The sequence below is a fragment of the Nostoc sp. FACHB-190 genome (assembly GCF_014696905.1).
In the GTDB taxonomy this organism is placed as follows: domain Bacteria; phylum Cyanobacteriota; class Cyanobacteriia; order Cyanobacteriales; family Nostocaceae; genus Nostoc_B.
Genome location: NZ_JACJQW010000007.1, coordinates 115344 through 173014, shown reverse-complemented (window position 1 = coordinate 173014; position 57671 = coordinate 115344). Strand labels below are relative to the sequence as shown.

At 39.6% G+C, this 57671-nt stretch carries 41 protein-coding genes and 2 pseudogenes (2 of these 43 cut by a window edge); 19 read left to right on the top strand and 24 right to left on the bottom strand.

The window, feature by feature from the left end; all coding sequences use genetic code 11:
- The 6 genes from psb34 to petJ all read right to left on the bottom strand — a co-directional run.
- Positions 1–159 carry the 5' portion of a photosystem II assembly protein Psb34 gene (psb34, locus tag H6G28_RS11245; protein ID WP_190590093.1) on the bottom strand. Its footprint begins 21 nt before the window's first position, so only the first 159 of its 180 coding nucleotides appear in the window; its start codon is at positions 157–159; its stop codon lies beyond the left edge, outside the window.
- Between the two features lie 163 nt (positions 160–322).
- A complete protein-coding gene (gene hetF, locus H6G28_RS11240; protein WP_190670790.1) occupies positions 323–2806 on the bottom strand; it encodes a cell division protein HetF in 2484 nt (827 codons plus the stop codon).
- 567 nt (positions 2807–3373) lie between these two features.
- Entirely contained in the window at positions 3374–5467 is a 2094-nt protein-coding gene (locus tag H6G28_RS11235) for a TonB-dependent receptor plug domain-containing protein (protein WP_190670788.1), read from the bottom strand.
- A gap of 224 nt (positions 5468–5691) precedes the next feature.
- Positions 5692–5904, bottom strand: coding sequence for a hypothetical protein (locus H6G28_RS11230; protein WP_190670786.1), 213 nt, complete (start codon positions 5902–5904; stop codon positions 5692–5694).
- Between the two features lie 231 nt (positions 5905–6135).
- The gene (locus H6G28_RS11225; protein WP_190670784.1) at positions 6136–7050 is read right to left on the bottom strand and encodes a tetratricopeptide repeat protein; all 915 of its coding nucleotides are present in this window, start codon (positions 7048–7050) and stop codon (positions 6136–6138) included.
- An 84-nt stretch (positions 7051–7134) separates the two neighbouring features.
- Positions 7135–7470 (bottom strand): cytochrome c6 PetJ, encoded by a 336-nt coding sequence (gene petJ / locus H6G28_RS11220; protein ID WP_190590088.1) that lies wholly within the window; start codon positions 7468–7470, stop codon positions 7135–7137.
- A 307-nt stretch (positions 7471–7777) separates the two neighbouring features.
- On the opposite strand from petJ, the gene H6G28_RS11215 reads away from it, so the two are divergent.
- Entirely contained in the window at positions 7778–9916 is a 2139-nt protein-coding gene (locus H6G28_RS11215; RefSeq protein WP_190590087.1) for a PAS domain S-box protein, read from the top strand.
- 50 nt (positions 9917–9966) lie between these two features.
- On the opposite strand, the gene H6G28_RS11210 is transcribed toward H6G28_RS11215, so the two are convergent.
- Complete coding sequence (locus H6G28_RS11210) at positions 9967–10788, bottom strand: Rpn family recombination-promoting nuclease/putative transposase (RefSeq protein WP_190590086.1); 822 nt, start codon at positions 10786–10788, stop codon at positions 9967–9969.
- Positions 10789–10915: 127 nt separating this feature from the next.
- Here H6G28_RS11210 and H6G28_RS11205 point away from each other — a divergent pair, with 127 nt between their 5' ends.
- The 3 genes from H6G28_RS11205 to H6G28_RS11195 all read left to right on the top strand — a co-directional run bounded on the left by H6G28_RS11205 (position 10916) and on the right by H6G28_RS11195 (position 15681).
- Positions 10916–11920: a helix-turn-helix transcriptional regulator gene (locus H6G28_RS11205; protein ID WP_190670782.1), complete on the top strand. Its 1005-nt coding sequence runs from the start codon at positions 10916–10918 to the stop codon at positions 11918–11920.
- Positions 11921–12029: 109 nt separating this feature from the next.
- A complete protein-coding gene (locus H6G28_RS11200) occupies positions 12030–14621 on the top strand; it encodes a TonB-dependent siderophore receptor (protein WP_190670780.1) in 2592 nt (863 codons plus the stop codon).
- A gap of 1 nt (position 14622) precedes the next feature.
- The gene (locus tag H6G28_RS11195; RefSeq protein ID WP_190670778.1) at positions 14623–15681 is read left to right on the top strand and encodes an iron-siderophore ABC transporter substrate-binding protein; all 1059 of its coding nucleotides are present in this window, start codon (positions 14623–14625) and stop codon (positions 15679–15681) included.
- A gap of 196 nt (positions 15682–15877) precedes the next feature.
- Here H6G28_RS11195 and H6G28_RS11190 read toward each other — a convergent pair whose 3' ends face one another.
- Positions 15878–16708 carry a DUF2887 domain-containing protein gene (locus H6G28_RS11190; RefSeq protein WP_190670776.1) on the bottom strand — a complete coding sequence of 277 codons (831 nt, stop codon included), beginning with the start codon at positions 16706–16708 and terminating at the stop codon, positions 15878–15880.
- A 214-nt stretch (positions 16709–16922) separates the two neighbouring features.
- Here H6G28_RS11190 and H6G28_RS11185 point away from each other — a divergent pair, with 214 nt between their 5' ends.
- A complete protein-coding gene (locus H6G28_RS11185) occupies positions 16923–18716 on the top strand; it encodes an ABC transporter ATP-binding protein (protein ID WP_190670774.1) in 1794 nt (597 codons plus the stop codon).
- A gap of 49 nt (positions 18717–18765) precedes the next feature.
- Here H6G28_RS11185 and H6G28_RS11180 read toward each other — a convergent pair whose 3' ends face one another.
- The 3 genes from H6G28_RS11180 to H6G28_RS11170 form a co-directional block, all read right to left on the bottom strand.
- Positions 18766–18957, bottom strand: coding sequence for a hypothetical protein (locus H6G28_RS11180; RefSeq protein ID WP_190670772.1), 192 nt, complete (start codon positions 18955–18957; stop codon positions 18766–18768).
- Positions 18958–19431: 474 nt separating this feature from the next.
- A complete protein-coding gene (locus H6G28_RS11175) occupies positions 19432–19914 on the bottom strand; it encodes a GNAT family N-acetyltransferase (protein ID WP_190670770.1) in 483 nt (160 codons plus the stop codon).
- Positions 19915–20052: 138 nt separating this feature from the next.
- Positions 20053–21222, bottom strand: coding sequence for an RpoD/SigA family RNA polymerase sigma factor (locus tag H6G28_RS11170; RefSeq protein ID WP_190590079.1), 1170 nt, complete (start codon positions 21220–21222; stop codon positions 20053–20055).
- Positions 21223–22092: 870 nt separating this feature from the next.
- On the opposite strand from H6G28_RS11170, the gene priA reads away from it, so the two are divergent.
- The 5 genes from priA to H6G28_RS11145 all read left to right on the top strand — a co-directional run bounded on the left by priA (position 22093) and on the right by H6G28_RS11145 (position 30383).
- Positions 22093–24714 (top strand): primosomal protein N', encoded by a 2622-nt coding sequence (gene priA / locus H6G28_RS11165; RefSeq protein ID WP_190670768.1) that lies wholly within the window; start codon positions 22093–22095, stop codon positions 24712–24714.
- Between the two features lie 24 nt (positions 24715–24738).
- Positions 24739–26040: an FAD-dependent oxidoreductase gene (locus H6G28_RS11160; RefSeq protein ID WP_190670766.1), complete on the top strand. Its 1302-nt coding sequence runs from the start codon at positions 24739–24741 to the stop codon at positions 26038–26040.
- Between the two features lie 226 nt (positions 26041–26266).
- The gene (locus tag H6G28_RS11155; protein ID WP_190670764.1) at positions 26267–27520 is read left to right on the top strand and encodes an FAD-dependent oxidoreductase; all 1254 of its coding nucleotides are present in this window, start codon (positions 26267–26269) and stop codon (positions 27518–27520) included.
- Positions 27521–28117: 597 nt separating this feature from the next.
- Entirely contained in the window at positions 28118–29926 is a 1809-nt protein-coding gene (locus H6G28_RS11150) for a DUF1565 domain-containing protein (protein ID WP_190670762.1), read from the top strand.
- 217 nt (positions 29927–30143) lie between these two features.
- The gene (locus tag H6G28_RS11145) at positions 30144–30383 is read left to right on the top strand and encodes a DUF6737 family protein (RefSeq protein ID WP_190670760.1); all 240 of its coding nucleotides are present in this window, start codon (positions 30144–30146) and stop codon (positions 30381–30383) included.
- Between the two features lie 93 nt (positions 30384–30476).
- Here H6G28_RS11145 and H6G28_RS36565 read toward each other — a convergent pair whose 3' ends face one another.
- Both H6G28_RS36565 and mrdA read right to left on the bottom strand, forming a co-directional pair.
- The gene (locus tag H6G28_RS36565; RefSeq protein WP_206758260.1) at positions 30477–30614 is read right to left on the bottom strand and encodes a hypothetical protein; all 138 of its coding nucleotides are present in this window, start codon (positions 30612–30614) and stop codon (positions 30477–30479) included.
- Positions 30589–32430, bottom strand: coding sequence for a penicillin-binding protein 2 (mrdA, locus tag H6G28_RS11140; RefSeq protein WP_190670758.1), 1842 nt, complete (start codon positions 32428–32430; stop codon positions 30589–30591). The genes H6G28_RS36565 and mrdA overlap by 26 nt, the downstream gene beginning before the upstream one ends.
- Before the next feature lie 232 nt (positions 32431–32662).
- Here mrdA and H6G28_RS11135 point away from each other — a divergent pair, with 232 nt between their 5' ends.
- The 5 genes and pseudogenes from H6G28_RS11135 (at position 32663) to H6G28_RS11115 (ending at position 36926) form a co-directional block, all read left to right on the top strand.
- Positions 32663–33790: an ABC transporter ATP-binding protein gene (locus H6G28_RS11135; RefSeq protein ID WP_190670756.1), complete on the top strand. Its 1128-nt coding sequence runs from the start codon at positions 32663–32665 to the stop codon at positions 33788–33790.
- A gap of 93 nt (positions 33791–33883) precedes the next feature.
- A pseudogene (locus H6G28_RS11130) lies at positions 33884–34267 on the top strand (four helix bundle protein).
- A 24-nt stretch (positions 34268–34291) separates the two neighbouring features.
- Positions 34292–35374, top strand: a complete 1083-nt coding sequence (locus H6G28_RS11125; RefSeq protein ID WP_190592493.1) for a polyamine ABC transporter substrate-binding protein — start codon at positions 34292–34294, stop codon at positions 35372–35374.
- 60 nt (positions 35375–35434) lie between these two features.
- The gene (locus tag H6G28_RS11120) at positions 35435–36325 is read left to right on the top strand and encodes an ABC transporter permease (protein ID WP_397329440.1); all 891 of its coding nucleotides are present in this window, start codon (positions 35435–35437) and stop codon (positions 36323–36325) included.
- A gap of 37 nt (positions 36326–36362) precedes the next feature.
- A pseudogene (locus H6G28_RS11115) lies at positions 36363–36926 on the top strand (Uma2 family endonuclease).
- A 36-nt stretch (positions 36927–36962) separates the two neighbouring features.
- On the opposite strand, the gene H6G28_RS11110 reads toward H6G28_RS11115, so the two are convergent.
- The 7 genes from H6G28_RS11110 to H6G28_RS11080 form a co-directional block, all read right to left on the bottom strand.
- On the bottom strand, positions 36963–40460 hold the full coding sequence (locus H6G28_RS11110; RefSeq protein WP_190670752.1) for a hybrid sensor histidine kinase/response regulator: 3498 nt from the start codon (positions 40458–40460) through the stop codon (positions 36963–36965).
- 239 nt (positions 40461–40699) lie between these two features.
- The gene (locus tag H6G28_RS11105; RefSeq protein ID WP_190592490.1) at positions 40700–41089 is read right to left on the bottom strand and encodes a four helix bundle protein; all 390 of its coding nucleotides are present in this window, start codon (positions 41087–41089) and stop codon (positions 40700–40702) included.
- Between the two features lie 45 nt (positions 41090–41134).
- The gene (locus H6G28_RS11100; protein WP_190670750.1) at positions 41135–44431 is read right to left on the bottom strand and encodes a GAF domain-containing protein; all 3297 of its coding nucleotides are present in this window, start codon (positions 44429–44431) and stop codon (positions 41135–41137) included.
- An 83-nt stretch (positions 44432–44514) separates the two neighbouring features.
- Positions 44515–44988, bottom strand: a complete 474-nt coding sequence (locus H6G28_RS11095; protein WP_190592488.1) for a chemotaxis protein CheW — start codon at positions 44986–44988, stop codon at positions 44515–44517.
- A gap of 93 nt (positions 44989–45081) precedes the next feature.
- Positions 45082–45444 (bottom strand): response regulator transcription factor, encoded by a 363-nt coding sequence (locus tag H6G28_RS11090; protein ID WP_190592487.1) that lies wholly within the window; start codon positions 45442–45444, stop codon positions 45082–45084.
- 473 nt (positions 45445–45917) lie between these two features.
- Positions 45918–47141, bottom strand: a complete 1224-nt coding sequence (locus tag H6G28_RS11085; RefSeq protein WP_190592486.1) for a response regulator — start codon at positions 47139–47141, stop codon at positions 45918–45920.
- A 626-nt stretch (positions 47142–47767) separates the two neighbouring features.
- Entirely contained in the window at positions 47768–50005 is a 2238-nt protein-coding gene (locus tag H6G28_RS11080; protein WP_190670741.1) for a peptidoglycan-binding protein, read from the bottom strand.
- A gap of 620 nt (positions 50006–50625) precedes the next feature.
- Between H6G28_RS11080 and crcB (H6G28_RS11075) the strand changes: the two genes are divergently transcribed.
- The gene (gene crcB, locus H6G28_RS11075) at positions 50626–51039 is read left to right on the top strand and encodes a fluoride efflux transporter CrcB (protein ID WP_190670733.1); all 414 of its coding nucleotides are present in this window, start codon (positions 50626–50628) and stop codon (positions 51037–51039) included.
- Positions 51040–51053: 14 nt separating this feature from the next.
- Here crcB (H6G28_RS11075) and crcB (H6G28_RS11070) read toward each other — a convergent pair whose 3' ends face one another.
- Entirely contained in the window at positions 51054–51437 is a 384-nt protein-coding gene (crcB, locus tag H6G28_RS11070) for a fluoride efflux transporter CrcB (protein ID WP_190670731.1), read from the bottom strand.
- Between the two features lie 479 nt (positions 51438–51916).
- Between crcB (H6G28_RS11070) and H6G28_RS11065 the strand changes: the two genes are divergently transcribed.
- Positions 51917–52588, top strand: coding sequence for a phosphoribosyltransferase (locus H6G28_RS11065; RefSeq protein ID WP_190592482.1), 672 nt, complete (start codon positions 51917–51919; stop codon positions 52586–52588).
- Positions 52589–52640: 52 nt separating this feature from the next.
- Positions 52641–53360, top strand: coding sequence for a dienelactone hydrolase family protein (locus H6G28_RS11060; RefSeq protein ID WP_190670729.1), 720 nt, complete (start codon positions 52641–52643; stop codon positions 53358–53360).
- A gap of 234 nt (positions 53361–53594) precedes the next feature.
- Here the strand turns inward: H6G28_RS11060 and H6G28_RS11055 are convergent, their stop codons facing one another.
- Together H6G28_RS11055 and bchE are read right to left on the bottom strand one after the other, a co-directional pair.
- Positions 53595–54227, bottom strand: a complete 633-nt coding sequence (locus H6G28_RS11055; protein ID WP_190670710.1) for a glutathione S-transferase family protein — start codon at positions 54225–54227, stop codon at positions 53595–53597.
- A 160-nt stretch (positions 54228–54387) separates the two neighbouring features.
- Positions 54388–55971: a magnesium-protoporphyrin IX monomethyl ester anaerobic oxidative cyclase gene (bchE, locus tag H6G28_RS11050; RefSeq protein WP_190670708.1), complete on the bottom strand. Its 1584-nt coding sequence runs from the start codon at positions 55969–55971 to the stop codon at positions 54388–54390.
- Positions 55972–56636: 665 nt separating this feature from the next.
- Between bchE and H6G28_RS11045 the strand changes: the two genes are divergently transcribed.
- The gene (locus H6G28_RS11045; RefSeq protein ID WP_190592506.1) at positions 56637–57245 is read left to right on the top strand and encodes a Uma2 family endonuclease; all 609 of its coding nucleotides are present in this window, start codon (positions 56637–56639) and stop codon (positions 57243–57245) included.
- A 181-nt stretch (positions 57246–57426) separates the two neighbouring features.
- On the opposite strand, the gene H6G28_RS11040 is transcribed toward H6G28_RS11045, so the two are convergent.
- A protein-coding gene (locus H6G28_RS11040; protein ID WP_190670706.1) for an SDR family oxidoreductase crosses the window boundary here: on the bottom strand, positions 57427–57671 show its 3' portion. Its footprint extends 505 nt past the window's final position; 245 of the gene's 750 nt are visible here — the last part of the coding sequence; its start codon lies beyond the right edge, outside the window; the stop codon is at positions 57427–57429.

The following is a 57671-nucleotide window of genomic DNA, read 5'->3' as shown; positions in this document are numbered from 1 at the left end:
GAAGGCAACAACAATTAAGCCGCCGACTAAAACTGTCGCGGCAACACCGAGGATAATGTAGTTACGCTTCTGCTCTGCTGTTGGAGGTTCTGCTCGATAAACCTTTGGCTCTTGGGCAAAATTGTTAAGACGACCACCTTCTTCATTCGTGTAGGGCATGAAGTAATTCCTTAAGTTCTGAACATTATTATTTAATGTTACAAATACTTATCTGTTCTGCTCTCACTTTCAAAAACAATTTGTTACATTTTCTGTCTATCAAATAACACTTATTGGCTAAATTGTCAAGCAAATGTGATGCAGTTCCCTAGCTCCCAGCCCATCACTCAATTTTTTGTTCTAGGAGCGATCGCCAATCGGCAATGGCAGCTTCTGTCCACAGCCAATTATTACTTAATTTATTTACCTGAAAGTTTACCGGGTCTTGGGAAATCACCAATTGACGCAGCTTAATCGCTTCTTTCATGTATTGGTCGTGCTTTGATGCGGGTTGAGAGCGTGCTGATTTATACAAACCCAATGCTAAACCTGCGTAGGCAGTCAAAGCATCTTGGGGAACTTGATTTTTCTGTACAGAAAGTGACGCACTATAGGCAGATTGTGGCTGATTTAAAGCTAAATTCAGCGCCTTGAACCAAGCATCATTAGCTCTGGTAACATTTCCTTCTGCATAATAAGCAAATCCCACAGCATTGTTATATAAAACTGAGTTTGGTTCAGCTTTCACAGCCGTTGCCCAAAAACGACGGGCATCATCAATGGTATATTTTCTATCTCCGGTTTGAATTAGCTGCCAAGCTAGTCTGCCTTTAAAAAAGTTGAGTGCAGCATCATTCTCTTGCTTTTTCGGCACAATATTTAAGGCAGTTTGGGCAGATTGCAGTGCGTTACGATTTAATAATTCTTCCACAGCGACCAACCCCCCCGACAAGTCTCCTTGGCTTAATTTTTCAGTGGCGCTAGTCGCAATCACCCCTGTGGGACTGGTTTGCAGGTTGATTTTAGAATTAATTTCGTTCGATAAAGATTGCTGAACGGGAATTTTAGGGATATCGGCAAACATTGGTGCGCGTCGAGTTTGCCACCACCAACCAAAACCAATCAAAGTAGCGATCGCACCTACCCCCACAATACCCCAAATCATCCGCGCATCTACACGGCGAGGTTTTGGTGGTGATGTGGGTAACGATGCCAAATGCGGGTTACGCCATTCTTGTTCCTGACTGGGTGCAGTTTCCTGGGGTGTAGTGTTGGTGTTTCCCCATAATCCTGGTTGATTAATGGGCGTAACTTCACTATTAATTGGTTTAGCCGGAAAAATATGTTCGTTGTGGTTTGGTGTATCACCTTTGAGTGGTGATGTACCATTGTTGTTAGCTGAATGCTGATCTAGCTGGCGAAATAAATCAGAAACGATCGCCGAATCTTCTGCATAACTAGGATCATCATATTCAATTTCATCAACTAAATCGCCCCAAGTCTCTTCACCCAACCAATCTAAATCCCCAGCCCCATTACCCAAATCTGGCATCATGTCATCAATGGGTAAAGATATCTGTGCTTCATCAGTCATCACAGAATAAGCTGTGGTCGAAGTTGCTTTGATACTGCGGCTATTGTCCGTCAGTGATTCTGTACTGGTAAAAGTTGGAAGTTCTGTCCCCAGAAAACCATCAAATTCGGGTTGGAGATACAAAATTGGTAAAGCCCAATAAGTTTGGTGGGAACCATAGGCCGAGATTAATCCCTGACGCACTCGACTTACACATAAATCCACCGGATAGCCTTGACTCAGGTTGCGATATAAAAGCTGGGTGAGGGTGAGGGCAACTTCATCAGGGATGCGTTCTGACATTGCTAAAACGCATTTAATTCCGCGTCGGACTAAACTTTCGGTGAGGTTTTGTTCACCAGTGTCTTCTGTTGCGTCAGTGGTAGCTGTGTATGCTCCCAAACAAGAGTTAAACACAGCCATTTGAATATTATTATTGACGAGTAACCCGGCTAGGTCATCGCCTGTGAGGGTTTCAGTTAAACCTGTTCTGCTACTAACGAGATAAATTTCGCCACCGTTGGGGCCTAAGTTACTATGACCAGAATAATGGAGAACTTGGTATCTACCTTGTTCGAGGGCTTGGGTTAATTCTTCTCTGCCTGGTTGATCTAAAATCGTCAGTTCAATTTCTGGTATGGGAGTGCTACTGTCAACATTGCGAGCCGGATGACGGTGTAATTCGGCTTGTAGTCTCAGTGCTTCTTGTTTCAACAAACCCAGGCGCATTTGGTCTGTGGGAGATGCCAGCACCATTAAAACGCGCACTATCCCATCTTCGGGTAATTGTGGTAAATTCCTGGATGGCAGACGACCAGTGTTGAGAATGCCGCTTTGGTAGCGCGAAAACGCCACATAAGGCCCAGTCGCCAAAGGTCGATCGCCTGCGTGCATGACTTCCCAAGGTAAACGTGCTAATCTATTGTCCTTGAGACCTAACCGCAAGCGCAGTACTTGTTGATGGTTTTGAGCAATGCCTTGAGCAGTAATCCAGCTATCTCTGAGAGTGCCATGAAATAGGGCATTATAAAATTGCTGACCCAATGCCACCAAGTTTACAGAGTTTCTGGCGATCGCATCACCCTGTAACACCGACTTTAATGGGTCATTCATCAGGTGTCCTGCGGCTGCTAACCAATCAGCTACAGGCCATGTCACCAGTTCTTCTGCCAATGGCACCCCAGGCGCGACTTGTTCCGTTCGCACCAAGTAGTCATTCTGCCCTACTGGAGTTACGGAAATGTGAAATTCCATACAAGTAACGCAATCTCAATGTTTTTTGCTGTCAAACCCTCATTCATACTCAATAGATGCTCGAACCTGGATTTTTGTTTTTGAACATTAAATTTTAGTATAGGCCTACACTAAATCCTCATGCTCAAACAATGCTCATTCCCCATTATGACAAGTGGAGAACATTTTTAGCAGCCTCTCATATTATGTCTGGCAAAAGGGAGCAGAGGAGTAGGGGCTTAAAACCCACATTTCTCACAAGCTTCAGGCGTTTGATGGGGCAGAGGGGCAGAGGTGCGGAGGGGCAGGGGAGAGAGTACCTTCATTCTCCCCTGCTCCCCTGCTCCCCTGCTCCCCTGCACAGGCTTTGAAAGGTGTGGTGAGAAATCCGGGTTAAAACCCACATTTTTCGTTGCTCCTCTCTCGCCTTTTAGGTTAGGACGATATTTCTAGTTGAAACACCTGATAGTTAAGAGAATAGTAGGTTGGGTGTAGCGATAGCGGAACCCAACAAAGTATGCGTGAATGTTGGGTTCCGTTCCTCCACCCAACCTAAACCAGTCTAAGTTATTGCCTTAACTGAACTGTCTACAAACTTGAGCTTAACCCCAAACGAAAGGTAAACCCAGGACTATAAATACGATTTACTCGCTCGTATTGTTCACCCAGTAAGTTTTCTAGGTAAACTGTCAATCCTAAATTGCCAGCTACAGGGATGCGACCACTAAAATCTAAGTTGAAATAGGATGGGGCAAAATCGGTAATTTGGTCGCCGGTTCGATTAAATAAGGCTCGTCTTGCACCACTGTTGTAGGTCATGTACAAGTTAGCTTGCCAACCAGAATTTTGATACCCAACACCAGCTTGTAGTAAAGAATAGGGAATCAAACCCAACTGCAAGCCTCTTTCTGAGCCTGTTTTAATTTGAGCATCTGTGTAGGTGTAGTTGAGAAAAGTTGACCAGCCAGAATTGAGTCTGAGTTGTAAGGCTGCTTCTAAACCGTTGGTATCTACCAGCCCAATATTTGCCCAGCGTCCAGCTACAATACCGAGACGATTATCGATACTGCTGCCGAAATAAGTAAACTGTCCAGTTAAATTCTCGGCAAATTTGACATCTACTCCCGCAGTCCAACTCGAACCGGTTTCGGGGTCTAAATCAGGGTTTGGTTCCCAACCATGTACTGTGTCATAAACATATAACTGGTCTAGTCCGGGGTTACGTTGTCCGCCAGCCCAACTTCCCCGCATTGCAAGTGTGGGGGTGAGGGCATAACGCAAGCCGACGCTCGGATTAAGATAGTTACCAAATTCTGTATCAAAACTCTGCCTGAGTCCTAAATCGAGTTGAAAATTTTTGCTGATATTCCAACTATTAACAGCAAATAAAGCTGTGTTTAATAAATCTCGGTTTTCGGTTTCATTATTAGCAATACGCTGTGGACTGGTACTTAAAACATCACCGTTTAAGTTAGTATTTTTTAAATCTAATCCCCAGCGTAATTTATTGCTTTGCCCTAATTGCCACTCATGGTCTACTCTGGCGGAAAACTGTTGTGTATCCAAAGCCCCTGTGCGATAAAAGTTACCTGTCGGCCCGTAGGTGCTGAAATAGTTTTGATTGTAACCAATGGTAGTGGTTAAATTAGAGCGATCGCCATTTCCTAACCGAGCTTTCCAAGATAAACCAACATTCAAGCCATCATGGTCTAAACGGTCTCTTTGTAGCGGAAAACCAAAATAAATTAAACCGCGACGGCTACTCAATGCAGTTACATCTAAATTTAAGGTATTGCGAGTATTTAAATCTATGCCGATGTTACCAAAATAGGTACTTGTGGCTGTATCTGCATTGAATAAAAAACCTTGAGAATCTCTATTGGCTGCACCTACAGGCACACGATAACGGTTATCGGTAAACAACCTTTCAAAACTGAAATTATATCTCGCCGCCCCAACTGAACCACTAAAACTAGTCTGTTGATTATTTAAACTTAAGGAGCCATATTCCACACTACCAGTTAGCTTTGGTTTTCCATAGCCTTCTTTGGTGATAATATTCACAACTCCACCAAAAGCGGAGGAACCATACAAAGTAGAAGCGACACCGCTAGATAATTCGACTCGTTCGATTGATTCTACTGGAATGCTATTTAAATCGGTTGTGCCGTGATAAGTGTTGATATTATTATTAATCGGTCTGCCATTAATTAAAAATACAGACTGGTTAATTGACGCGCCGCGATAATATGTGCCTGTGTGAATATCTGCGCCATGACCGACATCATTAATCGCAAACCCAGGTAATCTTTTTAAAACATCTGCAACGCTGGTAGCACCTTGTTTTTGAATTTCTTCTTTTTCAATTACATAAACAGGTGTAGAGCCAGAGAAAGTATCTTGTTCCCCAATTACTTCTGTAGAAATATCTGCATTATCCGCAGGTTGGGTTTCTGTTTCTGGCGGAGTTTCTTGTTTAAATTCTATATCATTATTCGTTTCTTGAGTTAGTAATTCAGCACGAGTAATCGGTAAGTCAATGTCTTTTAAGTCAGAAATAGTTGAAGTTACCGGAGTTAATTCAGTATCAGCTTGCTGTTGAATTTCAGTCTCAATGGCTTCAGCAGGTAAATTTATCAGCAAATTTGGTAAAGCAACCAGCAACCAACAATTTTTTTTCACTTCTCGTCTCACACCAAGTAACAATAATCACTGCTAGGTATTGTTGCGGTTACTGTAAAATATTGTCAAATGACAGATTGTCATATTTATCATCAAAGATTCATAAATCAAGCAAATATTAGGGTTATAGATTATTGGTCTGCAAAATTTATTTAAACTAAGAAAAAACTAGAGAGTAATCATAGTTACTCTTCTAGTTAATTAACTTACTCATCAATTAACACCTAACAGTAGGAATTATATCCAAAGCCATAGCCACCGAAACCACCATAGCTACCGAAACCACCATAGCCTGTACTAAATCCAGATAGTGCTGAATAAAAACCACCTTGAAGAGATAGGATTTCTTGACTATTTAGCCCGTCAAGAAAGCTTTCAGAATCATTAAACAGTTCATAACCAAGAATATTTAATTGATTAATTGTGATATTTGTCATTAGCTTTGCTCCTTGATTTGCAAATATTAGACCGATGAATTTAGGTTTTGTCTAATTTTGATGTTTGCAAAGCAATGAAATAAATTCAATATTTTTAAATATAATAAATAGACATAATTGCAATACTTTTGTCTATTGTCCAATAAAAAATATAGCATACTGAAACACAGTAGAGACGTTGTATACAACGTCTCTACAACAACGGATAAATTACCTGTTGATGAGGTGGAACTAACCTATTTGAATTGCAAGTTGAACTTCTTGCTGCAAACGGTGGAGTAAATCTTTGGTTCTCTCGTAGGCAATTTTTTGGTTTTGCTGTTCAAAGTACTCAGATGCTTTGTTTAAATCTGCGATCGCTCTTTGATTGTACCCTAGATAATATTGAGCTATGGCGCGATTCAAATACGCTTGACCATTACTCGGATCTAATCTAATCACTTCGGAAAAATGATTGACGGCGGCGTTGTTGTCTCCGTTACGACCACAGACGCAACCAAGGTTAAAATAAGCTCGGTAATCATCTGCGTTGAAGCGAATCGCTAAGTGAAAGTCTTGCATTGCTGCATCTAAGTTATGCAACTGAAAATGCGCTAAACCTCTATCATTGTAAATATCTGCAAAGAATATATTGGCTACTGATGGAATTTGTGTTAGTGCCAAATTAAAATCAGTGATTGCAGATGTGTGATCACCAATGGCGTTATGCGCTACACCCCGATTATAGTAGGCGCGAAAATCTTGGGGTTTGTGAGCGATCGCTAAATTATCATCGTCAATTGCACTGAGATAATTACCTTGTCTGTAATGGGCTAATCCGCGATTCAGATAAGCTTCCACATTATTTGGCGAAAAATTTATTGCTTGTGTACAATCAGCGATCGCTTGATGGTAATCTTGTAAATGGAGATAAGCCAAACAACGATTACTATAAGCCACAGCATTTTTTTCGTTCTGGGCAATTGCTTGATTAAAGTGAACTATGGCTAGTTCATAATTGCCTTGCTGCATCTGCACAACGCCTAAATCCACAGACTGGTTAGAGACACTTTGAGCCAGGGATGTTGACGGCAATAAAAGCTGACTCGCAAAAGTCAAAGAAAACACAACTAGCAAACTGAATAAAAACCGCCAAAAATTAGTCATAATTATCATCGACAATTTCGGCAAAACAACATAATCTGCGGGACAATTCGCCCCGCAGTTTGTAAGACTATACTAATCTATACTCTACTTCCAGCTTTTGTCTGCCTTGTCTAACACGTAAGCAGCGACATCTTCAATTTGATTAGCTTTTAGACGACCTTTAAAAGCAGGCATGGCATTTTTACCATTTGTTACTTGAGCAATAATGGCTTCTGCGGAGTACATCCCATACTTTTCTAAATCTTCTTTTTTCAATGTCTTGGCAGCGTTAACTAAATTTTTACCGCCTGCATGACAAGAAGCACAATTAGCACTAAATACTTTAGCTCCGTTGTCGGTGTCGGCGGCTAAAGCTGGGGTGCTGAAGGCAAAAGTGAAGATGGCAATGCCTAACAGCAAAACGGAAATAACTTTTTTCATGGAGTGTTCTCTCTGAAACCAACGTACATTTCGGACGATATCATTCTTAATTGTCAATTGATGAAAATCCCCTCGTCAAAAGACAGGCTGTCAAACTTCGCTGTAATGATTGTGAATAGGGGATTTCAGCAGTTAAGAAAAACTCAGATCAAAATCAGCGATCGCACTCTTGCTATACTCGCAATCAGTATGCAATTGGTAGCAGATTAAGCCTCACATTTATCCGGCAGAATGTTACATAGCTTTAATAAAAGGGCATTCTAAATTTAATAACCAAACTAAACTTATATAATGCCTCAAATTTAAAATGAACTCACAAATACAAAATATTCAGCCCAATAATGTTAAGAATTGTTCTGTGAATTCCCACACAGCTTGTCCAGAAATTGCGTTCCCATCCCCAGAGCAACAATTACAACAGCTACAAAATAAACTTCTATTACTAACCCAATACAACCCGTTGCCGATAATTGAGTGGAATGCAGCCTTTGAAGTTACCGAATGGAATTTGGCGGCTGAGAAATTATTTGGCTATAGCAAACATGAAGTTCTTGGTTGCAATGTCATCGAATTATTGGTGCCAGAAAACTCAAGAACAGAAGTGAGCATGATTATGCAGTCATTCCTGCAACAGTTAGAAGCAAAAAATAATGTCAATCTGAACGAAAATATAGACAAAAATCAAAAAATAATTGTTTGTGAATGGTCTAACATTCCTGTTTTTGATTTAAATGGTCAAATAATTAGTATTATTTCAATTGTCAAAGATTTCACGGAAGTTAATAATTCGATAAAAGCTATACGAGAAAATGAAAAAAAATATCAGTCTATCTTAGATGCTATTACTGATATGGTATTAGTTAAAGGTGCTAACTCACGCATTATTTGGGCAAATAAAGCTTTTCGTGATTATTACGGGATGAGCGCATCGGAACTCAAAGATTTGATTGATGCGCCTTTTAATGAAGCGGATAATACACTCCAATATATTAAAGATGATGCTTATGTATTTGAAACAGGAAATACTTTAGAAATTCCCGAAGAAAAAGTGACTAGATATAATGGCGAAGTACGCTTATTTCACACAATCAAATCTGCCATTCGCAACGAAAAAGGTGAAATTGTGATGACAGTCGGTGTATCTCGTGATGAGAGCGATCGCCAACAAGTTGAAAAAGAAAAAGCCAAACTTTTAGCCATTCTTGAAGCCGCACCAGATTTTATTAGTACTGCTGATTTAACTGGACAAGTTCTCTACTTTAATCAAGCTGCTCGCCGAATGTTGGGATTGTCAGAAACAGAATCATTTCAAGGTAGAAATTTATCTCAAAATCATCCCCAATGGACAAATGAAATTATCCTTAATCAAGGGATACCGGAATCAATTCGCTGTGGTAATTGGGTAGGAGAAACCGCACTCTTAGGCGCAGATGGCAAAGAAATTCCCCTTTCGCAATTGATAATTGCCCACAAATCACCTGATGGACAAGTTGAATATTTATCAACAGTTGCTAGAGATATTAGTGAACTCAAAGCTGTGGAAGAGTGTCTGCGACAAAAAGCCCAAGATTTAGAGAAAACCCTCAAAGAATTGCAATATACTCAAGCTCATCTGATCCAAAGTGAGAAAATGTCATCTATTGGTCAGTTAGTTGCTGGAGTTGCTCACGAAATCAACAATCCCACTAGCTTTATTTACAGTAATATCCAACCTGCTACCGAATACATTCAAAATTTATTAGATTTAATTGGGCTTTATCAACAACACTATCCTCATCCTGAAAAAGTGATTCAAGACCACATCAATGCTATTGACTTAGAATTTTTGATAGCAGATTTACCTCGATTACTTTCCTCAATGAAGATAGGCGCAGAACGAATTTCACAGATTGTGCTTTCCCTACGGAATTTTTCGCGGATGGATGAAGCAGAGTGTAAAGCTGTAGATATTCATTCTGGCATTGATAGCACTTTAGTAATTTTAACCCATCGCCTCAAGGCACAACATAACCGTCCAGCGATCGCAGTTATCAAAGAATATGGCAACTTACCTTTAGTAGAATGCTATCCAGGACACTTAAATCAGGTGTTTATGAACATTTTGGTCAATGCTTTAGATGCTTTAGAAGAACGAGATCAAAAACGTTCTCTCGCACAAATCCAAGAAAACCCTAGTTCTATCCGCATTCAGACTTTTGTATCAAACACCAAACACATTATCATTCGGTTTATTGATAATGGGCCAGGTATTCCAGAAAATTTACTCAAACGTTTATTTGACCCTTTCTTTACAACTAAACCCGTCGGTGTGGGAACAGGATTAGGTTTATCAATTAGCTATCAAATTATTGTCAACAAGCACAAAGGAAAACTCACTTGTCTATCCACACCAGAACAAGGCGCTGAATTTCAAATCGAAATTCCTATCCATCTTGGTCTATCATAATCAAGAAAAAGCGATCGCCAAAGTCTTTTTAGCATTATCCTCGTTCAACTTCAGCGATTAAACCAAGCCTCTAAATCAGCCATTCCCTGAAAATCTAACAGTGCTTCGCCAAGATTTTCTAATTGCTCTAAGGACAAAGATTCAACTTGCTGCCATATCTCTGGAGATAATTCTCCCACACGACGAGTTAATTGACGCAGAAGCAGCGATTTTTCTCCTTCTTCCTTAATTTCACGGTAAACTCTTGTTTCTTTGAGTGTAATCCCTAACATCTCTTCAACCTCCCTTTGACTCTTATCTTCAAACTTGTAGACCATGATAGTTGTCAATAGCTCTATTATGGCGCGATTTTGGAGTTGAGGTATTTCTTGTTGACTTCTTGTAAGCAAATACCTTGCTTCCTGTGGTGCTTGTTCATCATCAAGGGTAGTTAACACCATTAACGCCACCCATATAGGTAAAGAGCGAATATCCCCCAACTCATCTAAATATATACGATGCACTTGGTCGCCATTCAGGTGATTTCTATGGGGATAAATATCGCTTTGCTCGATACTACGGGAAGGGTAAATGATCACAACTTGCCAATCACTAAATCTATTACGCTGACGATAGAAATATAATGATGATTCTGCAAATACCCTTTCATAAAGCTGTTCATCCCTTTGAAATTGTACCTCACAGAAATATACTATACCCGGACTTTCATCTTCTGGTGGTAAAAAGACCCCATCAATTTCAAACTTCGGTTCTTTGACTGCTACTGAATCAAACCGATATGCCTCAGCATTTGTGGGAGGATTGGTTAACAATTCAAACAACAGAGTTGGTGATTGTTGAAATAGCTTGTAAAAAATTGAGTCACGCCGCATGAAGTATTTTAGTTAAATTCTATTAAATATCTAACCATACATACTTTGACATTCTGATTTCATTACTGTTCAACTTGATGCTAGAATTATTGCAAATAATTATTATTAATGTAAGCAATTCCTGACAATGACGATTACTTTAAGTAGTCAAGACTACAATGAACTTTTAAAAGCAAGCAAGGAAAATAGGGAAGCATCACCAGGTTTAGAAGCAGATGAATATCTCGATCAAATGCCCAAACACCTTGGTAGAGGCTACTATCGCACAATTGAAGTCTATCCTCAACTGTGGTTATGTATTTTTGACAAAGAGTATCATCATGATATGGTGTTAAAAACCCCAATTAATCATCATCCCTTGCAATTTCATGCCTTAGCTTTAGGGATGTATACAGATACTTATGGGCAGATGGGGAGAGAAAATAGAAATAACTTTATTTCTGGTGGTGGAATGCAGCAAAAAATTGATATTTGCTATCAGCATTCCCAAAGAATTTTGGGTGTTGATATAGAAATGCCACCCCATTTATTGAAGACTTTTTTTCCTGGAAAAGATGGAGAAATACTGCCTCAATTAAAATTTTTGGCAAAAGAAAGCGATTGGCAAACACTACTTTACTCTCCAACTCATTCAGCTATTCAAAGTGTTGTAATGCAAATTATTAACTGTCCCTATCAAGGCGTAACTAGGCGGATATATTTACAGGGTAAAGTCATAGAATTAATGGCTTTGCAGTTAGCTCCTTTTTTAGAAGAGACTACAGTAAAGCAATTACCATCACGATTGAAAAGAGACACTATTGCTAAAATTCATCACGCTAAAGAAATTTTACAAGAGAGTTTGGAGAATCCACCGTTATTGTCAGAATTGGCGCAACAGGTAGGTTTGAGTGAAAGTACTTTGCAAAGAGGATTTCAGATGCAGTTTGGTACAACTGTGTTCGGTTATTTGACAAATCAGCGTATGGAACAAGCGCATCAACTGTTACAGAATACTGATTTTACAGTGGCAGAAGTAGCTAATATTGTCGGCTATTCTCATTTAGGACATTTTGCGGCTGCTTTTAAGCGCAAGTTTGGGATCACACCACGGGAATGTTGTTTAGGTAAAAAGCTGGTTTCGGGACTATAAGACTGTTTTGGGATAGACTCAACTTGCTTCACTCTTTTACACTCTGTTTGTTAGCAAATAAGAAATATACGCAATAAGCAAGATGATTTTTAGGGGTGTAGGGAGTAGTATGAACAGTTGGGGTTTGGTTTCTAGCAGCAAGGGTTTGGCATTATCACTGAAAATTTATCTCTGGTTGGTAGTGGGTGTAGTCGGGATCATCTGTAGTATATGCGAGCCTGCACAGGTATTGGCATCAGAAAAACAGCAAAATACTATTCAAAGCACGAGGGAGAAAATTTTACTGGCTCAATCAACTGTAGTAATTACAGGAGTTAAGGCAAATCCCACAGATAAAGGTGTGGAGGTAATTTTAGAAACAAACCAAGGGGAACAACTACAAGTCACAAATCGCGGTGAAGGTAATAACTTGATTGTAGATATCCCTAATGCTCAGTTGCGTTTACCCAATGGCGATGCTTTTACATTTCGTTCGGAAAAACCAATCGCGGGAATTACTGAAATCACCGTGACGAATGTAGATGTCAATAGTGTGCGTGTGACGATCGCCGGTGAGAAAATTTTGCCTACAGTTGAGTTATTTGATGGGGATGAAGGTTTAATTTTTGCTGTAGTATCTACAACGACTGCGACACAACCACCGCAAACACCACAGGAAGAACCAACAGCGCAACAGGATGAACCAATTGAGTTAGTAGTTACCGGGGAACAAGACCAGTATTTCACACCGAATGCGACGACAGCCACACGCACAGATACACCAATTTTGAAAATTCCCCAATCAATTCAGGTGATTCCTCGTCAAGTGTTAGAAGAACAGCAAGTAACGCGCTTGGAGGAAGCTTTACAAAATTCTAGTAGTGTTGTCTATAACGGTACAGATACAAGTAGTGATTTAAACTATAGTATTCGGGGATTTGATCAAGCACCTGTATTGCAAAATGGCTTTCGTCAATATGATTTTGCGGAGATTCCCGAAGTCGCCAACATAGAACGCATTGAGGTATTAAAAGGGCCAGCATCGATACTGTATGGCGAGATTCAGCCAGGGGGTTTAATTAATGTCGTCACGAAACAACCTCTATCTGAACCCTTTTATCAAACTGAACTACAATTTGGTTCTGATGGCTTGATTCGTCCACAGATAGATATTTCCGGGCCTTTAACAGATGATAAACGCCTACTATATCGGTTGAATGCTGTTTATTCTCGGCGCGATGGTTTTCGTGATTTTGATCAAGAGTTTAAGCAATTTTTTATCGCACCTGCCTTAACATGGGAAATTAGCGATCGCACCAATCTAGCTTTTGATTTACAAGTCTCCAACCGCGAACAGCCTTGGGATTCGGGTAAAGTGGCTTTTGGGGATGGCGTGATCAATACTCCGCGCGATCGCATTTTTAATGAACCCGATGATTTTCTGCGGCGTGATTTCTTGAGTTTGAATTTATCTGTAGACCACAAATTCAGCGATAATTGGTCAATTCGCAATGCTTTTCGCTTCACAGATTCCACTGTTTTCTCGGATAAACTCAGCATCTTTCTAGGGTTTGATGAAACAACTGGCGAACTCCAGCGAATATTTGCTTTCGATGATTTCAACTCTCGCAATTACGCCTTACAAACCAATGTTATTGGCAAATTTACCACTGGTGGACTCAAACATACTTTACTATTTGGTGCAGATTTGAGTCGCACTAATACCAGCCGCTTTGCTTCGGCTAACTTTACCTCATTCCCCATTAATGTTTTCAATCCCAGCTATGGCGTAAATCGACCAGAATTTGATACATTGCTGTTTGACCGCAATTCGGAAATCGATCGCTTAGGAATTTATCTGCAAGATCAAATCGAAATCTTTGAACAATTAAATCTACTGTTAGGTTTGCGCTATGAAACAGTAGCACAAAGAAATCAGAATGTACCTGCTTTATTTTACCCAGGTGGTGATACAACTCAAAATGATTCTGCCTGGACACCCAGAATCGGTGTAGTTTATCAACCAATTCCCAATGTTTCTTTTTACGGCAGTTATTCGCGATCGTTTAACCCCAGTGTGGATGACATCGGCGCAGATGGCAACCCCTTAGAACCTGAACGGGGGGAAGGATTTGAAGTGGGGGTAAAAACAGAACTATTAGGCGGGAATTTGTTGGCGACGTTAGCTTATTTCGACGTTACCAAGCAGAATGTCGCTACTGAAGATCCAAATTTTCCCGGTTTGGGTATTTCCATCGCCACCGGTGAACAGCGCAGTCAAGGTGTAGAATTCGACTTGACAGGAAAAATTTTACCGGGTTGGAATATCATTGCTTCCTATAGCTATACGGATGCAACGATAACTCAAGATAATACTATTCCGGTGGGGAACAGATTGATTGGAATTCCCCAACATCAAGCCAGTTTATGGACAACCTACGAAATTCAAAGCGGGAGTTTGCAAGGTTTGGGTGGAGGAATCGGAATTAACTATGTTGGTGAACGTCAGGGAGATTTGAATAATAGTTTTACCCTAGATAGCTATGTTCTCACCAATGCAGCATTATTTTACCGCCGAGATAATTGGAAGTTTGCTCTTAATTTCCGCAATCTATTTGATGTGGAATATACAAACAGTCGGGGGGGATTTGGTAGCCGCACAAATGCAGGTATTCCTGGAGAACCATTTACAGTGGTGGGTTCGATTTCGGTGAGTTTTTAGGATGAAGGTAATTGTGCGATTATTGCTGTTAAGTTGTTTGATGTTGGTTTTAGTTTTAGGTTGTCATCGCCAAGCGTCTGACATCTCATCTTCCCATCTCACACCCAGAGGTGATTGTCAAACAGTGCAACATCTGGGGGGAGAAACGCAGATTTGTGGACAACCAAAACGGATTGTGGTTCTCAATCCCAAGATGTTAGATATTGTACTTTTATTGGGTGTGCAGCCGATTGGCTACGCGGAAATATTTAGCAATCGCCGTGGTGATTTTGATCGTCCTCAAGAACAGATTCCCTATTTAGGCGATCGCATCACTCACCCAATTGCTAACCTGGGAATGAGTAGCAAACCATCCCTAGAAACTATTATCAAACTCAAGCCAGATTTAATTTTGGGAGATATTCGGGGAAATCAGCAACAATATAGTCAATTATCCCAAATTGCGCCCACACTGCTGTTTGATTATGTTGGTGGCAATAAATGGCAAGATTCTTTACAGGCGATCGCTCAAGTATTAGGACGCAGCAATCAGGCTAAAAAAATCATAGCAGCCCATCGTCAACAAATAACAAAAACCCGTCAAGCATTAGCACCTGTTGTCAAAACCTATCCAAAAGTCCTGATGGTGTCTTCAGAACAACTCAACTCATCAATCAATCTGGTGACTCCTCTAGATTTTTGTGGGGGTTTATTAGAGGATATTGGATTTAAACTGGCTAAGGTTTCCAACTCTACACCAACAAATATTACTCAACCGATTTCGGTAGAAATATTACCCCAACTTAATGCCGATTTAATCATTGTCCAAGGACATAACATTGTTGAGTTAAGCAATATAAAAAACACAACTAGTTTTACCAAAACTCAATTACAATCTGTGCAGAAATCTTGGCAAACAAACACCCTTGCTCAGTCATTACGTGCGAGTAGAAACAACCGAGTTTATTTTATTCCTACTTATATTTGTTTAGGTTTACCTTCACCCAGTGGTACACAAATTACTCTTCAATCTTTACAAGAACAACTATTACCCTTGGCGAAAATAGCGAGTCAAAATTAAGCTTTTTCAGACTCCAAATTACATCAGTAGTTTAATATTTAAGATGTACAGATTTTTTTAAAACATTAAATACGAGTCATATATAGGACTCATATTTGATTTCTGAAAAAAACTCCGTACACTTTTGTTCGTTCTTACCTGTTCCCTGTTCCCTTACTACGCAAATGATTTCAGGAATCAAAGCGGATTCCTATAGTTAGCTTTCAAGTGCTTCTAACCAAACGTGTAAATCAGCCATACTTGTAAAATCAAGCAAAGCCTCACCCAGATTTTCCAATTGTTCCAGGGAAAGAGATTCAACTTGTTGACGTACTTGGTGCGGTAATTCTCCTACTTTACGGGATAATAGACGCAAAACGAGCGATCGCGCTTCTACTTCCCTAATTTCCTGATAAACCCGTGTTTCTTGGAGTGTAATTCCCAACATCTGTTCTACCTCCCTTTGGTTTTTACCTTCAAACTTGTACACCATGATCGTCACCAGTAACTCTATTATGGCGCGATTTTCTGGTTGAGAATTTTCCTGCTGACTCCTGGTTAATAAATACCTGGCTTCTTCAGTAGTACGTTCTTCTTCCAAAGTAGTCAACACCATCAACCCAACCCACACAGGTAAGGAGCGAATATCACCCAACTCATCTAAATATATCCGATTTACCTGGGGGCTATTCAGTTGACTGAGATAAGGATTAATATCAGTTTGTTCTAAACTACGAGATGGGTAAATTATCACGATTTGCAAATTACTAAATCTGTCACGGTTGCGGTAAAAGTACAAATACGATTCTGCAAATACTCTTTCGTAGAGTCTTTCGTCTTTTTGAAACTGCACCTCACAGAAATACACTACACCCGGATTTGGATTTTGTGGTGGTAGAAATACCCCATCAATTTCAAACTTTGGTTCTTTAACAGCTACCGAATCAAATATATATTCATCTGCATTACTTGGTGGGTTCGCCAATAACGAAAATAACAAACTAGGGGATTGTTGAAATAATTTATAAAATATCGAATCTCGACGCATAAAGTATTCTCAGCACTGCCATATCATAACGTTTTGTTCTGATTTTACATAGACGTGTTATCTAAATAACCTATAAATTACCATTTTGGGATAAAAATTTGCCGTTTTTGGATAGAAATTATATATCAAAAAATAGTAATATTTATATATTTTGGTTAATTACATTTGTAATGACTAATTAGAAAAATTAAATTCCTGAAGTTTCACTCAGACAATGACACCTAAATTTCATCAGGTATCAAATCAACTCTCTCCCTTACGGCGATTACTGCGATATGGACAAAAATATCGCGGACAAATTCATCAAGCTTCTATCTATTCTGTAATTAATACGATTTTAGATTTAGCACCACCTTGGTTAGTGGGTATTGCGGTCGATATATTAGTGCAACAACAAAATTCTGTTATTGCTAAATTTGGCATTAAAGAAGTAGTATGGCAATTTGCACTACTTTCATTAATTACTATTATTATTTGGGTTTTTGAATCACTTTCTCAGTACGCTTATGACCGACTTTGGCGCAATGTCGCGCAAAATATCCAGCATAGTTTACGTTTAGATGCTTACAACCATTTACAACAATTAGAATCAGCTTATTTTGAAGACAGCAGCACTGGTGGTTTGATGTCAATTCTCAGTGATGATATCAACCAACTTGAAGATTTTTTAAATGGGGGAGCAAATGAAGTTATTCAAGTTACGACTGCTTTGATAATTTTGATGGTTGGTGCATTTTTCATATTACCAGTTAACATTACTCTAGCAGCAATGTTACCAATGCCTTTTATTTTGTGGGGTTCATTTCTATATCAAAAACGTCTTGAACCCCGTTATGCTGATGTGAGAGAAAAAGTTAGTCTTCTCAATGCAAGGCTGGCTAATAATATTAGTGGAATTACCACAATTAAAAGTTTCACGGCAGAAAATTATGAAAATGCCAGATTAGCCGAGGAAAGTGAAGCTTATAGAAAAAGTAATACCAAGGCAATTAAACTTTCTGCGGCTTTTGTCCCCTTAATTAGAATGTTGGTTTTAGCAGGGTTTACGGCTTTATTATTCCTGGGAGGAATGGCTGCATATTCAGGGAAAATATCTATAGGTAATTATAGTGTTTTACTGGTGCTTGTACAAAGATTATTATGGCCATTAGTCTTTTTAGGGGAAACTTTTGATCACTATCAGCGAGCAATTGCTTCTACTAAGCGGGTGATGGATTTATTAGATACTCCTATCCAAATTACTACGGGAGATGTGCCTTTAGTGGTGGAACAGGTGCGGGGTGAGGTTGATTTTAAAAATGTGACTTTTGCCTATCGCAACAGCACTGCGATAATTAAAGATTTATCTTTAATTATTCCTGCTGGAAAAACTATTGCGGTTGTTGGTTCTACAGGTTCGGGTAAAAGCACTTTAGTGAAATTATTATTGCGTTTTTATGATGTTTCTACTGGTGCAATTACGATTGATGGAATTGATATTCAAAAATTGGATTTGTATGATTTGCGTCGTAGTATTGGTTTAGTTAGTCAGGATGTATTCTTATTTCATGGTACGGTAGCAGAAAATATTGCCTACGGTACGTTTCATGCGACAGAAGAAGCCATTATTGATGCGGCAAAAGTAGCCGAAGCCCATGATTTTATTATGCAGCTTCCCCAAGGTTATGAAACGATAGTTGGGGAACGAGGACAAAAGTTATCTGGGGGACAACGCCAACGTATTGCTATAGCTAGAGCAGTGTTGAAAAATCCGCCGATTTTGATTTTAGATGAGGCGACATCTGCGGTGGATAATGAGACGGAAGCAGCTATTCAACGCTCTTTAGAAAAGATTACAGTAAATCGGACAACTATTGCGATCGCTCACCGTCTTTCCACAATTCGCCATAGTCATTGCATATATGTGATGGAACATGGTCAAATTGTCGAGCAGGGTACACACGAAGAATTAATCGCACTGGATGGGATTTACACCAGCCTGTGGCTTGTACAGTCTGGGGTGCATTAAAAAAATGTTCATTTAATATTTGAATTTCCTTTCTAATTTTTATTAGCAATTAAGATGCGTTCGCGCTGGTAATAAAGCGAATTGCCTGGGTAATTCCATTGGCATTTGAATGCAGCCAAAGATTTGTGGAGAGTTCTGGAAACTCCTCACCAACTTTTTTGACAAAATAGTCCTGCACAATAGGATTAGAAGACAACTGAGTTGCAAGCTCGCTTTTAATTGCCAGAACATATTGAAGCACCCGTATCAAAAATAAAACAGAGAAATAAACAGGAGTTAGAAAATAGAATGTATAATAATTGACCTAAATAGAAAAAATTTGATCGAAGCAAATTTGCTAGTTAGTCTCAAATTTTACAATAGCAGCGATCGCACAGTAAAAAATTATGTTTGAAAACTGTCTATAAATCAATAAATTTGAATATTTAGATATAGTCATCACAAAACCAGCAAACGATAACTCAACAAAAAACGAAAAAATGATTTTGGACGGGGTTTGGGGTGTAACCCGAATTTCTCACGCATAGGTAGGCGGTGTGGGGAGTGTGGGGGGAAAGATTTCTTATCCTCCCACCCCTCCCACACACTGGGATTTCTCTCTTGTGAGAAATCCCAGTGTAAGGATTTTGAATAAGTACATCCCTACACCCTCGGCAAAACCCTTGATTTTTCGTTTTGATGCGTAATTCCGATAAAATTGATGTCAGTCCTGTTATTACTTGGCGGCTAAATTTTTCAGGTTCTCTTCTGTGACACGACAAATTCGCCAATCATCTAAGATGCTGGCTCCCATACTCCGGTAAAATGCTTTTGCTGGTTCATTCCAATCCAGGACACTCCATTCTAAGCGTCCGCAATTTCGCTCGACTGCAATTTGCGCTAGTTTGGTTAACAGTGCTTTACCAATACCCTGACGGCGATACTCTGGTAAAACAAACAAATCTTCGAGATAAATTCCTGGCTTGGTCAGAAAGGTAGAATAGTTGTGAAAAAACAAGGCAAAACCTACAGCCTGTCCTTGATATTCTGCCAAAATGGCTTCGATATATCTTTGTTCACCAAATAGATGCTCTTGTAGTGCTGCAACATTGCCTGTAACGGCATGAGATAATTTCTCATACTCCGCCAACTGTTTAATTAATTGAAATAGTACGTTGCTATCACTCGGTTCAGCAAACCGCAAAATTAAATCGGTCATTAGTCATTTGTCATTAGTCCATAGTCATTAGTCCATAGTTAAGCTAAAGAGTCAAGACTCATTTGACTAAAACTCAGCACTCAGCACTTTTAAACTAGACTCATTTGACTAAAACTCAGCACTCAGCACTCAGCACTTTTAAACTAACCAACCTTTCAAGCGTTTTGCAATGTGGGGACGGCGTAATTTTCGCATGGCTTTGCTTTGAATTTGGCGGACTCGTTCACGGGACAAATTAAACATATTTCCCACTTCTTCTAAGGTGCATGGTTCGCTGGTTGTCAGTCCATAACGCAAAGAAATTACGTCTTTTTCGCGTGGGGTGAGTACGTCACCTAAAACTTCCCAAATCTCCTGGCGCATCATGTTTTCGTTCATTTTGGCTTCAGGAGATAGGTTGTCTTCATCTTCTAATAAGTCCATCAATTCGGTGTCTTCTTCTTTACCGACGCGATGGTTGAGGGAAAGGGCTTGGCGGCGTAGTTGTTGTAGTTGGCGTAGTTGTTGGACAGTCATTTCCAAAGAAGCGGCCATTTCGGCTTCTGTGGGGTTATGACCAAGTTTTTGTTTGAGTTCGCGTTGGGCTTTTTTGAGTTTGTTAAGTTTTTCTACAATGTGAATTGGTAAGCGAATTGTCCTGGCATCATTAGCGATCGCTCGCGTAATGGCTTGGCGAATCCACCAGTAAGCATAAGTGGAAAATTTATATCCTTTATCGGGATCAAATTTTTCTGTGGCGCGATTTAATCCCATTGCCCCTTCTTGAATTAAATCTAGAAAAGGTACTCCGCGATTTAAATATCGTTTGGCAATTGATACCACTAGTCTGAGGTTCGAGCGAATCATTTTGCGTTTCGCTACTCGACCTTGATATAAGCGGCTTTCTAGCTGCTTTTCTGTCATATCGAACTGGGCGGCTACTTGGGCTTTGGTTGCTGGCTGTCCTAGTTCGGCTTGCAAGGCGGCTTGGATGTCTCGGACTTCTTCTAAAAATCGGACTCGCCGTGCTAATTCAACTTCTTCGTCTGGTTTCAGCAGAGGATAACGTGCCATTTCTTTAAAAAATGCACCTACGGCATCATCATGCTCAGTTTTGTTATATCCTGAAGGTCGCGCTGCTGCCATCTCATCCCCATCACGTTCCTCTGGTTCGAGATTTTCTGCAATTGGGGATTCTTCTTCTACCAATATTTCTAAACTTTCGAGTAGTTGTTCTTCTGTATCGGCAGCAGTTTCTAATATTTCCATTGTTCCCAATTCAGCAATATTCATAGTTTCCTTTAGGGATGGTTGCTTTGTTTGGTACATAATTCCTTGACAGCTACTCGTTTGCGGCTTGGTAGTTTCCCCTTAGAAACAAATGCACTTTCTTGATTACCAAGTACAAGTTTCTACTAATCACTTAGCAAAACTAAAAAATTCTTTTCTAGCTGTCCTGTATGATTACTGCTAGATCAAACCCTGTACAAATATTGGTGATTGCACCTCAAAATTATTGTCTCAGGTTCTAACAGATATACTTCTTATTTTTTGATTAATCCCTAAATCTGTCAAATACCCTCAACCATTCTCAACCTTAACAAATATAAAAGAAACCAAGTAATTATTCTCATTTCTTAAAAATTCCTATATTTTTATAAAGTTTTTCATCTTTTCTGGGGGGAACTAATCTCAAAGTAAAGGTTTTGATTTTGATTTTATTTGGATTTCATAAAATTTTCTAAAGGTCACAATTTCAGTAATTTAATTAGCTGAAATTAATTAGTTGTATAAAAGCATCTCACATACACCAATAATTGAATATCTACCAATGGACGGAAAAAGGCTATGCCACATTTAGTAAATCGGCAAATGATTTCATAAATAGTCAGAGGTTTATAGTCAGTCGGTTTTATTTTTGAAATTATCTGTGCAGTTAGTGAGTAGGGAGTAGGCAGTTTTTTCTCTAAATCAAATATGAGTCCTATTTTTGGTTTTTGTGGTAAGCAGTCTTCAAATATTTATTGCACGTATAGCTAAGTTTGATTTGTCTAGTAGGTTACATAACGGGAAACTTATCAAGTATCATGAGTGATAAACGTATTGCGAAATACACTTTACTTTTTACAGAGAAAAAGACTAAATTCTTGAGAGCTAAGAAAAGGGATCATAAATTCCTGTCAAGAAAAAACAACAAATATGTATATTAATGACTTAAATTTACAAAATTTAGTAGTTGCCGAGCCAGGGGAATCTTATCAAGCCCAAAAGGGGAATCGCTACGTTGAAGTTTTGGTAGACTGTCCAGGCGCTACCGGATTATTTACATACCGTTTACCACCGCAGTTAGAAGTAAAATCAGGGGATATATTAACTGTGCCATTTGGCGCACAACAGTTAGGCGCGATCGCCATTCGGTTGTTAAGCACACCTAATATTGATCTAGCGCCCGACAAAATTCGAGAAGTCGAAGATGTGGTGAGTGTGGGGTTTTTCCCCAGCTATTATTGGGAATTATTAAACCGCGTCGCAGCATATTACTACACGCCCTTAATTCAGGTGATTCGGGTGGCTTTACCGCCGGGATTATTAGGGCGGACTCAACGCCGGATTCGTTTAACTAATACCCAAAGCCAATCTCATCGAGCTTTTCTCAGTCCAGTCGCCCAGCAGATTTTACAACTGTTGCAAACTCAACCATCAGGGGATTACAGTTTTGCGTATATTCAACAAAAAGTCAAGTTCACCTATCGCGGCGTGCGGGAATTGTTGCGCTTGGGTTTGGTGGAGAGTTATTTAGAAGCCCCCAGACTAACTCGCCCCAAATTACAAAAAGCTGTCACATTAATAGATAGTAGCGATCGCGATTTAACTCAGCGTCAGCGAGAAATCATCGAAGTTTTGCGCCGCAACGGTGGGGAATTATGGCACAGCGAACTCTTGCAAATTTGTAATGCGAGTTCTTCCATCCTCAAAACCTTGGCGCAAAAAGGTTACATCGTGATTGAAGAACGGGAAATTTTACGTGCTGAACAAAGCCCGACATTAACGCCAGACCAGCCAAAGTTATTAAATACTGCCCAAGCTAATGCTTTAGCAACTATACAATCATTAACTAAATTTGCTCAAGTCTTGTTGCATGGCGTAACAGGTTCCGGCAAGACAGAAGTATATTTACAAGCGATCGCACCATTATTAAATCAAGGTAAATCAGCCTTAGTTTTAGTCCCGGAAATTGGACTCACACCCCAACTCACCGATAGATTCCGCGCCCGGTTTGGTAACAAAGTCGCCGTTTACCACAGCGCCCTTTCCGAAGGCGAACGTTACGATACTTGGCGACAAATGCTGACAGGGGAACCGCAAGTAGTCATCGGGACGCGCAGTGCTATTTTCGCCCCCTTACCCAACCTCGGTTTAATCATCTTAGACGAAGAACACGACAGCAGCTTTAAGCAAGATTCACCGATCCCCACCTACCACGCCCGTACCGTCGCCCAATGGCGGGCTGAGTTAGAAAACTGTCCCTTGGTTTTAGGTTCGGCTACACCGTCGTTGGAGAGTTGGGTGAGTATGGGAAGGCAGGAGGGGGACAAGGGGACAAGGGGACAAGGGGGACAAGGGGGACAAGGGGGACAAGGAAGAAACGATGTTTCAACTACCTTGTCTACCCCCTCTCCCTTGTCTACCCCCACTCCCCACTCCCCACTCCCCACTCCCCACTCCCCACTCCCCACTCACTACCTATCATTACCAGAACGCATCAACTCGCGCCCCTTACCACCAGTTGAGGTGGTAGATATGCGGGTGGAATTACAGCAGGGAAATCGGTCAATATTTAGTCGCAGCTTGCAAGAGGCTTTGGCACAATTACAGGAAAGAAGACAGCAGGGGATTTTATTTATTCATCGCCGGGGACATAGTACTTTTGTGTCTTGTCGCAGTTGTGGCTATGTGATGGAATGTCCGCACTGTGATGTGTCCTTAGCGTATCACCATGCAGAAGAAGGTGCGCCCCAATTATTGCGGTGTCATTACTGTAATTATGTGCGATCGCATCCCAAATTCTGTCCCGATTGTAGTTCGCCTTACTTAAAATTCTTTGGGAGTGGAACCCAACGTGTCACCCAAGAATTAGCTAAACAGTTTCCCCAATTGCGGTGCATCCGGTTTGATAGCGATACCACCCGCAACAAAGGCGCACACCGCACCTTGCTAACTCAGTTTGCCAACGGTGAAGCCGATTTATTAGTCGGGACGCAAATGTTAACCAAAGGTTTGGACTTACCCCAAGTTACTCTAGTGGGAGTTGTGGCTGCGGATGGACTACTGCATTTATCAGACTACCGCGCCAGTGAACGGGCTTTTCAAACTCTTACCCAGGTGGCGGGACGTGCGGGAAGAGGTGATGATGCAGGGAGAGTCATTGTGCAGACTTACACCCCAGAAGATCCCGTAATTGCCGCAGTTTGCACCCACGATTATCAATCTTTTTGTCAAACTGAGTTAGAAAAACGGCGTGACCTTGATTATCCCCCTTATGGCAGGTTAATTTTATTGCGTCTCAGTAGCCTTGACCCCATTCAAGTGCAGAATACTGCCCAAATTATCGCTGCCAACTTGGGGAACAATGAAGGCTTTGAAATTCTCGGCCCTGCACCAGCCGGGGTAATGCGAGTAGCGAACCGTTATCGCTGGCAAATCTTATTAAAATTTAACCCTGATGAATTACCCCAGTTACCCAATTGGGACGAAATTAGAGAGTTATGTGGTGATGGCGTTAGCTTGACTATAGATGTTGATCCGATGAATATATTATGAGGTTGGGTAGTTATGAGTTGAATTATGGTGAAAAGAGTAGCGATCGTTGGTGCTGGCCCTAGCGGAGTCCTACTGGCTCACTATTTACTACGTCGTCAAGAAAAATATCAAATCGATATTTTTGATTTTCGCAGTGATCCCCGCACTGTCGCCTTTTCTAAGTCGCGCACCTTTTCGATTGTTCTCAGTCAACGCGGGATCAATGCTTTACAGCAAATTGAGGGACTGAAGGAAGCTGTAAAAGCCATCAGCTTAGAAACTAATGGAGCCGCACTGCACCAAAAAAATGGTAAAACACGGGTATTCAGTAGAAGCTACTCACAGTTAACCCTGGACAGAACGAGCTTGGTAATTCAATTATTAGAACAGTTGACCATCAAAGGCAGCAATCAAGTTAATCTTCACTTCAATCATGAATGTACACAAGTAGATTTTACTACAAAGCAAATAAAGTTTAAACAACTGGATACTGACACAGAAATTACCGTTGATTATGACTTATTAATTGGTGCAGATGGGTCGCGTTCAGTAGTTAGGGAAGGCTTTCTACAAACAGAGAACTTTCAGTGTAAACAAAATTATGTTGCAAATGACTACAAATCTTTTTTATTACCACCATTAGACCCTAAATTAAATCTCAACTGGCAACAAAATAAAGTCAACTCTTGGCGGTTAGATAACAGTATAAATATTTTATTAGTCTATCAAATGGACAGCAGTTGGAATGGTGTAATTGTGTTTCCGCACAAAGATAAAACCATTCCTGAACTGACTACCAAACAAGAAGTATTCAACTATTTACACCAAAATTTCCCAGAAATTGCCCAAGTATTACCAGAATCAGAAGCGGAAGATTTTGCTAATAGACCTGTATCTAGAGTGCTGACAGTGCGCTGTAACCGCTATCATTACGGTGATAGTGTTTTGTTGATTGGCGATGCGGCGCATGGAGTTTCCCCATCTCTCGGACAAGGTTGTAACGCCGCCTTGGAAGATGTAGCTATTTTTAACCAAATTTTAGATGAATGTGGTGATAATTTAGCCGTAGCTGTGGAAAAGTTTAGTCTTCAACGTCAAGCTGATGGAATTGCTTTAGTAGAATTAAGTGATTACGCTTTTCCTATCTCGAAAAAGTTATTTGTTGAGTTGTTATTCAGGAATCGTCTGAGTAAATATTTCTTTCCTATTTTACCCAAGTTCTTCCTACCTTCGTTATTTGAACTGATGGCGGAAGGCAAACTTTCCTACTCAGAAATTCTCAACTTATATCAAGATTGGATAGCGAAAGTTAAAAAATCAAATCAACAAATTTTGGCAAAAATGTAAGTTGAAATATAAGTAGGATGTGTTAGCGACAGCGTAACGCATCTACCGCAAAACCTGTGGTGCGTTACGGCTTACGCCTAACACACCCTACTGGCTGAACCGTATCTCTCCCCCTTGTCTCCCTTGTTTTTGTTACTCACATAAATGACTACAAAAAGTTAAAAAATTTGCTGCTACCAGAAAAAGCAAACTACCCTGGGTGATAGGGCTATCTGGAGGTGTTGTGATGACTACTCATCTACCGACTAATGCGCTTGCAGACACAACTGTAAACCCAGCCCATGAGATTATAGATCAACACACTACTGATTGTTGTATTGTGGGTGGCGGCCCGGCTGGAGTGGTTTTAGCTTTTTTGTTGGCGCGTCAAGGTATATCTGTAATGTTGCTAGAGGCGCATAAAGATTTTGACCGCGACTTTCGGGGAGATACAATTCATCCTTCAGTAATGCAAATTATGGAGGAATTGAATTTAAGCGATCGCCTATTACAATTACCTCATACTAAAATGCGCCAAATTCAAGTGAAAACTCCGCAAAATACTTTTACTCTGGCAGATTTTAGTCACCTGAACACAAATTATCCCTACATTACAATGTTGCCCCAGGTAAAATTTTTGGAGTTCATCACCCAAGAAGCGCAACAATATCCAAATTTTCAGTTAGTGATGGGTGCGAATGTTCAAGAACTCATGACAGAAAATGGGGTAGTGACAGGAGTACGTTATCGGGGTGGTGGTGGTTGGCACGAAGTCCGCGCTATGCTGACAGTTGGCGCAGATGGTCGTCACTCCAAGTTAAGACAAATGGGAGAGTTTGCATCTATTGAAACTTCTCCACCGATGGATATTCTCTGGTTTCGCTTACCCCGCCATCCTCAAGAATTTGATGGGGGAATGGGACGTTTTGCACCTGGACATATTGTAGCGATGCTTGACCGTGGTACAGAGTGGCAAATTGCTTATGTAATTCCTAAAGGCGGCTATCAAAAACTGCGGACGGCTGGTTTGGAGGAGTTAAAGAAATCGATTGTGGAAGTTGTGCCAGAATTAAGCGATCGCTTGTATACTCTTCAAGATTGGTCACAAGTCGCTTTTTTATCGGTAGAATCAAGCCGCGTTAAACAGTGGTATCTTCCAGGGTTGTTACTCATTGGTGATGCTGCTCATATTATGTCTCCCGTTGGTGGTGTGGGGATTAACTACGCCATTCAAGATGCAGTCGTAGCCGCTAATGTTCTCAGTCAACCTCTGCAAAATCACCAAGTCAAGCTGAGTGACTTAGCCAAAGTTCAGCGTCAGCGAGAGTTACCGACACGCATTATTCAAGCATTTCAGACATTTATTCAAAAGCGAGTATTTGCACCTGTATTGTCTGCTAATCAGACTTTTCAACCGCCAGCATTGTTACGCTTACCAATTTTGCGCGATTTACCCGCTAGATTAATTGCTTTGGGTGTGTTTCCGGTTCATGTGAAGTAGTTAATTTTTGAGCGTTGCTTATTTGCGGGATGAATTAAGGTTTTTAGCAGAAAGTAAATATTGATTCTTTGCGCCTTTGCGCGAAACAAGAAACATCCTTGTGGGCAACAGTGAGCAAGTAATACAAGGTTTCAATCCCTGATAGGGATTAAGTGAGATTTTAACGACATTTCTTTATATTCGGCTAGAATTTCTTGGTTTCAATCCCTGATAGGGATTAAGTGAGATTTTAACTGCGGAAGCCGGAAAAGCTTGCTGTATTTAGTTTTCAAGGTGCAGTTTCGCGGATGGGATAATTCTAACATGATGAAATGTCAGTTGATTTACATGAAAATGCTGAAACCCAGGCTGTATAAGGTGCGCGGATAATTTTAATTAAATTTTTCTGCAAAAGCTTACCCTCCAAGGAATCCAGCCGTTATTCATCAAAGATGATTTTGTACACCTACCTATCCGCGTGTTTGGGGTAAGTTTGTCTATCTGGGAATTTCAGGAATTTAGCCGTTAAATTTGGTAGTCAATGTTGCAAATTTTAGCAATAACTAGCCATTTTACCAGTTAGAGCTAATAGTATGACTATGTTTTAGCGGTATAAATATGCCTCAAAAATTTTACGTAAATCCTTTAACTGGCAATAGTACCAACCCTGGTAGCCAGCAAGCGCCATTTAAAACCATTACCCAAGCTCTCAAGGTTGCCACACCTGATACCATTATTCAACTCACAGATGGAAATTACAGCGTTACTAGTGGAGAAGTGTTTCCCTTAACCATTCCATTTGGTGTGAAAGTCATTGGTAACGAAGCCAACAAAGGCAGCAATATTTTAATTGAAGGTAGTGGTAACTATCTGAGTCGGACTTTTGCGGGTCAAAACGTCACCTTTGTGATGTTAGATGGTTCGGAACTGCGGGGAGTGACTGTGACCAACCCAGCATCTCGCGGTAGTGGTGTTTGGTCAGAATCAACAACCCCGACCATTGCCAATTGCACCTTCAAAAATAATAAGCGAGAGGGAGTATTTGCCACTGGTGATGCCAAACCAGTAGTTCAGGGTAATGTATTTACAGAGAATGCAGCCAATGGAATTGCGATCGCTAAAAATGCCAAAGGTCAAATTCAAGACAACACCTGCATTAAAACAGGTTTTGGTATAGCGATTAGTGATACAGCCTCACCCACACTTTTAAATAACAAATTTACCGAAAACCGTTCTGGCATCGTCGTTTCTGGTAGCGCCCGCCCCGTATTACGTAACAATGTGAGTGAAAATAATACCGACGATGGTCTAACTGTAATTTCCACCGCCCTACCAGACTTAGGCAGTACCTCCAGTTCTGGCGGTAATACGTTCCGCAATAACGGCAAATTCGACTTACAAAATGCTAGTTCCAATCGACTAATTTCCGTTGGTAATCAAATTGATCCCAGCAAAGTTAGCGGTAATATCGAGTTTGCTAGTACTCCAATTCCCACACCAACACCAGTACCGACCCCTACGCCTACTCCTACTCCCATACCAACACCCACACCGATTCCCGTACCAACCCCCACACCTACTCCGACTCCCGTACCAACGCCCACACCGATTCCCGTACCGACTCCTACGCCCACACCTACCCCTGTACCAACACCCATACCAACACCAGTACCAACCCCCACACCAATACCAAAACCCACACCAGTACCCGTACCAATACCAATACCCACACCCACCCCAGACCCAGAACCAGAAATAGACCCAGAACCAACACCAACCCCTGTACCAACACCAACACCAACACCAACACCAAAACCCACACCAACGCCTACACCTGCACCCATCGACTTAACCGATATTGCTAATCATTGGGCAGCAGCCTTTATTAGAGAATTAGTCAGACAAGGCATAGTTAACGGTTTCCCAGACCGCACCTTTAGACCAAATGCAACCATGACTAGGGCGCAATATGCAGCATTAATTGTCAAAGCTTTTGCACCATCCTCAAAACGGGCAGCAACACAATTTAAAGATGTAGCAGCTAACTTCTGGGCAGCTAAAGTCATTCAGCAAGCCTATCAAGGTCAATTTCTCTCTGGTTTCCCAGATAATACATTCCGCCCTAACCAAAATATCCAGCGTGTGCAAGTTCTGGTTTCTCTCGTGAATGGACTAGGGCTAGGCACAGCTAGTAATGTTGCCAACGCTATCAAAATTTTCGATGACCAAGCCAAAATTCCTGACTATGCCAAAGATGAGATAGCCAAAGCCATAGATAAAAGAATTATCGTCAATCATCCCAACTTGAAGCAACTCAACCCCACCCGCGATGCCACAAGGGCGGAGGTAGCGGTGATGGTTTATCAAGCATTGGTTGATGCTGGCCGTGTAGCGGCGATTGATTCGCAATATATTGTGAATGGTTAATTAAAAAACACAGGGGTGTAGAGGTGTAAGGTAAGCAAAGTATTGAGTTCTAAAAAACTCTAATCCCTATTACAACGTGGCGGAAGTAAAGATACCATTTCAAGTTATTGAAAAGCTTGTGATATCAGCTTTTTAACTTTTGACTTTTAACTTTTGACTTCCGCGTAGCGGTACTAGCCTCTCATCCCTGTTCCATTCAAACAATCTATGATGTTTTATGTCTGAACAAAAACCTTTAAATCCTTGGGATTATAAACCTTGGTGGTGTCAACCTTGGTCTATAGTTTTGGCATCTGTAATCTTGATTAGTGGTAGTTGGTTCCTATTTAAAATTATTTGGTTAACAATTCTTGTGTCAATTCCTGTACTTATTTGGATGGGCTTTTTTGTATTTATTTGGCCACAGTTAATGATTCGCAGTGGAATTTTAGAATCATATCAAAAAGAAAATTCTTGAAGAAAAAATCAGAAGTCAAAATCCCACTGAATTACTATATATGACTCATATTTGATTTTTAAAAAAATGTCAGGAAACTTTGCGGTAGCTGCGTTACGCTGTCGCTACAAGCTCAGGCGATCGCACTAATTTTCTGGTGGAAACTTTCATTGGTCGTTTGTTCTTGATTCTTTGCAAATACAAATGACCAATGACAAATTCCGTATTAGTCGCCGTTAACAGCACTACCATTTTGAGAATTAGCTGATTCTGGTTTTTGGTACTTCCCTGGATACTTATGTTGGAAATATGCTTCCAATACCTGTAAAACCATTGGGCCGCAGACTGTACCACCGTGATCCCCAGAATTTTCCCCAAAGGCGACAACGGTAATTTCTGGGCGATCGCTTGGGGCATAAGCACCAAACCATGTATGATTAGGCCGACCAACACCAGCCTCTGCTGTACCACTCTTACCAGAAGCAGGGGCGATCGTTGGTAGATTTAAACGTTTCCCTGTACCTTCAGTAATTACCTTCCGCAGTCCATCGCGGAGAACATTAATAGTTGACTGCTTCATATTTAAAGACTCGCGCCAACTTTTTGCTTCCTCGTTATCTTTCAATAAATGGGGTTTGACACGATATCCCCCATTAGCGGGGACAGAAAACATAATTGCTGATTGCAGTGGTGTGACTTGCAAAGCACCTTGACCAATAGACATATTAATTGTGTCGCCCACAGTCCAAGGTATCTTCCAAGCTTTTTGTTTCCAATTTTCATCGGGAACCAAACCCCTAGTTTCTTCGCTGGGGAACTCAATTCCAGTTTTTTGACCGAAACCATACTTCTGCGCCCATGCAATTAAAGTCGGGCCACCAACACCTTTACCAATTTGATAAAAGAATGTATCACTACTCATAGCCATTGCCCTGGGAAATCCCAAAGGCCCAAATCCTGCATGATTCCATTCACCAAAAGTTACACCACCAACAGTCAAAGAACCATAGGTTTGCAACACTGTTCCAGGAGAAAATTTCCCCGATTCTAGCCCCGCCGTGGTGGTGACAATTTTGAAAGTACTTGCAGGCGGAAAAGCACTTAAAGCCCGATTAACTAGAGGATGGTCTTTTCCTTGCACACTTTCCCAATCTTTCTCGGAGAGTTTTTGCTTAGAAAAAATATTCGGGTCGAAATCAGGATGAGACACCATCGCTAAAACTGCACCATTTCGGGGATCAAGGGCGACAATTGCACCTTGATACTTACCTAAAGCTTTGTCGGCGGCTTTTTGCAGTTCCCAATCTATAGTTAAATGTAAATCCTTGCCAGCTTTAGCTTGTTTTTCCCCTAAAATGCGGATTGGGCGACCTGCGCCATCCACTTCCACTTGCTGACCACCCCATTCACCGCGTAATGTCGTTTCATAAGCTTTTTCTATACCCATCTGACCAATCACATCACCCAGACGGTAGCCTTCTTTTTGCTTATCTTTTAACTGTTCGGGGGTCAGTTCCCTTGTATAACCCAGTACATGGGCTAATTCTTGCCCATGTGGATAGTAGCGTACTGCATCTGTGTTAATTTCCACATCTTTCAGTTCGCTTTCATACTCTTTTAACGCCGTAATTTGGGCTTCGCTGACATCACGCGCAATCCGAATCAAGGAAGCTGAGTTAGCGCCAGCCGCATCCAGTTTCTTTTCCATTTCTTCTTGGGAAATACCCAGAATTTTGGATAACCGTGGCGCAACCACTGACCAAGATGGTTTAGTGTGTGCTAGAGGCCACAAATATACAGAATGGGGATATCTGGTGGTGGCTAACAACTTCCCATTCCGGTCAAAAATATTACCTCGTTCTGGTTGTTTGAGAATTGTCCGAACACGGTTAGATTCAGCACGTTTTCGCAGTTGAGATCCTTCAACGATTTGTAAATATGCTAATCGTGCTTCAATTCCAACCAGCGTCAATAAAGTGAACCCAATTAAAAATATTGATTGAATACCACGTCCAACAGTCCGTGTATCTTTTTTGCTGTTCGATAAGGGTGATGAAAATAACGCCATAAGACAAATATTTTAGATTTTAGATTTGAGGGTGAATAATTTTCCCACGCCCAACACTTGCTCTAGAATGCCCAAAATCCAATCTTGCTATTAAGCTTGTAACAATCACCAAAGTATATTCCCGATCTGGGGTTTTTGGCGGATACAATAAACCAAAGTGTTTTTTAAGTCTGCTTAATAGGCTACATTCACGGAAACAATCAGGTTAAATCACAGCATTCTACTGAGGATTATGGCTCAATCTGTTGTGCAGAATCAGAGGGGTATTACGTCGTTTCAGCCTTTGGATGTGGAACTGCGTAACGTGTTTAAGTTCTTCAAGCAAGAACCAGCCGTACATGGAATCGATTTGGATGTCCGCCAAGGGGAGTTTTTTAGTATTTTAGGCCCCTCTGGTTGTGGCAAGACAACAACATTACGTTTAATTGCTGGATTTGAAACTGCGGATGCGGGTAAGGTGTTGATTCAAGGTCAACCGATGACGAATGTGCCGCCTTATCGCCGTCCAGTCAATACTGTATTTCAAAGTTACGCGCTGTTCAATCACCTGAATGTTTGGGATAACATCGCCTTTGGACTGCAATTAAAAAAACTTCGTAAATCAGAAATTGAAAGTCGAGTGACAGAAGCTTTAAAACTCGTCAAAATGGAAAGTTTGCGATCGCGCTTTCCCAATCAACTGTCTGGTGGTCAACAGCAAAGGGTAGCATTAGCTAGGGCGTTAGTAAATCAACCGGCTGTGGTGCTGTTAGATGAACCTTTAGCCGCGTTGGATTTAAAGCTGCGGAAAGAGATGCAGGTTGAGTTGTCTAACTTACATCAAAAGTTAGGCTTAACCTTTATTTTAGTGACTCACGACCAAGAAGAAGCTTTGTCTTTGAGCGATCGCATTGCGGTGATGAATCAAGGCAAAATTGAGCAAATTGGGACACCCAGCGAAATTTACGAACATCCCCAAACCGCTTTTGTCGCTGATTTTATTGGTGATACTAATTTATTTAGTGGGGAAATTGCTGCTGTCGAAGCTGAATGTATCCAAGTTCTCACCAAAACGGGTTTAAAAATTATCGTCACCCGCTATGAAGATACACCCATCGAATTATCTCAATCTGTAGTGGTGAGTGTACGTCCCGAAAAAATTCAACTATCAATCTATCCACCCAATTTACCAACTAACTGCTTTGAAGGCAGACTAGTCAATGTTATGTATTTAGGCACTCATGTTACTTATGTTGTTGAATTAACCAATGGCATAAATATCAATGTTCTCCAACCTAATACCTTTGGTAATTTGCCAGACAGAGATACACCAATTTATGTTTTATGGGCTGAAAGTGATTGTTTGGCTATTAGTCAATAGTTATTGGTCAATTGTCATTTGTCATTTGTTGAATGACAATTTAGTAAATATAATTGACTAAATCTAGCAAAGCCAAATATATATATTGAGCTAATGTCAACTAAACGCTTTCAAGATTTACGAGTTTATCAATTATCAGAAAAATTAGCCGATGAAATTTGGCAAATTGTTCATAATTGGAAACCTTTAGCTCAAGATACTGTGGGTAAACAAATTGTACGTTCAGTAGATAGTATTGGTGCAAATAAATATAGCGGAGGGAGTTGGTAGAGTTAGTTATCAAGAGAATAAACGTTTTGTTAGGATAGCAAGAGGTTCATTGAATGAAACGCAACATTGGCTAAGAGTGCTTATAAACGCAACTTTTTAACTCTTGAACAAACTCAGAGTATCAAAAATATTATTAATGAACTAGCGCCAAAGTTAAACTCATACTTAAAATCAATAGGCAATATTTCCAACCCAAATGACCAATGACAAATAACAAATGACAAATAACAAATGACAAATAGAAGAAAATTCTTACAAAAATTAGCAGCACTTTCCAGCTTATCTTTAACTGGTTGTGGTTGGAGATTAGCTAATGTGCGGGCGGCAACACAATCAAGTAAAAGTGATAAATTGTACCTTTATACTTGGACACAATATGCTGATAAAAAGTTAATCCAAACTTTCAGCACTCAAACTGGGTTACAAGTACTTGTAGATACTTATGATTCTAATGAAGTGATGTTAGCTAAAGTCTTAGCCGGAGGTGGTGGTGCTTACAGTGTAATTTATCCATCTGACTATATGGTACAGAAGATGGTCGAGAAAAATTTGTTAATCGAATTAAATCACTCTCGCCTCAATGGTTTAGAGAATTTCTTTCCCCAATTTAAAAACCCTAGCTACGACCCCAATAACCGCTACAGTTTACCATTTAACTGGGGAACGACGGGTTTAATTTATAATTCTGAAGTTTTGCCAAAAGCCCCAGCCGACTGGGAATATCTTTGGCAAAATCAAGAGACACTCAATAAGCGAATGACCTTACTCAATGATGTGCGTGAGGTAATGGGTGCAGTATTAAGAATGTTGGGTTATTCTTATAACTCAAAAGAGGAGGAAGAACTACAACAAGCATATAACAAATTAAAGCAATTAAAACCAGCGATCGCTGCTTTCGATACTGATGCTTGGCAAAATCAAATGCTGGCGGGAGATTTAGTCTTAGCAATGTGTTATTCAGCCGATGCAATTCGTGTCATCCAAGAAAACCCTAAATTTAAATATGTCATTCCGCGCAGTGGTTCTTCTTTATGGACTGATACAATTGTCGTGCCGAAAAGCTCACCTAATACTGATGGAGCTTATGCTTGGATTAACTTTATTTTACAACCAGAAGTTGCAGCCAGTGTTAGCCAACATTTAAATATTGCTACCCCAAATAGTGCAGGGTTTGAACAATTACCCCAAAAAATCAAAACTAATAAAAATTTATTCCCCGAAACCGCAATTTTAGAAAAGTGCGAACGGATTACTCCTCTGGGAGATTTTGAGGAAGTTTATGAGCGTTTCTGGACGCAATTAACTAGTGCCTAAATAGGAAGATTATCCAATCCAAAATGGTATCAGCTTGTGTTTATCAAAAATTCTCCGCAAATCAATGAATCAGGCGATATTATCGACTTAAAAAAACTACATCGCCCTACATTTAACTTTTTACAACCGTTAATCTTACTAGCTCCGGCAGCTATTTGGTTATTATTATTACTAGTACTGCCAGCAATTATCATTTTTCAACTCAGTTTAGTTCCCAATATTCGCCCAGGAGATTTAGTCAATCCTAGCGGATTAGATAATTATCTGCGGATATTTGACCCGTTGTATTTGCAAGTTATTTTGCGATCGCTGTGGTTAGCATTAGGCACAACTATAATTTGTTTAATCTGCGGCTTTCCTGTGGCTTATTGGATAGCACAAATCGCCCCAAAACAATGGCGCAATTTACTATTATTAGCTTTTATCTTACCTTTGTGGACTTCTTCTTTACTGCGTTCTTATGCTTGGATTACAATTTTGCGTCCCACTGGGTTATTTAATAGTATTTTGAGTAATTTAGGTTTACCAACTTTAGAATTACTTAACCGCCCTCCGGCTGTATTTATCGGTATGAGTTACAGCTTGTTACCTTATATGGTGTTAATTTTATATGCTTCTTTAGAAAAATTAGACAAGCGTTTACTAGAAGCTGCTGCTGATTTAGGTGCGAACCCAACACAGACTTTTTGGAAAGTCACAGTACCGCAAGTTTCCCCAGGAATTACGGCTGGTTCAATTTTAGTTTTTATTACCGGATTAGGAGATTTTGTTGATCCTGAACTCTTGGGTGGTGCTTCCAGTATGACTGCGGCGCGGCTAGTTTATAATCAGTTCCTTGGTGTAACCCAAAATTGGGGTTTTGGTTCAGCATTGAGTATGGCATTAATTTTAGCAGTGAGTGTAGCGATCGCCTTTCTGATTAAATATGGTGAACCAACGCCCAGCCGCTAAACTAAATTTAGAGTCATCAACATAAATTTACAGAGCTATGAATATTGCTTCAACTCAAGCTCTCACCTTAGCAGAATTTCTCAAGCTACCAGAAACTAAGCCCAGCTTAGAATACATTAATGGCTAAATCAGTCCAAAATCAATGCCAAAAGGGAGATATAGCCGTTTACAAGGTAAATTATGCAGTGCAGTGAATGACATTACTGAACAGCAAAAAATTGCTTACGCATTTCCTGAATTACGGTGTAGCTTTGGCGATCGCTCAATCGTACCAGATGTGGCAGTATTTATATGGAGCAGAATACTGTTAACCGTTGATGGCGAAGTTCCAGATAACTTTGAACTAGCGCCCGACTGGACAATTGAGATTCTATCCCCAGAACAAAAACCAAACAAAGTAATTGGTAATATTCTGTATTGTTTAAAGTTTGGTAGTCGTTTGGGGTGGTTCATCGACCCCGATGATTTAAGTATTTTAGTATTTTTACCAGAACAGCAACCAGAGTTATTTCAGGGAGATGATATTTTGCCCATGTTACCTGAAATTGAGTTGCTACTAACTGTTAATCAAGTTTTTAGTTGGTTAAAAATGGGCAATTAGATTTTACAGGGAACAGTGCAGGGGTTGGCGGAGGATTTACACGGTTAACTCCATCACTAAATTATTCGTTCCACTTTTTGCTTGAATTAAAGATGAAATAGTAGATAAAAATTCCTGCTCTAGATAAGGCTTAGTTAGGTAAGCTCTTGCGCCTAGTTCTTTTGCCAGTTGACGATGTTTATCTGCACTGCGAGAAGATAAAATAACTACAGGAATTTTAGCAATGTTGGGAATTTGCTGCACGTTAGTTAATAACTCAAATCCATTCATTCGCGGCATTTCTAAATCAGAAATAATCACTTGAATATCGGGATACTTTTGTAACTGTTCGAGAGCTTCTACACCATTTTGGGCTTGAATCACTTGATAGCCATCTCTTTGTAAAGTTAATGAAAGAGTTTGGCGCAAACTAATAGCATCATCGACAATCAACACTACCTTGGGCGCAGAAAAATTAGCTTCTAGCTGCGGCGATAATGGTTTGGCTGGAGTCGAGATAGATAAATCTTCGCTTGTGACTAAAGCAGATTCACCAGTAGGAATGATTGGAAGGGGTATAAGTTCTGGTGTTACTTGTATATGAGTAGAGTCTAATAAAAGAGCGCCATCAATCACTAAAATGAGATTACCATTGCCAGAAGTACTACAACCATAAACGTATTTTGGTGGTGCGATCGCATTTCCTAATGGTCTAATTACTAATTCTTGTTCGCCAATTATTTGGTCAACTTCTAAAGCAAAAATACCTTGATGACACTTGAGAATTAATATAGGATTATTCATCAATTTTGTGTCAAGAGTAGTTACTGGATGATTGAGACTATTACTCTTGGCGACAGAGCAAGTATAAGACATTAGCTCTGAAAGTTGATGTAGGCCAATTAAAGTTTCATTCTGCTCTGTATGCCAATATAAAACTTTTTTCCCTTCAAATTCCTTAATTTGTTGCGGAGTCGGAATGATAATTTTTTCCACGCTGTCTAACAATAGCGCATAAATTACGCCTCCCGCTTGCACCAGCATCAATTTATCAGTAGTCATAGAAAAAGGTATTTTAAGTGTGAATTTTGTTCCTTGTTGGGGTAAAGTTTGCACCGCAATTGAACCATGAAGAGCTTCGATTTGAGAACGTACAATATCCAAACCTATACCACGTCCTGAAATATTACTGACTTCTGCTGCTGTCGATAATCCCGGTGCAAACATCAAATCTAATAAGTCTGATTCATTGTTACCAGAAATATCTAGTTTCATCTCAATGGCTTTTTGATGAATTTTTGCTAGATTCAGCCCTTCTCCATCATCTTGAACTTCAATAATCGTTTGGCTACTTTGATGATATGCCCGAATTGTAATTAAACCTTGTTCTGGCTTACCGCGTTCTTGACGTATTTGTGGAGATTCAATGCCGTGATCAAAAGCATTACGTACTAAATGTAATAGTGGATCATACAATTTTTCCGCGATCGCTTTATCTACTAGTACATCTGTGCCTATCAGTTGCAACTCGACATTTTTCTGATAAATACTGCCTAATTTTTTCACCATTGGGGGGAAACGATGCAAAATATCACCTAAAGGTAACATTCTTGCTTCTACCAAGTTATCAATAATCGTGAAAACTAAATTTTGTTTTTTCTCAGTTGCTTGCGTTGCTTGTTTAATAGTTAAATCTAGCGATTCTGTAGTTTCTTGTAATTGCAGAGTTTCTTCGATGGCTGCGTGGAGTGCTAAATTAAATTCTGTGTATACATCCATTTCCAGCGAGTCAAATTTCACTGCGGCAAAATTCTGCGATAACTGAGGTGTAACAGTAGGTAAATTTAGTGGTATATCTCTTAACTGGTGTAAGATAATTTGATGTCTATTAATCTGCTCTAATAACTTATCAATCAATTCTTGAATCTGTTCATCATAAAGATGGCGTTTCTTGTGATAAATTAGCAGTTCTCCAGCTAGATAATTAAGGTTTCTCAATTTTTCAACATCAACACGGACAAATTTCTGACTTTTGACAACTTGTGAGTTTTTATCTTCTAACTGCTCACGAATATTACTCACTACTTCGGTAATAGCATCTACACTGGCTGGCTCTGGAACAGCATCATCTAGAATTACGGCTGGCTCAGTTGCAGTTTCTTCTCCCCAAATTGATTCTAAGAGATACTCAGTTTCAGCCTCTAAAGAGTTTACTGTTTCACTTGCAACTGCAATATTTTGGAACTGGAGATGCTCTAACCAGTTTTTTTCTTGACTGTTGACAGGGGGATAATTTTTATATTCTTTAGCTAATATGATAATTTGTTTTTGTAAATATCGAGTTAATAAAACATAATCATCACCTTTATCATTACCATACTCAAACTGAGCAATTGCCAGCAGCACAATTAAAATCATGCCATGCCGATACAGGCAAAGACTATAACTATCTTCTGAGTTCTGCACGAAAGCTAAAAATTCTTTTAACCAAGTTTCAATATAATTTATTTGCGGCTCTATATCTAATTTAGGAATTAATAGGGATAAATTTAATTCGGCTGGCGGGATTTGTTGCTGCTGCTCAAACCAACTCAAAATACACTGCACTAACTTGAGGTAAAACTTAGCCGTTGTTGGCTGAATTTGTTCATGCTTATAATTGCCTGATGTTGTTAAAAATTGGTAAAATTCTGCCGCAGCTTGTTGTAAATTTTCAGTCGTTGAATTATCTGGAAATCCTGGAGATAACTGTTCTGGCTCGATGACTGGTGTCAGGTTTTGCCAAGCTGGAGAAAGCAGATTAGTGCAAGTGCGATCTCCTGCGAATACTGCTGTTTGAATTGTTTGTAAATCGTGTCGCATCAGTTCAGCAATTTCCATCACTTGCGAAGGATATGCTTGCAGCGCCGCCATAATTTTTTGGGCGAGTTCTTCTAATCCCAGTAAATCTAAAGATTCAGCCAAGCCCAGAAATATTTCGGCTTGAGAGTTGACAAAATCTCTAAATTCCGCTTCTTCTGGAGGATGATTAATAGTTTCAGTAATATTTTCAATACGTTGTTGAACTCCAACTTCAAAGATTGACTTGACAACATCAAAACCTAATTCTTGTGAAGTAGGAAGATAATTATCTGTGCCGAAATCATCGCCAAGTCTAGCTTGCAATTGGGCAAAAATATTAGTGGCTCGTTCAATCACTTCTTGCACATTAGCCGCACTGCTGGTTAATGTTGTAGTTAAAGCAAGGCGCAAACATTCATAAGCTTTCAGTAAAAGTGTATGTAAATCATTATCAATAACTATATCTGGATTATATAAAGCTTTAAATACATCTTCTAGAGAATGGGCAATAGTTTGAATCGCCTCTAGTCCCACAGTCGCCGCACCACCCTTGAGGGTATGAGTAGCCCGCATTAAAGCATGAACTTTATTTTTTCGCTTATCTTCTTCTTCCGTTAAACTTAAAAGTTCTTGTTCAATTGTTTGTAATAACTCTGGTGCTTCTGCTAGGAAATAAACATAACCTTGTTCACGAATCTCAGCATCTGTAATCATAATATGGGAATCCGGTTTTATTTTTGAATCTAGTTGTGTAGGCAGGGAGTAGTGAATGGGGAGTGGGGAGTAGGAAAGAATCCTGATATGAGTGTACTGATTTTCTTCATAAGTCAAATATGAGTCTTGTAGAGAAATTGGGAGTTGGGGCAGGTTGGGTGAATGAATCTGTGGTTAGACAAAATTCTTCATCAACCCGCCCTTAAATGCTTTGGGGAGTTAAAAAATTGTCTTTCTCCCTACTCCCTATGACCTTTATTTTGCAGAGAACGAATGAGTGCGCGAAGCAATTTACCTACAGATTCACATTGTTTTAGAATCGGAGTAACTGTTTGTGAATTTGTTAGCCCGACTTTATCTCTGGCTGATAGTAAAAGGTGAGTTTCAAGTTCTTTCAAAGAACCTTGTGCAGTACGGAGAAAGTGAATATATTCAGTACGATATTCACGTCCATATCCCTCTGCAATATTAGCCGGAATTGATGCGGAGGAGCGACGAATCTGTGAAATCATTCCATAGATTTCCTCTTTTGGCAATCCTTTTGTGAATTCATAACAAGCTTCAGCTAAATTCATACCCTCTTGCCAAACTTTTAAATCTTGATAAGAACGAATTTCACCACTTGCCATATCATTTCCCCTACTCACCACTCCCCACTCACCACTCCCCTTCAATTAGTTAACTTTGAACTGACTAGCAGTGGTTAATAGTTCTTGTGCCATTCCCAGTAAATCTTGGAAAATAGCCGCAATTTCTTGAGACTCGGCAAAGGTTTTGTTAGCGATTTCTGCAACATCTTGCATTGAATTAGTCACAGTGTCAGATTGACCCATTTGAGTTTGAGTAGCGGCGGTAATTTGTTGAATTAATTGACTAATTTCAGCAGTGGCTAAAACAATTGCATTTAAGTTTTGCCGGGTTTCACTGACTAAATTTGTACCTTCAACAACTTGCTGAATACCTGTTTCCATTGCGACTGCAACTTCGCCAGTTTCGGCTTGAATTTCTTGTACTAATTTTTCAATTTCAATTGTGGCTGCTGCTGATTGACGAGATAACGAACGCACTTCATCAGCTACAACTGCGAAGCCTTTACCATACTCACCGGCGCGTGTTGCTTCAATGGCGGCATTCAGGGCGAGAACGTTGGTTTGAGTGGCAAAATTGCTAATCAAATTGACTACTTTCGAGATTTTTTGCGAAGACTCGCTGAGGCGTTTAATTTTCTTACTGGTTTGGGCAACGGTTTCTCGAATGCCTTCAATGGCTTTGACAGTCAAGTTCATGGCAATATCGCCAGACTCTACTGTTTGGTTAGCTTTTTGGACTGCTACTTGCACTAATTCGGCATTAGCCACCACAGCTTGGGTAGAGTCTAGCATTTGTTGAATATCACCCAAAGCCGAGGCAATATCTTCTGACTGTTGTTGGGCTAAATTATTCAGTCCCGCCAGGGAAGCGTTACTAGTAGCTGAAGTCTGTGCTACTTGCTGGGCTGCGGCTTGTACTTGGATGACGATTTGTCGTAATGCTTGCAGAGTGTTATTGTAAGCATCGGCGATGGTGCCGAGTTCGTCTTCTGTGATGGGGGCGCGGACTGTTAAATCACCATTTAAAGCCGGACGCAGCGCCATCAACAGTTGAATAGAACGTTGTTGGAGTAATTCTTTGGCGGCTTTTTCCCTGGCGGCGGCTTCTGCTAGTTGTGCTGACTGTGCTTGTAGTTGTTGCACAGATTCAGTTTGTTGCAGTGCTAATCCTAATTGATCACCAATTCTGGCTAACAAGCTAACTTGCGATTCTTCCCAATTACGGGTGCTTGAATTTTGATAAGCTGCCAACAAACCCCACAGTTTTTCTCCAAAAAATATCGGCACAATTACATAAGCTTTGGCTTCAAATTGCTCTAAAATTTCAATGTGACAAGGGGAATGTCCGACTTGATAAATGTCATGAACAGCAAAGCTTTCGCCCTTGGCATATCTGCCGCCTTGGGTTTCTTGGAGGTGGGTATCTTCCCAAACAGTTTTGATATCTATGCCGACAAGTTTGACCCAATTATGACCAACTGACTCAGCAATAAACTCACCACTCCAATCAGGAGAGAAGCGATACACAGCCATGCGATCGCATCGTAATAATTGCCGGACTTCTTGAGTCGTAACTTTGAAGATTTCATCTAAATCTACACATTGTCTAATGCGGTTTACTATCTTAGTAAAGGCTTTTTCTTGTTCGGCAATCTGAGTTAATTTTTCTGATTTAACTCGCACTTCTTCAAGATAGTCTATTTGCGATTTTGCAATAGTAAATTGCAAGGCTATCTGATTTAAGAAGTTAACTTCCCAAGGTTGCCATTCCCGACTACCAGAGTTTTGGTAAGCTGCTAATAAACCCCATAATTGTTCCCCAAAAAAGATAGGAACAATAATATAAGCCTTGGCTTCAAATTGTTCTAAAATTTCAATGTGGCAAGGAGCCAAACCAATTTTGTAAATATCATTAACTACAAAATGTTCTCCTCTAGCATATCGTCCGCCTTGAGTTTCTTGCAGATAAGTATCATCCAAGACGGTTTTGATATTTGGCCCTACCAATTTTACCCAATTGCTACCGACTGATTCAGCAATAAACTCACCACCCCAGTCAGGACTAAACTGATAAACAGCCACGCGATCGCATTTTAAGGAAAGTCGTACTTCTTGGGTAGTTGTTCTAAAAACACTTTCCACATCTGGAGACTGGCGGATGCGGTTGACGATTTTAGTTAAGATTTTTTCTTGTTCTGCAATCTGCACTAATTGTTGAGATTGCACTTGCATTTGTGCGAGATACTCGGCATGGGCAATGGCTACACCAAACTGTAAACCAATTTGTTCTAAAAAGCTGACTTCCCACTCGTGCCAATCACGAATGCCAGAATTTTGATAAGCTGCTAACAAACCCCATAATTTTTCCCCAGCAAATACAGGGACAATCACATAAGCTTTGACTTCAAATTGCTCTAAAATTTCAATATGGCACTGAAAATGACCTGCTTTATAAATGTCATTGACCACAAAGCTTTCGTGATGGCGGTAACGTCCACCTTGGGTTTCTTGTAGATGGGTATCTTCCCAAACTGTATTAATACCTGGGCCGACAAGTTTCACCCAACCATGACCAACTGATTCAGCGACAAATTCACCACTCCAATTATCATAGAACTGATACACAGCGACGCGATCGCAACGTAACAATTGTCTGATTTCTTGAGTTGTTGCTTGAAAAATCTTGTCAATATCAGAGACTCGAATAATCTTCTCAATTACCTTGGCGACAGATTTTTTCGCTTGGGTTCGTAGTTCTAATTCTCTTTGAAATTCAAAACTCTGGAATTTATAAGCTAATTCTGTTGTCACTTGCGACAGGAACATAATTTCTGTTTCTTGCCATTGTCTAGCATTGGTGCAAGTATTAACTGCTAGTAATCCCCAGACTTTACCATCTACTAAAATAGGTAAACTTAAACTCGCTTTAATTTGAAATTTTTCCAGTAATTGTTTTTGATAAGGTGTAGATGATTGAATTTGCTCGACATCTTCAATTACTACAGGTTCTAAATAATCTTGATTGTTATACAAACCAAATAACATCCCTGGTAGGCTTTCACCTAATGTTGGTGTCCAACCGAGGGTTCTAGATTCAGCCAAAACAGTACCAGAATCTATAGATGTAAATTGATAAATTAAGGCGCGATCGCAATTAATTTTTTCTCTAACTTGAGCAGCACTAAGTTTTAGTAATGTATCTATATCTTTAGCTTGACGCATCACATTACTGATAGCTTGTAATTGCTGCCGCCAAAGTTTAAACTCTTGAGAAATTTGATAATTATTGGCAGTCAGATTATTAACAGCTTGATTTTCCCTTACTTCAACTTCAGGGATAACTTCTTCATTATCTTTACTATTGTGATACGCAATTGTCATTTCCAAATACCTCGTTTTGATAATTAAATGATCAGTAAATTTCAAATTTGACTAGCAAAGCAACGAATAGTAAAAGATTGAGTTTAATGCTGGCTCATCCACATAGGAGATTTAATAATTGCGGCTGCATCGAGGTTAAATACCATTTCCTCAAGGGTATTGATAAAGTAACCTTGGATAAAAGCTGAAACTTTAGGAGACAAAAAATCAGCCGCAGGTAACTTCATTTGTTCAGTATCTAACCACTCAATATCCATCAGATTTTTGACTAAAAATCCTAGATTTTTGCCATCAATTTCTAAAATAACTGCCATCATTTTAGAGAGAAAATTCACTCCTTGTAAAAGTGATGGATAACCTAGCATCTCCTCTAAATCAACTAGCCAAAGCATTTCACCCCGCCAGTTATATATACCTAAAACACAACTAGGCATTTGAGGAACACCACATATATCTGCCAAAGATACTTGTAAAACTTCGGTAATGTGTTGCAATGATATGACTGCTTTATCGTTACTACCCAGGGTAAATCCTAAAAATTTTTGCTGGTTTTCCAATGTCAACTCATCCTTAAACAAGTTATTTTTTGAACTATTAATCTATTAGTTGGTTGTATTATCTAATAGATTAAATGACACATTTAAGCAATTTTATTGTAGGACTTGCTTCAGTGTTTTTACCAATTCTTCTTTATCAATTGGCTTGGATAAATAAGCTTCTGCGCCTAACATATTGCCCCACATTTTATCCACATCACTATTTTTCGTGGAACAAAAAACCACAGGTATTTTACTAGTTGCCGGATTCGCTTTTAGTTCTCGACAAATTTCAAATCCGCTTTTACCTGGCAAAATTACATCTAGAAAAATCACATCTGGTGTCTTGCCATCTATCTTGACTTGAGCTTCTTCACTACTTTTGGCACTAATTACGGAATAGCCAGCCTGTTGTAAGTAACGGCTGAGTATTTCCATATCTGTCAAACCATCTTCAACAATTAACGCAGTATTCATAAAAGTTTCCTACTCAATTAACTTACAAATAGAGACAAAAAATCTCAATACTCATCTATAGATGAATACGAGCTTTTAATCGAAACATAATTCAGGAGTTAGGAGCCAGAATTTCTTTTGAATTCTGTACTACTAGTTAATAAATAAACGTTTTAAAAACTCACCAAATCTACTACAGCTCTAAATCTCTAAGACCCTTCAGCAATCTCAGGGCATCGCTCCTGAATTCTGACTTCTGAATTCTGCTTCAATGATTTAATTTTGGTTGATTATTTTTGTAAATGTTAGAGAAAAAACACTTACATTTCTAATTTTGCTGCAAAAATCTGGAAGAAAAATGTTAAGGTTTGTCAAATTACAGAAAAATTGTCATAGCTAAACGCACTAGAATAATCTGGATAAATATCTTGATGAATATCCAGTTTAACTAGTTATTAGCAAGTTTAAGCAGAGTCAGTATCTAGGCTTGATTACTAATGTCCCAAAGACACTTCTAAGTTAGAGTTACTCTGTGATTTAGGCGGTGTTACGCTTGCTGGTTTCTGAACTTGCAAATATTTGCGAATTACACTCATAACTTTATCCGCAGCGACAGGTTTAGTCAGAAAATCTGTAGAGCCAACAACTTTAGCACGGACTCGATCTAATAAACCATCATTGCCCGTTAAGATGATCACGGGTGTATTAGCAAAAGCAGATACACGTCGCAACTGAGTACAAATTTCGTAACCACTAGCGACTGGCATAATTAAATCTAAAAAAATCAAATCTGGTTTATGTTGAATTAAAGTCGGTAGTGCTTGGATTGGGTCTTGAATTTTAATGAATCTAAACCCATTTGCAGTCACAATATCCTCTAAAATCTTACATACTTGGGGACTATCATCGACACAGGCAACCAATGGCATCTGAGAGTTTTTTGGTTGCAAAGCAATAGAGTTATTTTCACCTTCCGTAGCTAACAAAGGTAAGTCTGGTACTTCGATTAATTCAACAATGCCTTTGAGAATATAGGGAAGTAATGAACGAGTTATAGGTAAAACATTCTGCTTCATTTTTGCAGCTAAATCTCGTAGCGTCTGTTTACCATTCATCAAAGTGACAAAGTTATTGTAAACAGATGGACTTACCTGTTGTTGGAGTTGTTCTGGTCTCCGCAGAATTGGTGCTAAATCAGGCGAAAAGTTTGCTAAACCAGCTTCTGACCAACTTTTCCAAGAGTCTTGCATCTGTTTGACAGATAAATCTGCACTCGTGAAACTCATTGGTGTTTCTAAAATGGTATCCTGGGTGCGATCGCAACTGAAAGCCTCAAAATCTGTATGCTGGGCCAAGTCGAATAACAACTCAGTAATTGTACTTTCGACAATTGCTTGAATTTGTTCTCTGTGAATTTTTTGCCTTTTGTACAAAATTTCTAACAGGCGATAATCCCAGTAATAAACGGCAAAATCTTGTTGGCGAAACTGAATTTTCTCCACATCAATTTGCGGACAATATTGTGCCATGTATCTGCGCCAACGCCGAAACGGATGAGTACCACCTGCGGCCCAAACTATCCGACCTAGCCGATAATAAAAAGACCAGTGGTGTCCTTTAGCACTTTTGATGTTTAGCTGACCGTTGTATTGTAGCTGAGTGCAAGTTCTAAATTCATGAATGATGTTATTTGATACCATTAGTTCCGGGGGGGTCATACCTGTTTCTTATAATGCAAAAGTCAGCTTGTCCAAATCCACATTAGCCATATAGTTCTAGTTCTTGGCAAAAATGTAGAAGCTGGCGAAATAAATTTTGCAACCTTCTGAATATTGATACATAGCCTTCCCTAAGCAACATTGAACAGAGTCAGAAAATAGCAATAGAAAATTTTGTATTAGATAGATTTGCTACTAATACAAACTTTTCTTTATTTGTGAGCCAACTAAACTCATTTTTTATTTATAAAGTGGAATGGCTATATTTCAACGCTAAAATCTCATTAACATTATCTTAAGCAACTTTAATGTCAGAAATAACCGTGGAAATCCTGATTTTAAAACTATATAATTCTTTTAAAGATTTTCGAGATAATATTTTTATTTGTTAAGTATTACAAAGATATGTGTGTTATTTTTCTTAAAATACTTGTTGACTAGTAAATATTTATGTTTACAAACAAGCTATAAAAGAAATATATGGATTTTATACTGTTAGTGCTATCAACAGAACGCTTGATTGGATAAGTTGGCGAAAATTTAGTAGAAAAAACTGTCTCTTCTATCTACTGTAGCTACTAACGTTCCACAGAAAGAGACAGTTAAAATTTAGCCCCAATAATCACTTAATCTTGAAATACCATGATATTACCAGAGTAACAGGCGACCCAAACTTCTCTAGTTTGTGGGTCATAGGTAATACCAATTGGGTTAGCACCAACATTTACTTTTTGTATGACTTTTAGATCATTCGTCCGAATTTTACTAACTGTATTGTCACTATAGTTAACAACATAAAGTCTTTGCCCATCCTCTGATAAAACCATGCTACGTGGTGCGTTACCTGTAGAGATTTTCTTGATTAACTTTCCTTGTGGTAATTGAATTTTGGCTATTTTTCCTTCTCCATTCAAAGAAGCATAGAGATATTTACCAGTGGGATCTATATTTAAATGTCGTGGTGCATTACCAATATTTTTTAGCCATTTGACTGAAAAGTTATTGAGGTCAACTTTTGCAATGTCATAAGAACCCATAACAGCAACATAAGCTTGATTTGTCGCTGAATCAATTGCTATACCACGAGGATAAGGGCCAAGGGGAATTCTTTTAATTTCCTTATTTTTGACAGTATCGACAACACTTAAATCCCAAGAACACCAGTTACTAACTAGTACTAAACCTTCATTATTAGCTGTCGCTACAAATTTTGGTACTGAACCAACTTGAACAACATGATCAATTTCTAAAGAATCAGTGTTAATCCGATATAAAAAACTCTTGTCTGTTTTCTGCTCAGGACTACATTTATCACTACCTGGATTGTTAAATCCAGGGCCATACATTTGGTAGTTAGAAATCCAGGCGTACTTACCATCTTGGGAAAAACTAGCTTCAACAGGTGCGCCGCGATAATTACCTTTGAATTTGGAGTAACCAAATTTTGATAAATCAACTTTGTCGGGAATCACCTTAACTAATTTATGCTCACGGTTGTAAACAGTGATTGTGTGGTTGTACATCATGTTTTGAGCAAAAAATAACCCATTGCCAGAATGTACGACAGATTTTGGCGAAATCTTCCCAGCAATCGTTTTTTTGAGCGTCATTTTCTGAGAATGACTGGGTGAATTTTTCTGAATATTATCTTGAGTTGCTAATTGTTCAGGTTGAGCAAAATCATATTCTGAAACAGCAGCCGCTAATACTTTTTCGTTGTTTGGTTGTTCTTGTTGTGGCGGCTGATTGATGGGTTGAGTGGGTTCGGTGGCAAATTTTATGGAGTTAGTTTTTGGTGCGGTTGGAGTTTTTTCTTGAATGGGAGTTTTGAGTTCTTTTGATTTGTCTGGAACTACAGAGTTTTGGCGTGCAGGTGATTTGATAGATTGCGATTTCAGGGCTGCTAATGTTTTTGGCCCAACAATTCCATCAGCAATCAGTCCATTTTCTGTTTGAAATTTCAGGACAGCAGTTTCTGTGGCTGCATCAAAAGAGCCGGTAATTGATTGTTTGAGATACCCAGATGCTTGCAGTTGTTGTTGAATAGATTTTACATCTGCATTAATATCACCTCTGCGTAACATAGAAATTTTAGGCGTGTTAGTCTGCAACTTTGGCGAATTGATTACAGCAGGTTTGGTAGGCTGGGGCGGTGTAGTGGTTTTGATATTTGCACCAGATTCTAATACTGTTAATGTCCGATGATCAACAATTCCATTACTCACAAGTTCATGTGCTTTCTGAAATTGCATAACAGCAGTTTCTGTCGCCGCGTTAAAATCTCCCGTGATTGGTTGGTCAAAATATCCTGCTGCTTGTAGTTTCCTCTGAATTGCCATCACTTCATAACTTAGATCACCTCTTTGTAAACTTACCTGAGAGCTTACTTGAGAATTGGGGGGTGATGATTTTTTTTGAGTAGTTTTAGTAACCGCAGGTTTTGGTTTAACAACTGCTGGAGTAGCTATTCCCAAATCAGCTTCGAGTACAGCTAATGTCTGAGAACCAACAACTCCATCAGCTTTTAATCCATGAGCTTTTTGAAATTTGATAACAGCAGTTTCGGTTACAGGGCCAAAATATCCAGTTACAGCTTGTTTAAAATATCCCGCCGCTTGCAGTTTTTGTTGTAGTGATGCTACTTGTGAATTTTTTTCGCCTTTTTTTAATGCTTGCGCTGGGTTACTCCAACCCAAAGAACTCAGCCCGAAAGCACAAGAGAGAAACAGCATGAACGCTCCCCGCTTTTCTGGTACCCAGTCGAGTTCCGGATAACATAAGTCAGAACCAGCCAGATTTGCCGATTCTGAATTTATAGAGTTTTCGTAGCTTTCAGCTAAATGCAGATAAGCAAGTGTATCCATAGTTAGAGAATACCCAAGATTAAGTCAAATTTAAGACATTTTGTCGCTAGAGTAAATTGATCCACTTTTGAGATGTTTAGAGACTATTGAAATTTACTTACAATCAAGTATCATATAACACTTTTAATAACTCCGCTAATTCCAACTTATGCAAGATGTAAGTTTGAGTGGTGGCTGTTTGTGTATGTTGACCTCAAGACTGCTAAACTCTGGGTGATACGATTTGGGATTGGAGATGGTGTAATAGTTTCTTGGTAAGCTTGTCAGCTATCCATACTATCGCCATCGCTGTTCCAATGGGTGTGATGAAGAGCAGACCCATGAGGTTACTAAAAACTTAACACTTTATACTGAGAAACGCTATAAAAAGTGACTATCAATTTTTACACTGCTATAGCGATTGTTAGTGAAAAGGTTTAATTTCGTTTAAAAGGAATTAAATATGTTCAAAATTATATTTGCTGTGATGATTATAAGTTTGACGCAGTAAGCCGGTTAATTATTTTTACATTTGCTTGATTGAAAATAGGCTACGCTTTAATACGCTGTGGTTTTATATGGTCAGAGAGCGATCGCACTCACACTAAGTCATATATTTTACTAACAACCTCTAACGATATATGCTGCAAAATTTGGCGCTTCGTAACTCTTTAGGTATTAGTCTGGGTGCAATAGCTGGCGCACTTTCACGTTATTATCTCGGTTTGTGGTTCACTCAGCTTTTTGGACAAGTATTTCCTTACAGCACACTGATTATTAATGTCAGTGGCTGTTTTGTGATGGGTTTGTTTACGATGTTGGTATTGGGGAGATTAATTGTCATTAGTCCTGAAATTCGACTAGTAGTCACCACTGGTTTTTTAGGAGCTTATACCACTTTTTCTACTTATGAATTAGATGTAGTCAAGTTAATCGAAAAACAGAGTTTAGAAATGAGTTTAATTTACTGGCTAATTAGTCCTGTGTTATCGCTGCTGGGTCTTTTATTAGGAAATAAAATAGCTGAAATTATCCAGGGTACAAAAGAAGCATAGCTTGACAAATTAATTCATAGCATTTTGGCTAATGAAATACCCAATTCTATACTGATAAATCCTAAAATTGGTGTACCAGACCAGTAAAGTAATGCCGCTTGATAATTTTTAGTGCGTAAGAGGTTAGAGGTGTCCAGCGCGTAAGTTGAAAATGTTGTGTAAGAGCCTAAAAATCCGACGGCGATTAACAATGATACGGTAGAATCAATTGCAAACTTGGATACAAGGGTAGCAAAAAAACCCATCAAAAAAGCACCTGACACATTAATAAACAAGGTTCCATAGGGAAAGTTTAGCCCAAACCAGCGCCCAAATAATATGGTTAGGTAATAGCGACTGAGCGCACCTGGGACGGCTCCGAAACTAATTGCTAGAGGTACATCAATAATCAAGTTCATATATTGAATGGAATAGTCGGAAAATATGCCGCAATGCAGAAGTCAGTTTTTTTCTATAGTTGCATTACTAAACTCGATTGATATTGTTGAAACATATAAAATTTTTGAGTTGATTTGTGTCAATCTGAAACAGTTAATCTCCGACAGGGATAATATTAAAGTATAAGAAAAATGCGATCATCATGTGAAAAATGTTCATCACTAGCATTAAGTTTTATTGCAATGAGCATTGATCACACAAACAGCAAGATAGCTAGTTAAGTTGAATATGTGGGGAGAGAAAGAGATATTTTTAAATGCTGTGGCGAGGATTAATTTCCAGATATCTCTATTAATTTAATCAATCGAACTGTATTAAAGTACGTTTTCGCTGAACTAGCAATTTGCACTTTTCACCCTCTAGGCAAAGTGGGTTGAAGACAATGACAGGTTTTTCTTCTGTGTCAGCTATATATCCCTCTCCACGGGAGCTTGAGATTATGACAAGTAAATTTCGCGATCGCAGTGATGCAGGCAAGATGTTAGCAAAAAAACTAACAGCGTATACTAACCATCCAGATTTGTTAGTGTTGGGTTTGCCTCGTGGCGGTGTACCCGTAGCTTATGAAATCGCCACCAGCCTGAATGCACCACTAGATATATGTTTAGTCAGAAAGCTGGGTGTACCTGGTCATGAAGAACTAGCGATGGGTGCGATCGCGGCTGGTGGTGTGCGCGTGTTAAATTATGATGTCATCAATAATTTGGCTATCGATAGTACCACAATTGACAAAGTTGCAACTCAAGAATTGTGGGAATTACAACGACGAGATCGCGCTTATCGAGGTGAGCGTCCCCTCCCAGACATCAAAAATCGGACTGTAATTTTAGTAGATGATGGTATTGCTACAGGTTCAACCATGCTGGCGGCGATCGCGGTAGTTAAACAACAGCAACCCCAACGACTCATTGTAGCTGTACCAATTGCCGCACCAACAACCTGCCAACAGTTACAAGCGGAAGTCGATGAAATAGTTTGTTTAGTGATGCCAGAGTCATTGTATGCGATCGGTCTGTGGTATGAAGACTTTTCGCAAACAACCGATGTAGAAGTACAGCATTTACTAGCCAAACACTCAGTTATTAACAATGCAGATAAAAGCTACGCCTAAAAACGCAAAATCAAAAGCTCAATCGACTTCCATTAATCATCAGGGTCAAGTTATGAATACTACACTACTACTCAACGTTGAAGAACAAATAGTCATTGTGGAACTGGCAAACATCAGGCTCAAAGGTGAATTGGTGATACCTGCTAATGCTGAAGGACTGGTATTGTTTGCACATGGTAGTGCCAGTAGTCGCTATAGTACCCGCAACCATTATCTCGCCCACATACTACGTCAGGAAGCGAAACTAGGAACTTTGTTAATAGACTTACTTACCAAAGAAGAAGAAGCCATAGATCAGCGTACCAAACATTTTCGCAGTGATATTGGTTTCCTGGGCAACCGCTTAGTTGCTGTCACCGATTGGTTGTTAGCAAATCCCTGCACTCGTCATCTCAAGCTTGGCTATTTTGGTGCAGATACAGGTGCTAGTGCTGCATTATTAGCCGCAGCTACACATCCAATGGCTGTAAAAGCAGTTGTTTCTCGTAGTGGACAAACTGATTTAGTCAGTGAAGCCCTAGCTTGTGTGCAAGCCCCGACTTTGTTAATTATTGGTGGTAATGACTTGCCTATCATCGCTATGAATGAAGATGCACTGGCAAATATTCCCGCATTCAACAAGCAACTAGAGGTTATTTCTGGTGCAACTCATCAGTTTAGTGAACCCGGAACTTTAGAAGAAGTAGCACGATTGGCAAGTCGATGGTTTAACCACTATCTCAAAGCATCTGATTCAGGCGCAAGAGATTTACAAGGTATGTCGCTAAATTGAAGATTGAGCAGTGTGCAATCAGTTGTCGGTCTTTTTCCCCACTGATTGATTCTCAATACTTTTCGGATAAAGGTTCACTCATTCTAAATTTAGATCCCCCCGCCTACGGCGACCCCCTTAAAAAGGGGGTAAAAGAGGGTTATTAGCCCCCCTTTTTAAGGGGGGTTGGGGGGATCTGAACAAGATTTAGATGTTAACCGACATGTATTGGATTGATTCTGACTCCTAAATTCTTCAAGCACAGACTTTATTCACATTCGGAAGTGGTTTAACTGCATCCCACCAAACTTGCAATTTGGGAGTTTGAGCAGTAATCGCCTCATACTCTGGAGTTTGAGAAAGGTAAATAAAAACAGGAATGAGGTAAAAATCGGCAATAGTTAGCTGGCTACCGAGTAGATATGGGCTACCAACAGTTATCGATTCAATTGCTTGGATTGCTTTTTGTGCAGGTGCGATCGCATTTTGTATTTGCTCCTTATCTGGCTTACCACCGCGAATTGGCACAATCAGACGTTGAATGACAATTTTACTAATTGCAGCAGGATAAAAATAGTTATCAATAATTGTGATAATCTGGCGCATCCGAGCTTGAAGCATCGGTTCGGATGGGCTGAACTGATTATTGGCAAAGACTGTATTCAGGTAATCAGTAATTGCTGGAGTTTCATAAATTACTTCTCCATCTACTTCCAATGTTGGCACTTTACCAAAAGGATTTTTGGCAAGGTACTCTGGCGACTGATTTTCACCTTTGAAGATATCAATGTCTTGAACGGTATAGTCTACACCTGCTTCCTCAAGTAACAATCGGACAGTCCGAACATAAGTACTCAGAGGAGTTCCGTAAACAGTAAGCTTTGCCATAATTTTGAGATTTTTCTGCCAAAATCCAATCAGGACAAAGATACTGTATCAACAAATGCGATCGCGGTGATGGTTGGAAATGAGACAAGAGCAACATTTATAGGGGCGGGTTGAGATGATTAACGATGATCTGGGTAAACCCACCCTGACAAATTAGTAATTACTCAATAAATTCTGGTAGATCATTGGGAGCGCCACAAGCAGAAATATTCCCCGCAAAATTGACATCTGCCATTAATTCTGGATGTTCCTGCTTGCGTTGATTAATTTGTTCGCGGGTGAGAACTTTGGACTTATCAAACCCTAGCTCAATTTCGGTGTGCAAACCTTTGTATTTAACCCGTTGGAGATTGTAGAAACTTTTGTTGAAAGTTGTTTTCACAAATGCTTTGAGACACTCTAAAAGATATTTACGCTTAAATGGGTCTTTCTCAAACCAGTATTCTATTGTTTTACGCAGGTAAAATCGGGCGTAGTTACGTAACACGCCTTTGAGAACTTCTTCCCGTTCCATTGCCTCCGGTTTCATAATGGGAGTCACAAAGTTATATTGAGAATAATCTCGCACTTCTACGCGATCGCCTAACTCCTCAAATAACTCCGAAAATGGCCAAGGAGTAAACATATTCCAGTTCACCATATCAGCTTTCCAGTCCAAAGCCATCTGATAAGTTTGCTCAATGGTTTCTGGGGTTTCGTTTTCCAAGCCCATAATAAATTGAGCTTCCGCTACCATCCCATTTTGCCGCAGTAATTGAATCGCCCGCTTGTTTTGTTCAATTGTCGTTTCTTTGCGGAACAAATTCAACTTTAGCTGTGCTGCTGCTTCCGTACCCAAGGAAACATGCACTAGCCCAGCTTGACGATAAAGTGGTAAATCTTCTTCATCCCGCAATATATCTGTCACCCTGGTATTTATTCCCCAGTAAACACCTAAATTGCGTTCAATTAATTCGTTACATAAAGCGATAAATTTTGGTTTATTAATGGTTGGTTCTTCATCTGCCAAAATGAAAAAACCTACTTGATGTTTTTTGACTAAAATTTCAATTTGATCGACAAATTTCTTGGGACTACTAGAACGGTACTTGCGCCAAAATTTCCATTGAGAACAAAAACGGCAAGTAAAAGGACAGCCTCTAGCATAATTAGGCACTGCAACTCGCACATTCAGGGGAGTATAAATATATTTGCTCCAGTCCAACAAGCTCCAATCAGGGGTTAGGGTATCTAAATCTGCAATTGGTGGATGGGCTGGTGTCGCCACAACCTGTCCATTTTCTAAGAAAGCAATACCTAAAATATTACGTCGCTCACTCTCGACTGTAGCATTAGCGATCGCTTTCACTAAATTAACTGTAATTTCCTCTCCTTCTCCTCTAATAATGTAATCCACCCAAGGCGCTTCATGGAGGACTTCATTATACATATAAGTAGGGTGGACTCCACCCATAATTGTTGTTGCTTCTGGGCAAACTTCTTTAACTATCTTGAGCGTTGTTTGCGATTGATAAATCATTGGCGTGATTGCTGTCGCCAATACTATATCCGGCTGATGTTCAGCAACCATTTGCCTTAAACGATCATCCGCAATATGGTCGGTCATCGCATCAATAAAACGAATATTATTGAAGCCATAAGCTTTTAAAGCTCCACCAACATAAGGAACCCAACTTGGCGGCCAATTTCCGGCAATTTCCGCACCACCAGAATGGTAATTAGGTTGAATCATCAGAATCCGCATGTTCTACCTACCTTCTAATTTTTATCAGAAGAACAGAGAATTTTACACTTGTAATTTTGTTAGCCTACTTCTAGCAAGTGCAGAATCACAGAAATATTTATCGTAAGAATCCAGAAGTTATAATAGTTATACGACTCAGGGAAAAGGTAATAACTCAAGGTAGCAATTATGCTTCTTTCCCCTAACTTCTAGGTTCTGAATTCTTACTCTTGACCGATAAGTTTCTGCTGATTAAAATACAAACACTTGCTAAAGCTTGGCAATCAAATTCTTAAGAAAAACTTAAAATCAACTAAAAGTTTTTGACTTTCAAATTTAACCCAAGTTAGCTTTCATAACTATATAGTTATGATTTTAAAAGACATAGCTAATTTTTCAAAACTTAATATAGGACTTATATTTGATTTATGAAAAAAATCAGTACACCCAGATCAGCCGTCTTTCCTACTTCCTACTCCCCATTCCCTACTCCCTGCTTACACAACTAGATTCAGGAATCAAACCATATTCCTATAGGCACTTACGCACCAAGATTGTCTGTAAAGATTGGGTGTAAGGGTGTAAGGGTTTTAGATACATGCACCCCGATGGTTCAGAAGCACAGGTGATCAAGGACGAGAAAGCGCGGCGTAGAATGATTGTGGGAGATTGAAAGGGGCAAAATGATGTTTCAACCTTTAGTAGAGCCAGTAACTTTTGAAGAATTCCTAGAATGGAAACCAGATAATGGTCGATATGAATTACATAAAGGAGTAATAGTTGAAATGCAGCCAACTGGCGACCATGAGTTAGTTAGGGCATTTTTAATTAGAGAACTTAACTTTGAAATTCGTTCTCAGAATTTGGCTTATACAATTCCTAGTCAAGCATTAGTGAAAGCTGTAGATAAAAAATCTGGTTACATCCCTGATGTTTTAGTATTGAATCTGCCTAATTTAGTGAATGAACCACTTTGGCAGAAATCATCTACTGTTTCACAAGCAGAATCAATTCCACTAATAGTGGAAGTAGTTAGTACTAACTGGCGTGATGACTATTTCCTGAAATTTGCTGAATATGAAGAAATAGGAATTGCCGAATATTGGATTGTTGACTATGCAGCTTTAGGTGGAAAGCGGTTTATTGGCAGTCCTAAACAGCCAACAATATCAGTTTACACACTAATTGAAGGTGAGTATCAAATTACTCAGTTTCGAGGGAGTGACCGAATTCAATCACTTTCTTTTCCAGAGTTAAGTTTGACTGCTGAACAAATTTTTCAGGTTGTTTTGTGAGCAATCTAATCAAAATTGCTGCTAGTAAACTTATTAGATAAATTTGCTCTTGTAACAGAGTGAAAACTTCTATCAATGGCTGCATTTTGTTGGGTGTCGTTTCCTCAACCCAACCTTTTATTTTAGCGGCTGTTGACAGGTAGGGCGATCGCACTGCTCCTATTTTAGCCTTGCTACATTACTAAACGTTCATATAGCCGCCATCAACCACTAAATCTGCCGCAGTTATATAAGATGACTCATCACTAGCCAGAAACACTACCGCCGCCGCAATTTCTTCGGGTTTACCAAAGCGTTCTAAAGGTACGGTTTGCTTAATATAATTGCCAAAATTTTCCAGGGCTTCTGGCGATAAACCCATTTTGGTTTGAAAATCAGTAGGTATTAAACCAGGGCTAATGGCATTCACCCTAATTTGGCGCGATC

Coding starts and splice junctions, on each gene's coding strand:
- hetF (WP_190670790.1), bottom strand. CDS start 2,806: ATGGAATTTCACATTTCCGTAACTCCAGTAGGGCAGAATGACTACTTG.
- H6G28_RS11230 (WP_190670786.1), bottom strand. CDS start 5,904: ATGACAAATATCACAATTAATCAATTAAATATTCTTGGTTATGAACTG.
- H6G28_RS11225 (WP_190670784.1), bottom strand. CDS start 7,050: ATGACTAATTTTTGGCGGTTTTTATTCAGTTTGCTAGTTGTGTTTTCT.
- petJ (WP_190590088.1), bottom strand. CDS start 7,470: ATGAAAAAAGTTATTTCCGTTTTGCTGTTAGGCATTGCCATCTTCACT.
- H6G28_RS11215 (WP_190590087.1), top strand. CDS start 7,778: ATGAACTCACAAATACAAAATATTCAGCCCAATAATGTTAAGAATTGT.
- H6G28_RS11210 (WP_190590086.1), bottom strand. CDS start 10,788: ATGCGGCGTGACTCAATTTTTTACAAGCTATTTCAACAATCACCAACT.
- H6G28_RS11205 (WP_190670782.1), top strand. CDS start 10,916: ATGACGATTACTTTAAGTAGTCAAGACTACAATGAACTTTTAAAAGCA.
- H6G28_RS11200 (WP_190670780.1), top strand. CDS start 12,030: ATGAACAGTTGGGGTTTGGTTTCTAGCAGCAAGGGTTTGGCATTATCA.
- H6G28_RS11195 (WP_190670778.1), top strand. CDS start 14,623: ATGAAGGTAATTGTGCGATTATTGCTGTTAAGTTGTTTGATGTTGGTT.
- H6G28_RS11190 (WP_190670776.1), bottom strand. CDS start 16,708: ATGCGTCGAGATTCGATATTTTATAAATTATTTCAACAATCCCCTAGT.
- H6G28_RS11185 (WP_190670774.1), top strand. CDS start 16,923: ATGACACCTAAATTTCATCAGGTATCAAATCAACTCTCTCCCTTACGG.
- H6G28_RS11175 (WP_190670770.1), bottom strand. CDS start 19,914: ATGACCGATTTAATTTTGCGGTTTGCTGAACCGAGTGATAGCAACGTA.
- H6G28_RS11170 (WP_190590079.1), bottom strand. CDS start 21,222: ATGTACCAAACAAAGCAACCATCCCTAAAGGAAACTATGAATATTGCT.
- priA (WP_190670768.1), top strand. CDS start 22,093: ATGTATATTAATGACTTAAATTTACAAAATTTAGTAGTTGCCGAGCCA.
- H6G28_RS11160 (WP_190670766.1), top strand. CDS start 24,739: ATGGTGAAAAGAGTAGCGATCGTTGGTGCTGGCCCTAGCGGAGTCCTA.
- H6G28_RS11155 (WP_190670764.1), top strand. CDS start 26,267: ATGACTACTCATCTACCGACTAATGCGCTTGCAGACACAACTGTAAAC.
- H6G28_RS11150 (WP_190670762.1), top strand. CDS start 28,118: ATGCCTCAAAAATTTTACGTAAATCCTTTAACTGGCAATAGTACCAAC.
- H6G28_RS11145 (WP_190670760.1), top strand. CDS start 30,144: ATGTCTGAACAAAAACCTTTAAATCCTTGGGATTATAAACCTTGGTGG.
- H6G28_RS36565 (WP_206758260.1), bottom strand. CDS start 30,614: ATGGTAGTGCTGTTAACGGCGACTAATACGGAATTTGTCATTGGTCAT.
- mrdA (WP_190670758.1), bottom strand. CDS start 32,430: ATGGCGTTATTTTCATCACCCTTATCGAACAGCAAAAAAGATACACGG.
- H6G28_RS11135 (WP_190670756.1), top strand. CDS start 32,663: ATGGCTCAATCTGTTGTGCAGAATCAGAGGGGTATTACGTCGTTTCAG.
- H6G28_RS11125 (WP_190592493.1), top strand. CDS start 34,292: ATGACAAATAGAAGAAAATTCTTACAAAAATTAGCAGCACTTTCCAGC.
- H6G28_RS11110 (WP_190670752.1), bottom strand. CDS start 40,460: ATGATTACAGATGCTGAGATTCGTGAACAAGGTTATGTTTATTTCCTA.
- H6G28_RS11105 (WP_190592490.1), bottom strand. CDS start 41,089: ATGGCAAGTGGTGAAATTCGTTCTTATCAAGATTTAAAAGTTTGGCAA.
- H6G28_RS11100 (WP_190670750.1), bottom strand. CDS start 44,431: ATGACAATTGCGTATCACAATAGTAAAGATAATGAAGAAGTTATCCCT.
- H6G28_RS11090 (WP_190592487.1), bottom strand. CDS start 45,444: ATGAATACTGCGTTAATTGTTGAAGATGGTTTGACAGATATGGAAATA.
- H6G28_RS11085 (WP_190592486.1), bottom strand. CDS start 47,141: ATGACCCCCCCGGAACTAATGGTATCAAATAACATCATTCATGAATTT.
- H6G28_RS11080 (WP_190670741.1), bottom strand. CDS start 50,005: ATGGATACACTTGCTTATCTGCATTTAGCTGAAAGCTACGAAAACTCT.
- crcB (WP_190670733.1), top strand. CDS start 50,626: ATGCTGCAAAATTTGGCGCTTCGTAACTCTTTAGGTATTAGTCTGGGT.
- crcB (WP_190670731.1), bottom strand. CDS start 51,437: ATGAACTTGATTATTGATGTACCTCTAGCAATTAGTTTCGGAGCCGTC.
- H6G28_RS11065 (WP_190592482.1), top strand. CDS start 51,917: ATGACAAGTAAATTTCGCGATCGCAGTGATGCAGGCAAGATGTTAGCA.
- H6G28_RS11060 (WP_190670729.1), top strand. CDS start 52,641: ATGAATACTACACTACTACTCAACGTTGAAGAACAAATAGTCATTGTG.
- H6G28_RS11055 (WP_190670710.1), bottom strand. CDS start 54,227: ATGGCAAAGCTTACTGTTTACGGAACTCCTCTGAGTACTTATGTTCGG.
- bchE (WP_190670708.1), bottom strand. CDS start 55,971: ATGCGGATTCTGATGATTCAACCTAATTACCATTCTGGTGGTGCGGAA.
- H6G28_RS11045 (WP_190592506.1), top strand. CDS start 56,637: ATGTTTCAACCTTTAGTAGAGCCAGTAACTTTTGAAGAATTCCTAGAA.